Source organism: Micromonospora sp. CNZ309 (assembly GCF_002846525.1).
This window is the reverse complement of record NZ_PJNG01000001.1, coordinates 6,767,336-6,825,006: the sequence shown is the minus strand read 5'-3', so window position 1 is coordinate 6,825,006 and position 57,671 is coordinate 6,767,336. Positions and strand designations below refer to the sequence as shown.

At 74.2% G+C, this 57,671-nt stretch carries 44 protein-coding genes (2 of these 44 running past the window's edge); 14 read left to right on the top strand and 30 right to left on the bottom strand.

The features are described 5' to 3' along the window. A protein-coding gene (locus CLT72_RS29365; protein ID WP_101414517.1) for a putative bifunctional diguanylate cyclase/phosphodiesterase crosses the window boundary here: on the bottom strand, positions 1-1,324 show its 5' portion. It extends 1,025 nt beyond the left edge of the window; the window shows 1,324 of its 2,349 coding nt (coding positions 1-1,324); the start codon lies at positions 1,322-1,324; the stop codon falls past the left edge of the window. Positions 1,325-1,434: 110 nt separating this feature from the next. Between CLT72_RS29365 and ilvD the strand changes: the two genes are divergently transcribed. Beyond that, positions 1,435-3,282 carry a dihydroxy-acid dehydratase gene (gene ilvD, locus CLT72_RS29360; RefSeq protein WP_101415460.1) on the top strand — a complete coding sequence of 616 codons (1,848 nt, stop codon included), beginning with the start codon at positions 1,435-1,437 and terminating at the stop codon, positions 3,280-3,282. Between the two features lie 22 nt (positions 3,283-3,304). Here the strand turns inward: ilvD and CLT72_RS29355 are convergent, their stop codons facing one another. Further along, positions 3,305-3,928, bottom strand: a complete 624-nt coding sequence (locus tag CLT72_RS29355; RefSeq protein ID WP_144082354.1) for a hypothetical protein — start codon at positions 3,926-3,928, stop codon at positions 3,305-3,307. Positions 3,929-4,466: 538 nt separating this feature from the next. Between CLT72_RS29355 and CLT72_RS29350 the strand changes: the two genes are divergently transcribed. Next, a complete protein-coding gene (locus CLT72_RS29350; protein ID WP_144082353.1) occupies positions 4,467-5,243 on the top strand; it encodes a hypothetical protein in 777 nt (258 codons plus the stop codon). Positions 5,244-5,291: 48 nt separating this feature from the next. On the opposite strand, the gene CLT72_RS29345 is transcribed toward CLT72_RS29350, so the two are convergent. The 6 genes from CLT72_RS29345 to CLT72_RS29320 all read right to left on the bottom strand — a co-directional run bounded on the left by CLT72_RS29345 (position 5,292) and on the right by CLT72_RS29320 (position 13,187). Next, on the bottom strand, positions 5,292-6,965 hold the full coding sequence (locus CLT72_RS29345) for a SulP family inorganic anion transporter (protein ID WP_101414514.1): 1,674 nt from the start codon (positions 6,963-6,965) through the stop codon (positions 5,292-5,294). After that, positions 6,962-7,300, bottom strand: coding sequence for an ArsR/SmtB family transcription factor (locus tag CLT72_RS29340; RefSeq protein WP_089003636.1), 339 nt, complete (start codon positions 7,298-7,300; stop codon positions 6,962-6,964). Before CLT72_RS29340 ends, CLT72_RS29345 begins: the two co-directional genes overlap by 4 nt. A 166-nt stretch (positions 7,301-7,466) precedes the next feature. Beyond that, positions 7,467-9,917 (bottom strand): glycosyl hydrolase 2 galactose-binding domain-containing protein, encoded by a 2,451-nt coding sequence (locus tag CLT72_RS29335; RefSeq protein ID WP_101414513.1) that lies wholly within the window; start codon positions 9,915-9,917, stop codon positions 7,467-7,469. After that, complete coding sequence (locus CLT72_RS29330) at positions 9,914-10,801, bottom strand: carbohydrate ABC transporter permease (protein ID WP_101414512.1); 888 nt, start codon at positions 10,799-10,801, stop codon at positions 9,914-9,916. Before CLT72_RS29330 ends, CLT72_RS29335 begins: the two co-directional genes overlap by 4 nt. Beyond that, positions 10,798-11,814 carry a carbohydrate ABC transporter permease gene (locus tag CLT72_RS29325; RefSeq protein WP_101414511.1) on the bottom strand — a complete coding sequence of 339 codons (1,017 nt, stop codon included), beginning with the start codon at positions 11,812-11,814 and terminating at the stop codon, positions 10,798-10,800. Before CLT72_RS29325 ends, CLT72_RS29330 begins: the two co-directional genes overlap by 4 nt. Before the next feature lie 83 nt (positions 11,815-11,897). Continuing rightward, positions 11,898-13,187, bottom strand: coding sequence for an extracellular solute-binding protein (locus tag CLT72_RS29320; RefSeq protein ID WP_101414510.1), 1,290 nt, complete (start codon positions 13,185-13,187; stop codon positions 11,898-11,900). 388 nt (positions 13,188-13,575) lie between these two features. On the opposite strand from CLT72_RS29320, the gene CLT72_RS29315 reads away from it, so the two are divergent. Beyond that, on the top strand, positions 13,576-14,595 hold the full coding sequence (locus CLT72_RS29315; protein WP_101414509.1) for a LacI family DNA-binding transcriptional regulator: 1,020 nt from the start codon (positions 13,576-13,578) through the stop codon (positions 14,593-14,595). Between the two features lie 385 nt (positions 14,596-14,980). Then, positions 14,981-17,986, top strand: coding sequence for a carbohydrate binding domain-containing protein (locus CLT72_RS29310; protein WP_101414508.1), 3,006 nt, complete (start codon positions 14,981-14,983; stop codon positions 17,984-17,986). 86 nt (positions 17,987-18,072) lie between these two features. Here CLT72_RS29310 and CLT72_RS29305 read toward each other — a convergent pair whose 3' ends face one another. Then, the gene (locus tag CLT72_RS29305; RefSeq protein WP_101414507.1) at positions 18,073-20,352 is read right to left on the bottom strand and encodes a bifunctional diguanylate cyclase/phosphodiesterase; all 2,280 of its coding nucleotides are present in this window, start codon (positions 20,350-20,352) and stop codon (positions 18,073-18,075) included. Positions 20,353-20,555: 203 nt separating this feature from the next. Between CLT72_RS29305 and CLT72_RS29300 the strand changes: the two genes are divergently transcribed. Next, positions 20,556-20,933, top strand: coding sequence for a PH domain-containing protein (locus tag CLT72_RS29300; RefSeq protein ID WP_101414506.1), 378 nt, complete (start codon positions 20,556-20,558; stop codon positions 20,931-20,933). A gap of 36 nt (positions 20,934-20,969) precedes the next feature. On the opposite strand, the gene CLT72_RS29295 is transcribed toward CLT72_RS29300, so the two are convergent. Next, the gene (locus tag CLT72_RS29295; protein ID WP_101414505.1) at positions 20,970-21,896 is read right to left on the bottom strand and encodes a 2-hydroxyacid dehydrogenase; all 927 of its coding nucleotides are present in this window, start codon (positions 21,894-21,896) and stop codon (positions 20,970-20,972) included. A 185-nt stretch (positions 21,897-22,081) separates the two neighbouring features. Between CLT72_RS29295 and CLT72_RS29290 the strand changes: the two genes are divergently transcribed. From CLT72_RS29290 to CLT72_RS29280, 3 genes are all read left to right on the top strand, one after another. Beyond that, positions 22,082-23,896, top strand: a complete 1,815-nt coding sequence (locus tag CLT72_RS29290; RefSeq protein ID WP_101414504.1) for a SpoIIE family protein phosphatase — start codon at positions 22,082-22,084, stop codon at positions 23,894-23,896. A 67-nt stretch (positions 23,897-23,963) separates the two neighbouring features. After that, entirely contained in the window at positions 23,964-25,139 is a 1,176-nt protein-coding gene (locus CLT72_RS29285) for a PQQ-dependent sugar dehydrogenase (RefSeq protein WP_101414503.1), read from the top strand. A gap of 57 nt (positions 25,140-25,196) precedes the next feature. Beyond that, positions 25,197-26,771, top strand: coding sequence for a metallophosphoesterase (locus CLT72_RS29280; protein ID WP_101414502.1), 1,575 nt, complete (start codon positions 25,197-25,199; stop codon positions 26,769-26,771). Between the two features lie 628 nt (positions 26,772-27,399). On the opposite strand, the gene CLT72_RS29275 is transcribed toward CLT72_RS29280, so the two are convergent. The 6 genes from CLT72_RS29275 to ligA form a co-directional block, all read right to left on the bottom strand. Then, positions 27,400-29,757 (bottom strand): transketolase-like TK C-terminal-containing protein, encoded by a 2,358-nt coding sequence (locus tag CLT72_RS29275; protein ID WP_101415459.1) that lies wholly within the window; start codon positions 29,755-29,757, stop codon positions 27,400-27,402. 177 nt (positions 29,758-29,934) lie between these two features. Next, entirely contained in the window at positions 29,935-31,428 is a 1,494-nt protein-coding gene (gene gatB / locus CLT72_RS29270) for an Asp-tRNA(Asn)/Glu-tRNA(Gln) amidotransferase subunit GatB (protein ID WP_101414501.1), read from the bottom strand. Positions 31,429-31,441: 13 nt separating this feature from the next. Beyond that, complete coding sequence (gatA, locus tag CLT72_RS29265; protein ID WP_101414500.1) at positions 31,442-32,917, bottom strand: Asp-tRNA(Asn)/Glu-tRNA(Gln) amidotransferase subunit GatA; 1,476 nt, start codon at positions 32,915-32,917, stop codon at positions 31,442-31,444. Then, positions 32,914-33,219, bottom strand: a complete 306-nt coding sequence (gene gatC / locus CLT72_RS29260; protein WP_089001642.1) for an Asp-tRNA(Asn)/Glu-tRNA(Gln) amidotransferase subunit GatC — start codon at positions 33,217-33,219, stop codon at positions 32,914-32,916. Before gatC ends, gatA begins: the two co-directional genes overlap by 4 nt. Before the next feature lie 238 nt (positions 33,220-33,457). After that, positions 33,458-36,061 (bottom strand): putative bifunctional diguanylate cyclase/phosphodiesterase, encoded by a 2,604-nt coding sequence (locus CLT72_RS29255; RefSeq protein ID WP_101414499.1) that lies wholly within the window; start codon positions 36,059-36,061, stop codon positions 33,458-33,460. Positions 36,062-36,237: 176 nt separating this feature from the next. After that, a complete protein-coding gene (gene ligA, locus CLT72_RS29250; RefSeq protein WP_101414498.1) occupies positions 36,238-38,373 on the bottom strand; it encodes an NAD-dependent DNA ligase LigA in 2,136 nt (711 codons plus the stop codon). Positions 38,374-38,572: 199 nt separating this feature from the next. Between ligA and CLT72_RS29245 the strand changes: the two genes are divergently transcribed. Continuing rightward, the gene (locus CLT72_RS29245; RefSeq protein WP_101414497.1) at positions 38,573-39,103 is read left to right on the top strand and encodes a type II toxin-antitoxin system PemK/MazF family toxin; all 531 of its coding nucleotides are present in this window, start codon (positions 38,573-38,575) and stop codon (positions 39,101-39,103) included. A 119-nt stretch (positions 39,104-39,222) separates the two neighbouring features. Here the strand turns inward: CLT72_RS29245 and CLT72_RS29240 are convergent, their stop codons facing one another. The 7 genes from CLT72_RS29240 to CLT72_RS29210 all read right to left on the bottom strand — a co-directional run bounded on the left by CLT72_RS29240 (position 39,223) and on the right by CLT72_RS29210 (position 45,988). After that, entirely contained in the window at positions 39,223-40,224 is a 1,002-nt protein-coding gene (locus tag CLT72_RS29240) for an ADP-ribosylglycohydrolase family protein (protein WP_101414496.1), read from the bottom strand. Positions 40,225-40,404: 180 nt separating this feature from the next. Continuing rightward, positions 40,405-40,764 carry a VOC family protein gene (locus CLT72_RS29235; protein WP_199184671.1) on the bottom strand — a complete coding sequence of 120 codons (360 nt, stop codon included), beginning with the start codon at positions 40,762-40,764 and terminating at the stop codon, positions 40,405-40,407. Positions 40,765-40,800: 36 nt separating this feature from the next. Then, positions 40,801-41,805, bottom strand: a complete 1,005-nt coding sequence (locus CLT72_RS29230; RefSeq protein ID WP_101414494.1) for a methionine synthase — start codon at positions 41,803-41,805, stop codon at positions 40,801-40,803. A 77-nt stretch (positions 41,806-41,882) separates the two neighbouring features. Then, positions 41,883-42,956, bottom strand: coding sequence for a tRNA 2-thiouridine(34) synthase MnmA (mnmA, locus tag CLT72_RS29225; protein ID WP_101414493.1), 1,074 nt, complete (start codon positions 42,954-42,956; stop codon positions 41,883-41,885). A 146-nt stretch (positions 42,957-43,102) separates the two neighbouring features. After that, positions 43,103-44,278, bottom strand: a complete 1,176-nt coding sequence (locus CLT72_RS29220) for a cysteine desulfurase family protein (protein ID WP_089001650.1) — start codon at positions 44,276-44,278, stop codon at positions 43,103-43,105. A 217-nt stretch (positions 44,279-44,495) separates the two neighbouring features. After that, positions 44,496-45,161 carry a class F sortase gene (locus CLT72_RS29215; protein WP_101414492.1) on the bottom strand — a complete coding sequence of 222 codons (666 nt, stop codon included), beginning with the start codon at positions 45,159-45,161 and terminating at the stop codon, positions 44,496-44,498. Continuing rightward, positions 45,158-45,988, bottom strand: coding sequence for a DUF4397 domain-containing protein (locus CLT72_RS29210; protein WP_101414491.1), 831 nt, complete (start codon positions 45,986-45,988; stop codon positions 45,158-45,160). The genes CLT72_RS29215 and CLT72_RS29210 overlap by 4 nt, the downstream gene beginning before the upstream one ends. A 230-nt stretch (positions 45,989-46,218) precedes the next feature. On the opposite strand from CLT72_RS29210, the gene CLT72_RS29205 reads away from it, so the two are divergent. Further along, positions 46,219-46,821 carry an RNA polymerase sigma factor gene (locus tag CLT72_RS29205; protein ID WP_101414490.1) on the top strand — a complete coding sequence of 201 codons (603 nt, stop codon included), beginning with the start codon at positions 46,219-46,221 and terminating at the stop codon, positions 46,819-46,821. Further along, on the top strand, positions 46,775-47,572 hold the full coding sequence (locus tag CLT72_RS29200) for an anti-sigma factor (protein ID WP_101414489.1): 798 nt from the start codon (positions 46,775-46,777) through the stop codon (positions 47,570-47,572). The genes CLT72_RS29205 and CLT72_RS29200 overlap by 47 nt, the downstream gene beginning before the upstream one ends. A gap of 70 nt (positions 47,573-47,642) precedes the next feature. Here CLT72_RS29200 and CLT72_RS29195 read toward each other — a convergent pair whose 3' ends face one another. The 5 genes from CLT72_RS29195 to CLT72_RS29175 form a co-directional block, all read right to left on the bottom strand. After that, positions 47,643-50,351, bottom strand: coding sequence for an HAD-IC family P-type ATPase (locus tag CLT72_RS29195; RefSeq protein ID WP_101415458.1), 2,709 nt, complete (start codon positions 50,349-50,351; stop codon positions 47,643-47,645). Positions 50,352-50,528: 177 nt separating this feature from the next. Then, positions 50,529-51,488 (bottom strand): electron transfer flavoprotein subunit alpha/FixB family protein, encoded by a 960-nt coding sequence (locus CLT72_RS29190; protein WP_101414488.1) that lies wholly within the window; start codon positions 51,486-51,488, stop codon positions 50,529-50,531. An 11-nt stretch (positions 51,489-51,499) separates the two neighbouring features. Beyond that, positions 51,500-52,279 (bottom strand): electron transfer flavoprotein subunit beta/FixA family protein, encoded by a 780-nt coding sequence (locus CLT72_RS29185; protein ID WP_101414487.1) that lies wholly within the window; start codon positions 52,277-52,279, stop codon positions 51,500-51,502. Positions 52,280-52,735: 456 nt separating this feature from the next. Continuing rightward, on the bottom strand, positions 52,736-53,143 hold the full coding sequence (locus CLT72_RS29180; protein ID WP_089001658.1) for a hypothetical protein: 408 nt from the start codon (positions 53,141-53,143) through the stop codon (positions 52,736-52,738). 2 nt (positions 53,144-53,145) lie between these two features. Next, positions 53,146-53,943, bottom strand: coding sequence for a GNAT family N-acetyltransferase (locus CLT72_RS29175; RefSeq protein WP_101414486.1), 798 nt, complete (start codon positions 53,941-53,943; stop codon positions 53,146-53,148). 40 nt (positions 53,944-53,983) lie between these two features. Between CLT72_RS29175 and CLT72_RS29170 the strand changes: the two genes are divergently transcribed. From CLT72_RS29170 to CLT72_RS29160, 3 genes are read left to right on the top strand one after another with little or no spacing between them, the layout of a single operon-like run. Next, positions 53,984-54,367, top strand: coding sequence for a YidH family protein (locus CLT72_RS29170; protein ID WP_101414485.1), 384 nt, complete (start codon positions 53,984-53,986; stop codon positions 54,365-54,367). After that, the gene (locus CLT72_RS29165) at positions 54,364-54,732 is read left to right on the top strand and encodes a DUF202 domain-containing protein (protein ID WP_101414484.1); all 369 of its coding nucleotides are present in this window, start codon (positions 54,364-54,366) and stop codon (positions 54,730-54,732) included. The genes CLT72_RS29170 and CLT72_RS29165 overlap by 4 nt, the downstream gene beginning before the upstream one ends. A gap of 27 nt (positions 54,733-54,759) precedes the next feature. Continuing rightward, the gene (locus CLT72_RS29160) at positions 54,760-55,194 is read left to right on the top strand and encodes a PLD nuclease N-terminal domain-containing protein (RefSeq protein WP_101414483.1); all 435 of its coding nucleotides are present in this window, start codon (positions 54,760-54,762) and stop codon (positions 55,192-55,194) included. A gap of 60 nt (positions 55,195-55,254) precedes the next feature. Here CLT72_RS29160 and CLT72_RS29155 read toward each other — a convergent pair whose 3' ends face one another. Next, positions 55,255-56,877, bottom strand: a complete 1,623-nt coding sequence (locus tag CLT72_RS29155) for an acetolactate synthase (protein WP_101414482.1) — start codon at positions 56,875-56,877, stop codon at positions 55,255-55,257. Between the two features lie 116 nt (positions 56,878-56,993). Next, on the bottom strand, positions 56,994-57,671 hold the 3' portion of the coding sequence (locus CLT72_RS29150) for an enoyl-CoA hydratase-related protein (RefSeq protein WP_101414481.1). Its footprint extends 96 nt past the window's final position; the window shows 678 of its 774 coding nt (coding positions 97-774); its start codon lies off the right edge, out of view; its stop codon occupies positions 56,994-56,996.

Sequence of the window (57,671 nt, the reverse complement as noted above, 5' to 3'; positions counted from 1 at the left end):
GCTCCACGTCGGGCTCCCCGGCCCAGCCGGCCACCCCGATGCTCACCGACAGGAAGACGGGCCCCTCCGGCTGCTCGTAGGCGCGCCCGAGCACGCCGAGCAGGCGCTCGGCGACCCGGTCCGCTTCGGCGGGCTGGCCGTGCATCAGCACCGCGAACTCGTCGCCGCCGAGCCGGGCCGCCGCGTCGCCGGGGCGCAGGTTGGCGCGCAGCCGCTCGCCCACCTCGGCCAGCACCGCGTCGCCCACGTCGTGGCCCCGCATGTCGTTGACGTGCTTGAAGCCGTCGAGGTCGAGCCCGAGCAGCACGCAGGGGGTGCCGGCACCGGCGCAGCGGTGCAGCGCCTGCAACAGCCCCCGCCGGTTGGCCAGCCCGGTCAGCTGGTCGGTGTGCGCCAGCTCGCGGAAGTGCGCCTCGCGCTCGGCCAGCCGCCGGGCGTAGCCGCGCACGTCGTGCAGCGTCAGGTACTGCCGGGTGACCAGGGCGAAGCCCTCCACGCTGCCGGCGACGATGCCGAGGGCGTCGAACCGGCCGTCCTGGAGCAGGTGGTACATCGCCGAGGCGGCCATGGCGAACATCGGGACGAACGCGTACGCGCCGTCGCGGCGGATCAGGTCGTGGGCCGGCTGGACCGCCGCGTCCAGCCGACGGGCGGCCCACGCGACGACGACCAGGCCGGCGGCGAGCACCCCCGCCCCGGCCAGCGCCACGGTCGGCCCGGCCTGGCAGAGCCCGGTGGCGACGCCGAGCCCGCCGCAGGTCACGGCGGTGGCCCCGGCGCCCAGCCAGGCGGCGCGACCGCGCGGCGGCGGGGCGCGGAAGGCCACGATCAGGGCGAGCCCGGCGGTCAGGGCCGCGCTGACCGTGGCGAGCAGGATCGGCACGCAGGCCGCCGGCGTGGCGTCGCCGAGCAGCCGGGTGGGCTCGGAGAAGAGCACCCAGCCGACGAACCAGAGCGCCGTGGCCATCACCAGGCCGTCGAGCGCCAGCCGGGCGGTGGCCGCCGCCGGGGCGGCCACGCCGGGCAGCCGGAGCAGCCCGGCGGAGAGAAGCAGCCCGCCCACCGCCGTGCCGATCGACACCGCGCCGGCCCAGCCGGTGCTGCGGCCCGGGGAGTGCCCGTCGTGCCCGGCGGTGGTGAGCGCCACGCTCACCCCGAGCAGCAGGGTCACCAGCGCCACCCCGGACGCGCCGGCGAGCAAGGCGTACGGCTGCCGGTGCGGCCCCGGGTGGCGGCGGGCCTCGACGGCCGACAGCGCGGCGGCCGCCGTGGCCACCAGCCCGCACAGCACCGCGACCGCGACCATGCCCGGGGGGAACTGCACGTGCCAACTGTGCCGGATGCGCGCCCGGCGCGGGAGCCCGGGTGTGCAACCTTTGGGACACGGCGCGCACGCCCGCCGGCCGCCGGGGCGGCGGTGTCACACTGGTGGGCATGCCTGAGCTGCGGTCGAAGACCTCCACGCACGGTCGGACGATGGCCGGCGCCCGGGCCCTGTGGCGGGCCACCGGGATGACCGACGACGACTTCGGCAAGCCGATCGTCGCCATCGCGAACAGCTTCACCCAGTTCGTACCCGGTCACGTGCATCTCAAGGACATGGGCGGCCTGGTCGCCGAGGCGGTGGCCGAGGCCGGCGGGGTGGGCCGCGAGTTCAACACCATCGCGGTCGACGACGGCATCGCCATGGGCCACGGCGGCATGCTCTACTCCCTGCCCAGCCGGGAGCTGATCGCCGACGCCGTGGAGTACATGGTCAACGCGCACTGCGCCGACGCCCTGGTCTGCATCTCGAACTGCGACAAGATCACCCCGGGCATGCTGCTGGCCGCGCTGCGGCTGAACATCCCCACCGTCTTCGTCTCGGGCGGGCCGATGGAGGCCGGCAAGACCGTGGCGATCGAGGGCGTCGTGCACTCCAAGATCGACCTGATCGACGCGATGATCGCCTCCTCGAACGAGTCCGTCACCGACGACCAGCTCGGCGAGATCGAGCGGTCGGCCTGCCCGACCTGCGGCTCCTGCTCCGGCATGTTCACCGCCAACTCGATGAACTGCCTGACCGAGGCGATCGGCCTGGCGCTGCCCGGCAACGGCTCGACGCTGGCGACCCACGCCGCGCGCCGGTCGCTCTTCGTCGAGGCCGGCCGCACCGCCGTGGAGATCGCCAAGCGGTGGTACGACGGCGACGACGCCTCCGTGCTGCCCCGCGCGATCGCCAGCCGGGCCGCGTTCGAGAACGCGGTGGCCCTGGACGTGGCGATGGGCGGCTCGACCAACACGATCCTGCACCTGCTCGCCGCCGCCCGCGAGGCCGAGCTGGACTTCGGCGTCGCCGACATCGACGCCGTCTCCCGCCGGGTGCCCTGCCTGGCCAAGGTCGCCCCGAACTCCCCGAACTACCACATGGAGGACGTGCACCGGGCCGGCGGCATCCCGGCCATCCTCGGCGAGCTGGACCGCGCCGGCCTGCTGCACCGCGACGTCCGGGCCGTGCACTCCCCCAGCCTCCAGCGCTGGCTCGCCGACTGGGACGTGCGGGGCGGGTCGGCGACGGCGCAGGCGGTCGAGCTGTTCCACGCCGCGCCGGGCGGGGTGCGTACCGTCGAGCCGTTCTCCACCACCAACCGCTGGTCGTCGCTGGACACCGACGCGGCCACCGGCTGCGTACGCGACCTCGCGCACGCCTACAGCGCGGACGGCGGGCTGGCCATCCTGCACGGCAACCTGGCGCCGGAGGGCTGCGTCGTGAAGACCGCCGGGGTGCCCGAGGAGTGCCTGACCTTCCGCGGCCCGGCGAAGGTCTACGAGTCCCAGGACGACGCGGTCGAGGCGATCCTCAACAAGCGGATCGTCGCCGGCGACGTGGTGGTGATCCGCTACGAGGGGCCGAAGGGCGGCCCCGGCATGCAGGAGATGCTCTACCCGACCTCGTTCCTGAAGGGCCGGGGGCTGGGCCGCTCGTGCGCGCTGCTCACCGACGGGCGCTTCTCCGGCGGCACCTCCGGGCTCTCCATCGGGCACGTCTCACCGGAGGCGGCCTCCGGCGGGCTGATCGCCCTCGTCGAGCCCGGCGACGAGATCGTCATCGACATCCCGGCCCGGTCGATCGAGCTGAACGTGGCCCCCGACGTGCTGGAGGCCCGGCGGATCGCGCAGGAGAAGCGCGACAGGCCGTACACGCCGGTCGACCGGCAGCGGCCGGTGTCGGCGGCGCTGCGCGCGTACGCCTCGATGGCCACCTCGGCCAGCGACGGCGCCTACCGCCGGGTGCCCGAGTAGGCACCCGGCACAACCGGAAGGATCACCCGGCGAACAGCGTCGCGAGATCCTTGTACGCCTGGTCGAAGCGGGCCATCGCCGCCGCGATGTTGGGCTCCGGCTGCGGATCACCGAGCGCCTGCTGCATCAGCCCGAGCCCGCCGGCCAGGTTCTCCCCGCTCGCCACCAGCGACGGCTGCGGGTCCGGGTCGCCGTGGAACTTCTCGTTCTTCAGATCCGCCCAGCCGACCTGGCCGAGCTTCACCTCCGAACCGTCCAGCAGCTTCGCCGACGACCGGAAGCTCTCCGTCGCCGACTCCCGCAGGTACTTCGCCTTGACCGGGTCCACGGCCTGCGCCGCCTCCCCCAGCAGCGACAGGCCCCGACCCAGCCGGTTCAGATACTCGAACCGCTTCTCCGGGTCGATCCGGTCCCACAGGTCGAAGACCGGCGGACAACTCAGACACTCGACCGGCCCGATCGGCTTCGGCTCGAACTCCGGCAGCAGGACCGTGGGGCAGTCAAAGATCGGCCGGCCATCGACCTCACCGACCTGGAAACAGATCGTCACCGGTCGACCGGCGGCATTGGCCGGAGTGACCGGCACCAGCAGCGTCGCGGTGACGACGAGCGCCACCGCGAGCAACATCCGACGAAAACGGCCCATGCGATACCTCCTGAGAGAAACGTCGATGCCCTTCCATTCTCGTCTGCCGGCGGGTCGAGGCACAGGGTGAGCGAAGTCTGAAATCCGCAAGCCCGGATCGTCGAGGGGTTCCGTTCATCGACCCCACGATCAGGCAGTTTCGACACAATGACGCGGACCTATCCCATATCCCGCACCTCGGCCGGGGCTACCGGCGTCGGAGCAACCGCGCCAGGATCGCCCCCAGGCGGTCATGACCTGCGGCTGTCCGTGTCCGCGCGGACGGTACCGGTCGCTTCCGGAGACTCTTCCTAAGGGCGAGCAGCCCGTCCGACACCGGCCCTCGACCTCGTCGAGATCGCGGCGGGAACGCACCACCTCCCGTCGGCTGCGACGGCGGGTTGGTCGCTGCTCTGTCGGATGGGCAACACTTTGTGGCTCCACTGAGGAGTGCGGCGTCGAATGGACGCATGCCTTCTGATCTTCGCCTCTGGGCCGGTGAGCGACCCGGACGGGCGCAATGAACCAGCCGAGTCCACCACCTTCGGACAGACGGGTCGTGCTGGTATCGACGGCTGCCGGCGTGGTGGGCGCGGTGGCGGGTGTCATGCAGTGGCTGACCAGCGCCGGCGCCTGGGCCGTGGTGGCGGTCGGGCTCGCCGGGCTCGTCGCCGCCTGTTGGGCGCTGGCGTGGCTCTGGGTGCAGCGCCGCTCGGTCCTCGCCACCGTGGTGGTGCTGTTCCTCGTGATCCTGTCGGCGGTGACCGGTGCGGCCACCGACCGCATCGTGGGCCGGGCCCCCGCAGCGGGTGATCGTGCGGCGGTCGCGGCGACCCCCACCCCCGACGGCCGGCCGACGAGCGCTGTCCCGACGTCTCCCACCCCGGCGCCGACACACCCGGCGACACCGACCGGCCGTCCCACCGACCCGACCGATACCCCCGATCCGAGCACCACCGCCAGCCCGACCCCCGCCGGCACCAAGCCACCGAGCCGCACCCAGGATGACGTCACCCTCTCCGTGTACTACTTTCTCGACCTCGACTCCGCGGCCACGAACTGGAACGTCCAGTCCGGTTACGGACTCGGCCGGGCCGGGGACCTGCTCCTGGGTCCGGCAGGGGTGGAGACCCCTGGTGACGTCGTCGTGATCGCCGGGAAGCCGTCCCAGAGCGCCTGTGAGATGTCCGTAACCCGGCAGAGAGGCATCGGCGGCGGACAGATCCGGGCAGGCCAGTCGTTCTGTGTGCAGACGACCGAGAAACGATGGGCATGGCTGACCATCAAGCGCTACGAGCCAGAGAGGACGCTCACCTTCGACGTCATCGTCTGGTAGAGCGCGTACGTCTCCCCGACGCGGCCTCCGGTGGGGCCGCCGCCGCGCTCACCGGGACGCCACGGGGCCGGGCAGCACGACGGCCCGGGCGTACCGGATGGCGGCCGGGGTGTCGGGGAAGACCAGGCCCTCGCGGCGCAGCCGGTCGGCGACGCCGAGGGTGGCCAGCACCTGGTCGTGGCCGGGGTCGATGCCGGAGAGCAGCACCGTGATGCCGCGTTCGGAAAGCCGGAGGACGGCGTCGCCGAGCACCTGCGCGCCGGTGGCGTCGAGGGTGGTCACCCGGGACATCCGCAGGATCACCACGCGCACGTCGGCCACGTCGGAGAGCTGGAGCAGGAAGTTGTGCGCGGCGGCGAAGAAGAGCGGGCCGTCCAGCCGGTAGGCCACGATGTGGTCGGCGAGCAGGGCACGCTCCTCGGCGCTGTGCTCGCCGGGGTCGAGGGCAACCTGCTCCACGCGGGCCGTACGGGCCACCGCGCGGAGGGCGATCACGATCGCCACGCCCACCCCGACCGCCACGGCGGTCACCAGGTCCAGGGCCACCGTGACCGCGAAGGTGAGCACCAGCACGAGGGCGTCGCCCCGGGTGGCGCGGGCCAGCGCCCAGAGCGACCCGGCCTCGACCATCCGGACGGTGGTGGCCAGCAGGACGCCGGCCAGGGCGGCGAGGGGGATCCGGCCGACCAGCGGGGCGGCGGCCAGCACGATCCCGGCGAGGGCGACGGCGTGGGTGAGCGCGGCCAGCTTCGAGCCGGCGCCGGCACGCACGTTCACCGCCGTACGGGCGATAGCGGCGGTGGCCGGGATCCCGCCGAACGCCGGTGCGGCGAGGTTGGCCAGCCCCTGGCCGAACAGCTCGCGGTCGGGGTCGTGGCGCTGGCCGACCGTCATCCCGTCGGCCACGGTGGCCGAGAGCAGGCTCTCCAGGGCGGCCAGCGCGGCGACCGCGAGGGCGGAGGGCAGCAGGACCCCGACGGCGTCGGGGTCGAGGAAGGCCAGCGAGGGCGCGGGCAGGCCGGCGGGCAGGGCGCCGATGCGGGCCAGCTCGACGGGGGCGGTCTCGGCCACCACCGTCGCGGCGGCCACGCCGAGCAGGGAGAACGGCCAGCCGGGACGCCAGCGGGCGCCGAGCAGCATCACCGCCGCGACGCCGAGGGCCATCGCCACCGGGGCCGGCCGCGGGTCCGCGACGAACCGGGCGACCGCGTCGGCGGCCACGGCCCAGACACGGTCGCCGTGCGCGTCGGTCACCCCGAGCGCCGCCGGCACCTGTTGCAGGGCGATGACCACCGCGATGCCGGCGGTGAATCCCTCGATCACGGGAACGGGGAGGTAGTGGACGTACCGGCCGAGGCGGGCGAGCGCCAGCGCGATGAGCACCAGCCCGGCCAGCGCCCCGACCATCAGCACACCGGTGGCGCCGAACTGCTGGACCACCGGCACCAGCACCACGGTCATCGCCCCGGTCGGCCCGGAGACCTGGAGGTGGGAGCCGCCGAAGACGGCGGCGACGGCGCCGGCCACCACCGCCGTCACCAGCCCGGCCTGCGCCCCGAGCCCGGAGGTGACGCCGAAGGCCAGGGCCAGCGGCAGCGCCACCACCGCCACGGTCAGCCCGGCGAGCAGGTCACGCCGGGGCGAGCGGCGGACGGCCTGCCAGTCGGCGCGCGGCGGCAGCAGCCCGAGGAAGCGCTCGCCCAGCCCGAGTGTCTGGCTCACCGCTGTGTCCCGGAGGAGCGCAGCTCGTCCAGCAGCGCGTCCCGGTCGGTGAGGACCGCGCCCAGGATGCGCCGCCCGGCAGCGAGCAGGTCGGCCACGTCGGGGGTGCTGAGCGCGTACATCACCAGGGCGCCCTCGCGGCTGGAGGTGACCATGCCGGCCCGGCGCAGCACCGCGAGCTGCTGCGACAGGTTGGACGCCTCGACGTCGATGGCCGCCAGCAGGTCGCGGACGGGCTTCGGCCCGTCCTGCAGCAGCTCCAGGACCCGGATCCGCACCGGGTGGCCGAGGGTGCGGAACAGTTCCGCCTTCGCCTGGTAGAGCGGTACCGACACGTCAGCCTCCGTCACGCGACCCACATCCGGTTGCCAACTTTAGCACTTGCGAAAACTTTCAAGTCGATGGCGTGCGCCCGGGCGGGGATCCTGGTACGGAGCGGCCCCTCCGGGGGCCGTAACCTGCCAAGATCTCCGTCGCTGCTCCCCCGGCCGGGCGAGCAGCTCAGGCGGCGGGGGTGTCGTTGACGCAGCGTAGGACGGGGCGGGTGGTCAGGGCCGTCGGGTCCAGCGGGGCGTCCGTCGTCACCGTGAAGGTCGCTGTTTCCCCCGGCAGCAGGGTGACCAGGGCCTCGTCGGCCTCGGCCGCCGGGTCGAGCCGGTCCGGGAAGAGCGTCAGGTCCCGCAGGATCGTGCCGGCGGTGACCCGGACCCGGTACCCGCCGTCGACCGGCTCGACCACCGCGTCGTACCCGGCCGCCGGCCAGTGCGCGTCGCGGTCCTCGGCGAAGAACCACAGCGCCCGCCCGGCCGGGTCGCCCGCCTCGGCCACCAGCAGCTCGCGCCGGGCCTCCTCCGGCCGCGCCAGCTCCGCCGGCAGCGCCAGCTCGATCCTGGCGTACGCGGCGACGTCCAGCTCCAGCGTCGTCTTCGCCCGTGGCTCCCCGGCCAGGGTCAGCCGCGTCACCGACGCGCTCGCCCGCCACGGCACCGGCCCGTCGTTGACGGCGACCAGGGCCAGGCCCCCCGCGCGGGGCTGGACGGTCAGCAGCCGGTCGGCGTACGCCCGGCGCAGCGCGTACCACAGGGGCTTGCGGCGGCCGTCGCCGTCGACGGCCGACCACGAGGTCACCGGCCAGCAGTCGTTGAGCTGCCAGACGATCGTGCCGGCGCAGACGTCCCGGTGGGAGCGGAAGTGCTCGACGGCGAGCTGGATCGCCCGCGCCTGGTTGAGCTGCGTCAGCCAGTGCCAGTCGTCGAAGTCCGCCGGAGCCGGCAGGTGGGCGTCGAGCCCGCGCCGGAGCTTGGCGTCGCCGTCGATCGCCTTCTGGTGGTGCGCCATCCCGGGCGAGTCGGGCGCCAGGGGCTCGTCCGACAGCGCCCGACGCAGCGTCGCGTACGCGGGCGGCGCCTGGTAGCCGAACTCGGCGACGAAGCGCGGCACGTACTCGCGGTACTTCGTGTAGTCGTCGGTGTTCCAGACGTCCCAGATGTGCGTGGTGCCGTGCGCCGGGTCGTTGGGGTGGATCTCCTCGCTGCCCGACCAGGGGCTGCCCGGCCAGTACGGCCGCGTCGGGTCCAGCTCACCGACGATCCGGGGCAGCAGGTCGAGGTAGTAGCCGCGCCCCCAGGTGCGCCCGGCGAGGGGCTCCTGCCAGTCCCAGTCGTGCCAGCCCCAGATGTTCTCGTTGTTGCCGGTCCAGAGCACCAGCGACGGGTGCGACGCCAGCCGCACCACCTGCTCGGCGGCCTCGGCGGCCACCTCGGCGCCCAACGGCTCCTCCTCCGGGTAGGCGGCACAGGCGAAGAGGAAGTCCTGCTGCACGAGCAGCCCCACCTCGTCGGCGAGGTCGTAGAAGTCGTCCGACTCGTACCGGCCGCCGCCCCAGACGCGCAGCAGGTTGACGTTCGCGTCGGCGGCCTGCCGGAACCGGTGCGCCAGCCGGTCCCGGGTGATCCGGGTGGGGAACGCGTCGTCGGGGATCCAGTTGACCCCCCGGACGAAGACCGGGGTGTCGTTGACGTGCAGGGCGAACGGGGTGCCGTGCGCGTCGGGGGTGGTGTCGAGGCGTACGGAGCGGAACCCGATCCGGCGCGTCCACGTGTCGAGCGGGCGCGCGTCGGCGTCGTGCAGCGTCACCTCCAGCGGGTGCAGCGGCTGCTCGCCGTACCCCCTGGGCCACCACAGCGCCGGGTGCCGGACGGTGAGGGTCAGCACGGCCGTGCGTTCGCCGGCCGGGATGCTCGCCTCGGCCGTGGCGCCGGCGACGGTGACCCGCACGGTGAGCGGCGCGTCCCCGGCCCGCTCGACCTCGACGTGCAGCTCCACCCGGCCGTCGCCGGCCTCGACGGTCACCAGGGGACGTACGACGGCCAGCCGCGCCGTCGACCAGGCGTGCAGCCCGATCTCCTGCCAGATGCCGGCGGTGACCAGGGTCGGCCCCCAGTCCCAGCCGAAGTTGCAGGCCATCTTGCGGATGAACGGGAACGGCTCCGGGTAGGCGTTCGGCCGGTCCCCGAGCCGGTCCCGCTGCGCCTCGGCGTAGCGGTAGGCGGAGTCGAAGCGTACGGCGAGGGTGTTGGACCCGGCGACCAGCCGCGACCGGACGTCGAAGCGATGGCCGCGGTGCATGTTCTCGGCGCGGCCGACCTCGGCGCCGTTGAGGGTGAGCGTGGCGACGGTGTCGAGGCCGGCGCAGACCAGGTCGATCCGCTCGTCGCCGCCCGGCCGGTGGTCGAAGGTGGTCTCGTAGACCCAGTCGGTCCGGCCGATCCAGACCAGGCCCTTCTCGTTGTCGTCCAGGTACGGGTCACCGATCAGGCCGGCGGCGAGCAGGTCGGTGTGCACGCAGCCGGGTACGGTGGCCGGCACCGCGCGCCCCGCGATCGCGGCCGGCACCTGCGGCCCCGGTACCGCCCGCAGGGTCCAGCCCTCGTGCAACGCTTGCCGGGTCACGACTTCACCGCACCTTCCATGATTCCGCGGACGATCTGACGGCCGCCGATGAAGAGCATCACCAGCAGCGGGAGGGTGGCGACCAGGGCACCGGCCAGCACCCGCCGGTACAGCACGTAGTTGCCGCTGGCCAGGTCGGACAGCGCGACCATCGAGGTCGGGTAGTCGGTGCCGCCGAGGGTGATCAGCGGCCACTGGAACTCGTTCCAGGTGGCGACGAAGGTCAGCAGGCCGAGCACCGCCATGGCGGGCCGAACCGCCGGCACCACCACGCTCCAGAAGATCCGCATGGTGCTCGCGCCGTCCATCCGCGCGGCCTCGACCAGCTCGTCGGGCACCGCGTCGAGGATGAACTGCCGCATGTAGAAGACCCCGAACGCGCTGACCAGGCCGGGCACGATCACCGCGAGGAGGGTGCCGTTCCAGCCGCCCTCGCCGGGCATCCGGCCCATCAGGATGTAGAGCGCGACGACGCCGAGCTGGTTCGGCACCGTCATGGTCAGGACGACCATGACCATCAGCGCGTTGCGCCCCTTGAACCGCAGCTTGGCGAAGGCGAAACCGGCCAACGAGCAGAAGAAGAGCACCGACGCCGTCACCACGGACGACACGATCACGCTGTTGCCGAGGGACTGGAGGAAGAACACGTCCTGCATGGAGAAGACCTCCCGCAGGTTGGTGGCCAGCTGCCCGCCGGGCAGCACCTGCGGCGGGATCTTCGCCAGCGCCTCGTCGGTGTTCGTGGCGATCACGAACATCCAGTAGAGCGGGAACGCCGAGAACGCGATCACGACGCTCAGGGACAGGTAGGTCCAGACGGTGCCGGGCAGGTGCTGCGGCGCCCGGCCCGTCAGCGCCCCCCGCCGGGGATTCGAGGCGCTCATTTCCTCCCACCTCCCAGGCGGTTGGTCACGATGGCGTTGACCGCCGCGACGAGCAGGATGACCAGGAACAGCGCCCAGGACATGGCGGCGGCGTAGCCGAGGTTGAGGTCCCGCCAGCCGACCTTGTAGATGAGCTGGGCGACGGTCTGCCACTGCCCGTCGTCGCCGCCGAGCCCCAGCGCCGGGTTGGCGTCGAAGAGCATCGGCTCGGTGAACAGTTGCAGGCCGCCGATGGTGGAGAGCACGACGGTGAAGATGACCACGGGCCGGATCATCGGCACGGTGATCCGCCACAGTTGGCGCCACGGCCCGGCCCCGTCGACGGCGGCGGCCTCGTAGACGTCGCGCGGGATGGACTGCATGGCGGCCAGGTAGAGCAGCGCGTTGTAGCCGATCCACTTCCAGTTGACCATCGTGGCGACGGCGATCCAGGAGGACCACTTGGCCGACCGCCAGTCGATCGGCGCGGTCTCGCCGATGCCGAGCAGCGACAGCGCCCAGTTGGCGATGCCGGTGTCGCGGGCGAAGACCACCGAGAAGATCAGCGTCGACGCGGTCACCGGGGTGATGTACGGCAGCAGCACCCCGACCCGGAACCAGGTCTGGGCCCGCAGCTTGCGGTTCAGCAGCGACGCGACGATCAGCGCCAGCAGCAGTTGCGGCACGGTGGAGAGCAGGAAGATGCCGAAGGTGTTGGCGAGCGCGTTGAAGAAGTCGTCGTCGGTGAAGAGGCGGCGGAAGTTCTCCAGCCCGGCCCAGCCGGTGAGCGTCGGGTCGTCGAGCCGCCAGTGGCGCAGGGCGACGACGCCGTTGAAGACGATCGGGAAGAGCCCGAAGACCGCGAAGAGCAGGAAGAACGGGGCGATCAGCAGGTACGGCACGTAGCGCACGTCGAAGCGGTACAGCCGGTTGCGCCAGCCGCCCGGCTCGGGTCGGCGACTCCGGCGCTCGACCGGCGCGCCGGCATCCTGGCCGGGCCGGGGCGACGCGGGGGCGGCACGGGTGGTGGACATCGGGGCACCTCCAGGGGACCGAAGGGAACGGCCGGCCGGGGCGGGTCGTGGGGCGGCCCGCCCCGGCGGGGCTCGGCGTGCGGTCAGGACCTGGCGGCCTTCTCGGCCTCCTTGACCGCCTCGGTCCACGCCTGGTCGGGCTTGCCCTTCAGGTTTCCGGTGGCCAGCCGGTTGAGGACGTTCTCCACCGCCACCCGGGTGGGGCCGTTGCGCCGGCCGAGGTACTGCGGGGTCAGGTTCTCGGCCGTCTTCGAGAAGATCTGCCCCACCGGGGCGTCGTTGAAGAAGGGGTTGGTGAAGTCCCTGATCGCCGGGTCCTGGTAGAGCGCCGGCTGGGAGGGCAGGTTACCGACCTTCTTGAAGATCTCGATCTGCTGCTCGGGCTGGATCAGCCACTCGACGAACTTGTACGCCTCGTCGACGTTTTTGCCCTGCTTGGGGATCGTCAGGAAGGAGCCACCCCAGTTGCCGCCCCCGCCGGGGATGGCGGCCACGTCCCACTTGCCGCTGGTGCCGGGGGCGGTGTTCTTGATGTGCCCCTGCATCCAGGCCGGGCAGGCGAGCACGGCGAAGTTGCCCTTGACGAAGCCGCTGTTCCACTCGGGGGAGAACGCGGTGAGGTTGGCCGAGAGGTCGGCGGCGATGGTCCGGGCCGCGACGTCGAAGGCGACCTTCGGGCCGCCGTCCATCTTCAGGGTCTCGCTCTCGTCGTAGAAGCCGACGGGCTGCTGGCCGAGGACGGGGTTGAAGACGTTGGTGCCGGCGTCGATGAACTTCTTGCCGCTGCGGGCCGTGTACTGCTGGCCGACCTCGATGAACCTGTCCCAGGTGGGCCATAGCGCGGAGACCTGGTCGCGTGCGGTGGGCAGGCCGGCTGCGGCGAACAGGTCGGTGCGGTAGCACATGGCCAGGCCGCCGACGTCGGTGCCGAGGCCGATCTGGGCCTTGCCGTCGGTTGTCAGGGTCTGCTTCCACTTCCACGGCAGGTACTTCTGCTCGTACGTGCCGGCGCCCTTGTCGAGCAGGTTGACGAACTTGTCGGCCTGGCCACGGAACTGGACGACGAAGCCCTCGTCGACGGCGGCGATGTCCGGCGCGCCGGAGCCGGCGACGAGCTTCTTCTGGAGGTCCTCGTGCTGGGCGTTGTACTCGCCGGTGTTCAGGCTGATCTTGACGTTCGGGTTCGCGTCCTCGTACTTCGTCTTGAGCTCGTCGAGCCCGAAGTCGCCCCAGAAGTTGATTTTGAGGGTGACGGGGCCGCCCGCCCGGGAGGCGCCGCCACCCCCGCTGTTGCCGCTGCACGCCGCGACCATGACCAGGCTGACCGCGCCGACGGCGGCCGCCCTGGCCCAGTGCGTCAGGGACCGTCTCATGTCATCCTCCGCGCCAGATGGGATCGCTCCCGGACATCGAGAGCCGTTGACTGAACCGGATAAGTGACGCCACCGTACGGGTCGGTTCCGGCAGTGTCAACGGGCCGTGAACGCGGTCGCCTCGCGGTAACCTCCCCACGTCATGGGAGCGCGATCATGTGAGGTGAAGATGCGTCGTGGGACGGCGGAAGTTCGCGCCGGCAGGGCGGATGGCACCGTCGCCGCATCGCGACAGATCGACTTAACCGGGAAAGACGTAGGCCGAACCCGCGCCGCCTGCCGGTCGGGCCGGCCCGGCCGCCGGTCGGTGCAGTAGCGTGGACCGCCGCCGGTCGTCCCGGCCTCGCGGTGACACCCGCCCGGGCGGGAGAAGTGGAGGTGTACGCCGGTGAAGCGACCCACGATCGCCGACGTCGCCCGACGCGCCGGGGTGTCCAAGGGGGCGGTGTCCTACGCGCTGAACGGGCAGCCCGGGGTCTCCGAGGCCACCCGGCAACGGATCCTCGCCATCGCCGCCGAGATCGGCTTCAGCCCGAGCCGCGCCGCCCGCTCCCTCTCCGGCGCCACCGCCGACGCGGTCGGCCTCACCCTCTGCCGCCCGGCCCGTACGCTCGGCATCGAGCCGTTCTTCATGGAGCTGATCAGCGGCGTGGAGGCCGAACTCTCCGCCCGGTCGTACGCCCTCACCCTCCAGGTGGTGGCCGACCAGGAGGCGGAGGTCGCGGTCTACCGGCGGTGGTGGGGCGAGCGGCGGGTCGACGGCGTCCTCGTCTGCGACCTGCGCGCCGACGACCGCCGGGTGCCGGTGCTGGAGGAGCTGGGCCTGCCCGCGGTGGTGATCGGCGGCCCGGGTGGCACCGGCGGGCTGGCCAGCGTCTGGTCCGACGACGCGGCGGCGCTGGTCGAGACCGTGGAATACCTGTTCGCCCTCGGCCACCGCCGGATCGCCCGCGTCGGCGGCCTGCCCGCCCTGCTGCACACCGAGATCCGCACCGAGGCGTTCACCGGAGTGTGCCGGCGGCTCGGCCTGGCCGACGCGGTCACCGTGCCCGCCGACTACACCGGCGAGGAGGGGGCGCGCGCGACCCGGCGGCTGCTCAGCTCGGCCGGCCGCCCCACCGCCGTGATCTACGACAACGACGTGATGGCGATAGCGGGACTGTCGGTGGCCCAGGAGATGGGCCTCGCCGTGCCGGGCGAGGTGTCCATCGTGGCCTGGGACGACTCGCCGCTCTGCCAACTCGTGCACCCGCCGCTGACGGCGCTCGGCCGGGACATCCCGGCGTACGGCGCGCACGCCGCCCGGCAACTGCTCGCGGTGATCGGGGGCGCGCCGGCCGAGCGGGTGCAGGACGAGACGGCCCACCTGACGCCCCGGGGCAGCACCGCCCCGCCGCGCGCGAGCTGAGGCGGAGCGCGCCCACCTGGACGCCCGCCCGTCCACCTCCTGGCCGAGGCGACGGCGGGAGCCGTGGGCGCCGCCCCGCGCCGGCCGGCTTAACCGGTTCATCGCCTCTCCCGACCCGCGCGGCGGCGCCTGGGGCCACCCGCCCGTGCGCCTCCGCGCGACCCGGGCCGGCCGGCCTCCCTCCGATCGGTGTGAACGTCTGGTGTCGAGACGTTGATGGTGGTAACTTTCTCGCCACTTGCAAGACCTTGCAGAAACATTCGTCATCTCGTGACGCAACCCGTCACGTCACTGTCCGGTCCGGACAATCCCCCGCTGCCGACGGTTGTCACGCAAGGCACCCCGTCCCCCTCGGCCCCGCCGACACCACCCCCGAGGAGATCCGATGCACCCCCGCACCGGACGACGACGGCTGATCGCGGCGGCGCTGACCGCCGGGCTCGCCGTCGGACTGGCCCCGCTGAGTACGGCCTCCGCCGCGAACACCGTGACCGTCTACTACCGACCCGCCGCCACCTGGACCGGCCAGGTCAACATCCACTACGCGCCCGACGGCGGCGCGTGGACGGCCGTGCCCGGGGTGGCGATGGAGGCGGCGTGTGCCGGCTGGCGCAAACGCACCGTCGACGCCGGCACCGCCACCGGCCTCCAGGTGGTGTTCAACCACAACGGCACGACCTGGGACAACAACCGGGGCGCGAACTACCGCACCGGCACCGGGACGGTGACCGTCGCGGACGGCGTGGTCGGCACGGCCGACCCCTGCGCCGGCTCCCCCACGCCCACCCCGTCGGACCCGCCGACCGGCCGGACGGCCGACGTCTGGTACCACCTCGGGACGCGGGGCTGGGCCACCGCGAACATCCACCACCAGGTCGCCGGCGGCGCCTGGACCACCGTTCCCGGCGTACCGATGGAGGCTGGCTGCGCCGGGTGGGTCCGCCGGATCGTCGACCTCGGCACCGCCGGCACGCTGCGGGCGGCGTTCAACGACGGCACCGGCGCCTGGGACAACAACAACGGCGCGGACTACACCCTGGGCGCCGGGGTGAGCACCGTCAAGGCGGGGGTGGTGACCCCCGGCGCGACGTCGCCGTGCGCGCCCGGCACGCCGGACACCACGGCGCCGTCCGTACCCACCGGCCTGGGCGCGACCGCGAACGGGCTGCGGGTCGCGGTGACCTGGGCGGCGTCCACCGACGACCGGGCGGTGACCGGTTACCGGCTCACCCGCACCGGCGGGCCGCAGGGCACCACCACGGTGAGCACCGCCGCCACCGGCCACGTCGACGCCGCCCTGAGCCCGCACACCCGCTACGAGTACACCGTCCGGGCGTACGACGCGGCCGGCAACACCTCACCGGCCAGCGCCCCCGTGGCGGTCACCACCGGGGCCACCGCGCCCCCGCCGGCCGCCGGCACCCCGCTCGGCGGCGACCCCCGCGAGGACAGCATCTACTTCGTCATGACCGCGCGGTTCGCCGACGGCGACGCCACCAACAACCGGGGCGGCAGCCAGCACGTGAAGTCGGGCAACGCGGCCAACGACGACCCGATGTTCCGCGGCGACTTCAAGGGCCTCATCGACAAGCTGGACTACGTCAAGGGCCTCGGCTTCTCCGCCCTCTGGATCACCCCGGTCGTGCTGAACCGCTCCGACTACGACTTCCACGGCTACCACGGCTGGGACTTCCAGCGGGTCGACCCCCGGCTGGAGAGCCCCGGCGCGAGCTACCAGGACCTGATCAACGCCGCGCACGCCAAGGGCATCAAGGTCTTCCAGGACGTGGTCTACAACCACAGCTCCCGCTGGGGCGCCAAGGGGCTGTTCACCCCGACCGTCTACGGCACCCGCGACGAGCAGTGGAAGTGGATGTACAGCCGGCAGGAGGCGGGCCGCGCGTACGACCCCATGGTCGAGCACCCCGGCACCGACCCGGAGCTGACCCCGGCGCAGAACGCCCTCGCCAAGGGTCGGCCCTACAACGGGGACGTCTGGTCGGGCACGGCCCCGGCCGGCAACCAGTGCCCGCGCTGGGGCGCCCCGGCCGGCACCAGCCCCGAGGGCTTCCGCCTCTACGAGTGCCAGTGGCCCACCCCGACCAGCAAGCTGTTCCCGGCCGACCTCTACCACCAGTGCTGGATCGGCAACTGGGAGGGCGAGGACGCGCGCAGCTGCTGGCTGCACGAGGACCTGGCCGACTTCAACACCGAGAACGCCACCGTGCAGAAGTACCTGATCGACGCGTACAACAAGTTCATCGACATGGGCGTGGACGGCTTCCGCATCGACACGGCCGTGCACATCCCCCGGGTCACCTGGAACCGGCGGTTCCTGCCCGCGATCCAGCAGCACGCGCTCGCCACCCACGGCGAGTCCGGCCGCGACTTCTACGTCTTCGGCGAGGTCGCCGCGTTCGTCAACGACAAGTGGAACCGGGGCTCGGTGAACCACTCGGCGCAGTTCTTCACCTGGAAGGAGCGCAAGGAGTACAGCCCCGACGACGTGCGGGCGGCCATCGAGCAGTACGACCACGAGCAGCTGCTCGGCCCGAACGGCCAGCCCACCAGCGACAACGCGTTCCTGCGTGGCAACACGTACCACGCGCCGGACCACTCGAAGTTCTCCGGCATGAACGTCATCGACATGCGGATGCACATGAACTTCGGCGACGCGAACAACGCCTTCGGCAACGGCAGGGACTCAGACGACAGCTACAACGACGCGACCTACAACGTCGTGTACGTCGACAGCCACGACTACGGCCCGAACAAGTCGAACACCCGCTACACCGGCGGCACCGACGCCTGGGCCGAGAACATGAGCCTGATGTGGACGTTCCGGGGGATCCCGACGCTCTACTACGGCTCGGAGATCGAGTTCCAGAAGGGCGCGAAGATCGACTGTGGGCCGACGTGCCCGCTGGCCACCACCGGCCGCGCCTACTACGGCGACCACCTGGCGGGCACGGTCACCGCGACGGACTTCGGCCGGGTCGGCTCCGCCACCGGGCCGGTGGCCGGCACCCTCGACAAGCCGCTGGTCAAGCACGTGCAGCGGCTCAACCAGATCCGCCGGGCGGTGCCGGCCCTGCAGAAGGGGCAGTACTCCACCGAGGGGATCAGCGGCAACTCGATGGCGTACAAGCGGCGCTTCACGGCCGGCGGGGTGGACAGCTTCGCGCTGGTCACGGTCTCCGGCAGCGCGACGTTCACCGGCGTGCCCAACGGCCGCTACACCGACGCGGTGACCGGTGACGTCCGTACGGTCACCAACGGGACGCTGACGGCGACCGTCAGCGGCAAGGGCAACCTGCGCGTGTACGTGCTGGACCTGCCCGGCAACCCGGCGCCGGGCAAGGTCGGCGACACCGGCCCCTACCTGCGGTGACTCCGGTGTCGGGGACCTGGCCGGTCCCCCGGCACCGCCGGTGGCCCGCCCCGCGCCTGCGGGTCGGGCCACCGGCGGGTCTCCCGTCAGCGCGAGGCCGTCGGGAACTCCTCGAAGTACGCCTCGACCCGCTCCGCGGTGGCCGGGCGGGCCAACGCGAAGCCCTGCCCGTAGCGGCAGCCGGCCCGCCGCGCGCCGTCTACCAGGCCGGCCGACTCGAGCTCCTCGGCGACGATGTCGAGCCCCAGCCGGTCCCCCACGTTCACCACCACGTCGATGAGCGGGCGCTGCGGGTCCGCCGGATCCACCAGCTGCGGGCCGACCTTCAGCAGGTCGATCGGCAACCGGCGGAGCTGGGCCAGCGAGGTGTGCTCGGCCCGGAAGTCGTCCAGCGCGGTGCGCACGCCCAGCGAGCGCAGCCCGGCCAACCGGGCCACCACCGTCGGCAGTTCGGCACCCACCCGGGGCTCCGCCACCTCGACCACCAGCCGCTCCGGCGTCAGCCCGTACGCGTCCAGCACGGCGGCGGTGCGCGGCACGAAGTCGGGGGCGGTCAGCTCCCGTACGGTCACGTTCACCGCCATCCAGAGCTGCCGGCTCCCGGCCGACCAGGCGGCGAGCTGCCGGCACGCCCGGTCCAGCACCCAGCAGCCCAGCTCCCCCACGATGTCGAGGTCCTCGGCCACGGGCAGGAACTCGGCGGGCAGCACCGTGCCGAGCACCGGGCTGCGCCATCGCAGCAGCGCCTCCGCGCCGACCGGCTGCCCGTCGGCCAGGTCGAGCACCGGCTGGTAGACGAGGTCCAGCTCGCCCCGGGCCACCGCACCGGGCAACTCCCGTTCCAGGTCGAGCCGGCGGACGAGCTGCTCCTCCAGGTAGGCGTCGTACCACTCGACCCGGTCCCGGCCGAGCTGCACGGCCCGGCGCCGGGCCAGGTCCGCCTGGCGCAGCACGTCCTCCGGGCCGCCGTTGCCGATCTCGGCCAGCCCGACACCGGCCCGCAGCCGCAGCACCGCACCGGCCACCTCGTAGGGCTGGGTGAGCGCGCCGAGCAGCCGGGTGCCCAGCGCGTACGCCAGCACCGGGCCGGCCTCGGTGACCACGGTGAAGCTGGTGGCGGTGACGTCCGCGAGCAGGTCCCGGGGGCCGACGACGGCGCGGGCGCGGCGGAGGGCCTCGGCCAGCACGGCCTCGCCGACCTGGTGCCCGTCGGAGGCGGGTCCGGGGTTGTGCAGGTCGACGACGAGCAGCGCGCCGGGGGCCGGCGCGTCCCGGAGGGCGGCGAGGGCCCGCAGCAGCGCCGGGCGGTCCAGGGGCATGCCGGGCCGGCTCCGGTCGGTCGATCCGGACCGCTCCGGCGCGGCGTCGGCGCGGGCCGGCGGCGGCTCGTCCGAGCGCAGCAGGTCGCGCAGCACCAGCGGCGGGGCCAGGGCCAGGGCGAGCAGGATCGCCGTCAGGTCCGGCGGACCGCCGTCGCGCAGCTGCCAGCCGATGGCCGCAACGGCCGCGAAGGCCGGGACCACCGCCCGGGGCCACACCGTGGTCGGCACCTCGGGCCGGGCGGGCTCCGGGCGGGTCGCCCGCCGCGCCCCCGCCGCCGTCAACAGCACCCCGCTCACCAGCGGAGGTACGGACAGCAGCGCCGCCCGCTCCGGTGCCGCCCCGGCCGGGAGCGCGGCCAGCAGCACCAGCCCGGACAGGGTGAGCGCCGCCCCGGCCCGGCAGCGGGCCGCACCCGTGCGCCGGTGCGGCCCGGTCGACACGACCAGTACGGCGAGCGCGAGCCCGCCCAGGGCCACGGCAACGGCGAGCCGGACCGGCGGATCGAGAGGGTCGCGGGGCAGCAGCAGCCAGCCGGCCAGGACCAGCCCCAGGCCGGCGGCGCTCGCGTCGACGGCCCCGCGCAGGCGGGCCCGGGCGGACGGACCGCAGGAGCGCGGCAGGGCGGGCAGCCCCGCGACGAACAGCGCGGCGGCGGCGGCCAGCCCCGCCACGGCGACGCCAGACCGGTGGCCCGGCCCGGCGAGCGGCAGCACGGCGGCGGTGAGCCCCGCCGTCACCACCGCGGCGTCGAGCAGCACGGCGACGCGGCGGGACGCGGCCGGGCGCCGGCGGGCGGCGCGGGAGCGGGCCGGAACCTGCGCGGGGGCGGGCGCGGCGGCGGGGAGCGGTTGCGCGGCGGCGAGGCGGGAGAGCCGCGTACCCGCCAGTGCGCAGCTGGCGGCGGCGGCCAGCGCCACCACGGCCAGGGCGGGCATCCGACCGAGAGCGCCGGCGAGCAGGAGCAGCGTGACGGCGGCGAGGACGAGGACGTCCGGCCGGGAGGGACGAGGGACGGACGCGTGTTGCGGGTACGCGAGGGGCACGGCGGTCGCCTTCGTGAGGGGGCACGGGCGGTGCGACGGTGCAGGGCATCGGACCCGGGGTGAGTCCACTGCCCATCAGTCGGGAACGATCGGCCGCGAAGGCGGTGACGCCCACCAGCCAGTGATCTCCGTCACCGACGCCGACGGTCCGGCCGGCTCGGCCCGCCGCGTACCGGCGCCGACAGGGGTGGGATCATCGGAGGGTGACCAGCCCAGACACCGTCCACTTCCGGCACAACCAGGCGATCCTGGCCGCCGCGATCGTCGCCTTCTTCGGCGCCCTGCCGGTGGCCGGCGCCCGGTGGTACCTGCTGCCGGTGCTGCTCGTCCCGCTCGCCGTCGCGGTCTGGGCGTGGCGGGCCGGCACCGACGCGGACGCCCGCGAGCTGCGCCTGCGGGCCCTGGTCGGGCAGCGCCGGATCGGCTGGGAACGGATCGTCGAGCTGGCCGCCGACCCGCGCGGTCGGGCGGTCGCCCGGCTCGACGACGGTCAGCAGGTCACCCTGCCGGCCGTACGCGCCGCCGACCTGCCCCGGCTCGTCTCGGCCACCGGTCAGAGCCTGCCCGGCGCGGCCGGCTGAGCACCCCCGGGGCGCGGCTGCGCACCCCCGGGCCGCTCAGTAGCCGTCCACCACCGTGTTGATCAGCGGCTCACCGGCCGCGAACCGGCGGACCTGCTCGGCGACCAGCCGGTACGCGCGCGGCAGCAGGCCGCGTACCGAGCCGGCGACGTGCGGGGTGAGCAGCACGTTCGGCATCGTCCACAGCTCGTGGTCGGCCGGCAACGGCTCCGGATCGGTGACGTCCAGCGCGGCCGAGATCCGGCCGGTACGCAGCTCGGCGACCAGCGCCTCGGTCCGGGCCACCGGCCCACGGGCGGCGTTGACCAGCAGCGCGCCGTCCCGCATCGCGGCGAGGAAGCTCTCGTCGACCAGCCCCCGGGTCTGCCCGGTCAACGGCACCAGCAGCACCACCACGTCGGCCTCGGGAAGCAGCCCCGGCAGCTCCCCGACGCCGTGCACGCCCTGCTCCGGGCGGGCGGTGCGGGCCACCAGCGTGAAGCTCACCTCGAACGGCGCCAGCCGGTCGCGTACCGCCGTGCCGATGGAGCCCGCCCCGACGATCAGCACCCGCTTGCCGGCCAGCTGATCGGTGGGGGCCACCTCGCCGTACGCCCACTCGCGCCGGGCCTGCGCGCGGGCCAGGGCGGGGAAGGCGCGCAGCTGGGACAGGATCGCCGCGACCACCCACTCGGCGGTGGACGGATCGTGCACCCCCCTGGCGTCGCAGAGCGTCACCCCGGACGGGACCCGGCCGGCCCACGCGTCCGCCCCGGCGGAGAGGAGCTGCACCACCGCCAGGTCGGGCAGCTCGCGCAGCAGTGCGGTGACGTCCCCGCCGGACAGGAAGGGCGGCACCCAGAACCGGACACCGGACGTCTCCGAGGGAAGCCGGGAGACGTCCTCGGCCACCTCGACGGTGACCTCCGGCGGCAGCTCGCCGAGGAGCGCCTGACCGTCCTGGTGCGGGATCCATACCTTCACGCCCGCCGACGATAGGCTCCCGGTGCCTCCGTCCGTCGGGCGGGGCGGCTGCGGCACCCGGACGGGTGGGCCGCCGGCGCAGTGATCAGGGTGACGCGGCGGCGACCGAGGCGATTGCGGCCCGGACGGGGTATAAGGGAGGACCGGAGTGCCGGTCGGCCTCCATCCGCACGGACAGGTGGTCAATGACGGACGGCTCCCGCGACGACGCCCCCGAGCGGGCCGGGTCCATCTCTGCGCTACGCGACCCGGATCGGCTGCGCTCCCTCGCGGAGACCCGGCTGACGGCCGCCCCCGACGAGGCGTTCGACCGGTTCGCCCGGCTGGTCGGGGACCTGCTCGACGTGCCGGTCGCCCTGGTGTCCCTGGTCGACGCCGAGCGCCAGTTCTTTCCCGGCGAGGTGGGCCTGGTCCGGCCGTGGGCCGCGCGGCGGCAGACGCCCCTGAGCCACTCGTTCTGCCAGCACGTCGTCGACCTCGGGACCCCGATGGTGCTGCCCGACGCCCGGCTGCACCCCGCCCTGCGGGACAACCTCGCCGTGCCCGAGCTGGGCGTCGTCGCCTACGCCGGGATGCCGCTGACGGACCTGGAGGGTCGTGTCCTCGGCTCGCTCTGCGCGATCGACGACAAGCCCCGCGACTGGACCGCCGAGCAGTTGCGGACGCTCGCCGACCTGGCCGCCGCCTGCGCCTCCGAGCTGCGGTTGCGGATCGCCCTCGACGGCGCCGAGCAGGCGCGGCGGCGCGCCGAGGAGGCCAACGGCCGGCTGGAGCTGCTGGCCGGGCTGGCCGGGACCCTGGCCGGCACGCTCGACGTGGCCACCGCGCTGCGCCACCTGCGCGACACGATGGTGCCGCTGCTGGCCGACTGGTCCCTGGTTACCCTGGTCGGGCCCGACGGGGCGCCCCGCGACGTGACCGCCGCACACCGCGACCCGGCCCGGGCCCCGGACGTCGCCCGCTTCGCCGAGCTGATGCGCACCGGGCTGAGCGCCCACTCGATCACCCGGGCGGTGCTGCGCACCGGCCGGCCCGTACTGGGCGCCGCGGCGACCCTCGACGACGTACGCCGGGGCACGGTCGGGCCGGAGATGCCGGAACTCGCCGCCCGCCTCGGTTTCTCCTCGCACCTCAGCGTGCCGATCATCGACGCCGGGCGGGTGCTCGGCTGCGTCACCCTGATCAACGGCCCGCAGCGGCGCGACTTCGACGACAGCGACCTGCTCATCGCCGAGGACATCGGCCGCCGGGCCGGTCAGGCGATCGGCAACAGCCGGATGTACGGCGAACAGCGGCACGTCGCGCACGTGCTGCAACACAGCATGCTGCCGGAACTGCCGGTCACCCGGGACCTCGAACTGGCCGCCCGCTACCAGCCGGCGGCGGACCGGGTCGAGGTCGGCGGCGACTGGTACGACGCCTTCCGCCAGCCGGGCGGGGAACTGATCGCGGCGATCGGCGACGTGGCCGGGCACGACATCGAGGCCGCCGCGACCATGGGGCAGCTGCGCAACCTGGTCCGGGGCAACGCGTACGGCCGGCCCGACGCGGTCGACGAGCTGATGAGCCGCCTGGACGAGACGATCCGCGGGCTGCACCTGCGGACGGCGGCCACGGCGGCCCTGGTGCGGCTGCACGCCGCCGACGCCGGCGGTCAGCGGGTCACCTGGTGCAACGCGGGGCACCCCCCACCGCTCGCGGTCCGGGTCGGGGGCGCGGTGGAGGTGCTCGCGGGAGCGCCGGAGCCGCTGCTCGGGCTGAACCGGCCGGTACGGCGCACCACCCGGCACACCCACCTGGCCACCGGCGACACCCTGCTGCTCTACACCGACGGGCTCATCGAACGGCGGGACCGGCCCATCGACGAGGGGATGACGGAGCTGCTCGCCCGGCTGGCCGGCACCGACCGGCTGCCGCTGGGCGATCTCTGTGACCTGCTGCTGACCACCGCCCCCCGGCGGGAGGACGACGTCGCGCTGCTCGCCGTCCGGGCGATCTGACCGCACCACGGAACCGGTCCGATCCGACGGCCCCGGTCCGTCGCCGTGGCCGGCTACCCTGGGCCGGGTGAGCGCCCGTCCCCCGTACCCTCGCATCCGCCGTCTGCGGACGGCCCTGGCGGCTTCGTGCGCGGCGCTGCTGCTGGCGACCGCCGGTTGCAGCTTCGGCGAGCCGGAGCCCGACCCGGCCGGCGAGCCGCCCACCTTCCCGACGCCGTCGGCGACGGCGAGCCCTGGCGGGGCCGGCCAGGAGGTGGTCACCACGGTGCTGGCCAAGGGTCTGCGGGTGCCGTGGGCGATCGCCTTCCTGCCCGACGGCGCGGCGCTGGTCACCGAGCGGGACAGCGGCCGGATCCTGCGGGTCGGCCCCGAGTCGGGGCCCGACGGGCTGAAGGTCACCCCGGTGCAGACCATCTCCGACGTGGCGGCCTCGGGTGAGGGCGGGCTGATGGGCATCGCCGTCTCGCCCGACTACCAGCGGGACAAGGCGATCTTCGTCTACTACACGACCGAACGGGACAACCGGATCGTCCGGCTGGAGTTGGGCGGCACGCCGACCCCGATCCTCACCGGCATCCCCAAGGCCGGCATCCACAACGGCGGCGGCCTCGCCTTCGGCCCGGACGGCCTGCTCTACGCGAGCACCGGCGACGCCGGCGACCGGCCGCAGGCGCAGGACGCCAAGCGCCTCGGCGGCAAGATCCTGCGGATCACCAAAGACGGCAAGCCGGCACCCGGCAACCCGTTCCCGAACTCCCCGGTGTGGTCCCTGGGCCACCGCAACGTCCAGGGCGTCGCCTGGGACGCCGGCAAGCGGATGTACGCCGTGGAGTTCGGCCAGAACACCTGGGACGAGATCAACCAGATCACCAAGGGGCGCAACTACGGGTGGCCGACGGTCGAGGGGCGTGACGACGACAAGCGCTTCGTCAACCCGATCGCCCAGTGGCCGACGTCCGACGCGTCCTGCTCCGGGCTGACCGCCGCCGACCGGCTGCTCGTCACCGCGTGCCTGCGCGGCAAGCGCCTCTGGCTGGTCGAGCTGACCGACACCGGCACCGTGCTCGGCCAGCCACGCGAGCTGCTGACCGACCGGTTCGGGCGGCTGCGGGCCGTGGCCGCCGCGCCGGACGGCTCGATCTGGGTCAGCACCTCCAACCACGACGGGCGGGGCCAGCCGGCGCCCGAGGACGACCGGCTGCTGCGGTTGGTCTTCGCCGGTGGCGGGGCCGGCCGGAGCTGACGCACCGGCTGGTCCGGGTTTCCCAAGATCCTTCAGTGGGCAGGTCAGAATCTCACCATGGACGGCCAGGAGAACGAAGAGCACGCGAACCGGGACGAGGCCGTCCCGGCGGCCGATCGCGCCCCGCGCCCGGCGCCCCGGCGCGACGGCGCCGAACGGACCGGCCGGCGAGCGCTGCGCGGGACCGGGGTGATCCTGGCGGTCCTCGCCGTCGCCCTGGTCGGCGTGGTGATCGGCGTGCTCGCCGGCGGCCGGGTGAGCACCGACATCGGCCCGTTCCAGGCCGACCTCTCGGTCGCGCCGGCCTTCGGCGGCGGCACCACGGTCGACATCCCGCCGCTGGGTGCGCTGCTGCTCGACAGCCACGACGGGCCGACCCACCTGACCGTGGAGCTGGGCGCGCTGGACCAGAGCCGCACCGAGGCGCTGCTCGACGATCCGGCGAGCATCAACCGGGCGAGCCAGTCGGCCGTCGACGACGTCCGCGAGGGTGTGCTGCGGCTCGGGCTGCGGACGCTCGCCTCGGCGGTGCTGGTCACCCTGCTGCTGGCCCTGCTGGTCTTCCGCGACACCCGCCGGGCGGCCTGGGCGGGCGCTCTGGCGCTGGTGGTCACCGCCGGCAGCCTCGGCACCGCCGCCGCCACCATCCGGCCGGAGGCCATCGAGGAGCCGCGCTACGAGGGGCTGCTGGTCAACGCCCCCGCGATCGTCGGTGACGCCCGGCGGATCGCGAACGACTACACCCGCTACGCCGAGCAGCTCCAGCGCATCGTCGGCAACGTCAGCCAGCTCTACACCACGGTGTCGTCGCTGCCGGTCTACGAGCCCGCCCCCGGCACGACGCGCGTACTGCACGTCTCGGACATGCACCTCAACCCGACCGGCTGGCAGCTCATCCGCACCGTCGTCGAGCAGTTCGGCATCGACGTGGTGATCGACACCGGGGACATCACCGACTGGGGCTCCGAGCCGGAGGCCTCCTACGTCGGCTCGATCGGCCTGCTCAAGAAGCCGTACGTCTACATCCGGGGCAACCACGACTCGGGCCGGACCGCGGCGGCCGTGGCCCGCCAGCCGAACGCGATCGTGCTGAGCAACACGACCACGACGGTCGCGGGGCTGACCATCGCCGGCATCGGCGACCCGCGCTTCACCCCCGACAAGAACACGTCGCCGGCCGGCAGCGGGCTCACCCAGCAGACCGCGGACCAGCTCATCGGCGTCGGCGACCAGCTCGCGGCCACGGTACGCAGCTCGCCGCGCCCCGTGAACATCGCGCTGGTGCACGACCCGGCCTCCGCCGGCCCGCTCTCGGGCACCTGTCCGCTGGTCCTCGCCGGGCACACCCACGACCGGCAGGTCTCGAAGCTGCCGGAGGTGCCCGGGAAGGGCCCCACCCAGCTGATGGTGCAGGGCTCCACGGGCGGGGCCGGGCTGCGCGGCCTGGAGGGCGAGAAGCCCACCCCGCTGACGATGACCGTGCTCTACTTCGACAAGGACAAGCTGCTCCAGGCGTACGACGACATCACCGTCGGCGGCACGGGGCAGGCGCAGGTCAACCTGGAGCGGCACGTCGTGGAGGACCCGCAGGCCGGCGTGCCCGCCCCGGTCACCCCCACCCCGACCCGCTGACCCCCGACCCGCTGACGCTGAGCGCTGGGTGCTGAGCGCTGGGTGCTGAGCGCTGGGTGCTGGGTGCTGGGTGCTGGGTGCCGAGCGTGCCGCGCCGGTAGCCAGCCTGCCGGTGTCCGGGTGGCCGACCGTCCGCTGCAGGTCGCCCTGACCGGTTGCCGCGGCCGCGACTCCGCTGGCGTTCGTAACGCTGCGTGGCCACCTGCGTCCGCAGCCACCCAACCCCTCGGACGCTTTGCTCTGCAGCCGCAGACGCACCAGTAACTCCAGGTAGCGATCCGCATCCAGCCGCCGGTCGGGCGAATTGGCATTCCCCCTGCTCAGGAGAGTGGTGCGTCGGCGGCTGCAGAGCAAAGCGCGCGAACGGGGACCGCCGCGCCCCGCGCCGCCCGCCACGCTCCGTAACGTCAACCATCCGTCACTCTGAGCGACAACGGGGGTGCGCTGATCGCCGCCGGTCCGCGCCGCGTCGCAAGCCCCGCAACGACTCGACACCACATGCCGAAGTGCCTCGACACCACGTGCCCGCAGCGTCTCGACGCCTGCCCGGTGGCCCCGTGTGCCGGGCACAGCCGGAAGGCACGGCGCCCTCCGTAGCAGGACCGCCCCACCCGGCCGCCTTGTCAGGTCAGCGCAGGGACAGGGCCGCCAGGGCGGCGTTGACGATGCTGCCGGGGAGCAGGTCGTGCAGGTCGTACAGCTCGTGGACGCTGCCGGACTGGCCGAACTCGTCCACGCCCAGCGGCACCGCCGGGGCGGCGAGCGCCGAGCCCAGCCACGCCATGGCGTGCGAGGCGGCGTCGTGCACCGTCACCACCGGCACCCGGTCGGCGAACGCCGAACGCAGCGCGCCCGGCACGCTCGGCACCGTGGCCGTGCGTACGCCCTGGCGGAGGGTGCGCTGCCAGGCCCGGTAGAGCCGGTCCAGCGAGGTGACGTCGACGACGTGCGCGGCGATGCCCTCCTCGGCCAGTTCCGCCGCCGCCGCGAGCACCTCGGGCAGCACCGCGCCGGAGGCGGCCAACTGCACCACCGGGGCGTCGGCCAGGTGCGGGTACGCCTCGTGGGCGTCGACCAGGCGGTACGCCCCGGCGACCGCCTGCCGACGCAGCACCGCGTCGCCGAGTCGGGCCCGCGCCGCCTCGAAGGGCGCCTGGTCGATCGGGCGGGTGCTGAGCCGGAAGTAGTACGCGCCGTCCTCGGCGGGAGCGGCCGTGGCCGACGGGGCCGCCCCGCCGGCGATCTGGCCCAGCGCGTCGCAGAGCAGCCAGTCCAAGGTGGCCGCGTACGCGGGTTCGAGGAACGTCACCCCGGGCAGCTCCAGCCCCACCGAGGCGGTGATGGTCGACTGGTGGGCGCCGCCCTCCGGGGCGAGCGTGATGCCCGACGGGGTGCCGGCGACCACGAACCGGGAGCCGGAGTACGTGCCGTAGAGGAACGCGTCCAGCCCGCGCAGCACGAACGGGTCGTAGACCGTGCCGACCGGCAGCAGCGGTTGCGCCGACAGGTCCCACGACAGGCCGAGCTGCCCCAGCAGCAGGAACAGGTTCATCTCGGAGATGCCCAGCTCGATGTGCTGCCCGGCGGGGCTCTCCGTCCAGCGCAGCATCCGGTCCTCGGTCCAGGAGCGCTGCTCCGTCGGGGCGAAGACGCCGGTCTTGTTGATGAACCCGGCCAGGTTGGTGGAGGTCGCCACGTCCGGCGCGGTGGTCACCAGGTAGCGGCCCACCTCGGGGTTGCGGGCCAGCTCGACCAGCACCCGCCCGAAGACCTCCTGCGTCGAGATCGGCTTGTTCGCGCGTACCCGTGTCGTGTCGGGGACCGTGACGCCCAGCGCCCGCTCGCGGGGCGCGCGGGACAGCGCCTCCCGGCGCTCGTTGGCCCGGATGCCGGCCGGAGACGCCGGGTCCAGCCGGTCCCACTCGGTCTCGCGCGTCAGCCCCCGCGCGGCCCGCAGCGCGTCGACCTGCTCGTTGCTCAGCAGCGCCGAGTGGTTGCGCGGATTGCCGGCGATCGGCAGCCCCCACCCCTTCACGGTGTACGCGAAGATCACGCTGGGTCGGTCCGTGACCGCGTCGCACTGGGCGTACGCGTCGAGCATCGCCGCCATGTCGTGCCCGCCCAGGTCGGTCACGAGCGGCCCCAGCTCGTCGTCGCCGACGTCGGCGATGAACGCCTCGATCCCGTCGGGCGCACCGTCGAGGAACTGCTTGCGCAGCGCCGCGCCGGTCAGCCCGAACAGCGACTGGTACTGCTCGTTGGGCATCGCGTCGATCCAGTCGCGCAGTGCCCCGCCGCCCGGCCGGGCGTACGCCTCGGCGAGCCGGCGGCCGTACTTGACCTCGACCACGTGCCAGCCGGCGGCCTCGAACTGACCCCGCCACTGGTTGATCCGCACCCCGGGCACCACCCGGTCCAGCGACTGGCGGTTGAAGTCGACCAGCCACGTCACGTTGCCCAGTCCGGTGGTGGCCGGGTCGGCGACGGCCTCCCAGATGTTCCCCTCGTCCAGCTCGGCGTCACCGATCAACGCGACGAACCGGGAGTGCGGGCGGGCGCCGAAGTGCGCGTCGACGTAGCGGCGGGTCGCGGCGGCGAAGAGCGGCGCCGCCGCGCCGAGCCCGACGGAGCCGGTGGAGAAGTCCACCTCGTCGGGGTCCTTGGTGCGCGACGGGTACGACTGGAGGCCACCCCTGGCGCGCAGCTTCGTCAGGTAGGAGCGGTCGAGGTTGCCCAGCAGGTACTGGATGGCGTGGAAGACCGGCGAGGCGTGCGGCTTGACCGCCACCCGGTCCTCGGCGTCGAGGTGCGCGAACCACAGCGCCGTCATGGCGGTGACCAGCGAGGCGCTGGACGCCTGGTGCCCGCCCACCTTCACCCCGTCGCCGGTGTCCCGGTCGTGGTTGGCCGCGTCCACGATCCGGGTCGCGAGCCAGAGCACCCGCTGCTGGATCTCTTCGAGGACGTCGAGGTCGGTACGGTTCACGGTCGACTCCAAGGGTCCGGCGGTCACCGTTGACGGCCGGTCGGGGGCGGGTGGGTCGCGAGGGGTGGGCGTCTGCGGGTGCGCAGCCGCCGCGTGCGACGGGCGCACGCGGCGGCTCGATGCGGTGGAAGGGACCTCCCGTGCGGAGGGCGTCGGAAGATCCCCTTCCCTGCCGGTTCAGGCGCCGAGGCGCTCCAGGATCAGCTCCCGGACCGTCTTGGCGTCGGCCTGGCCACGAGTGGTCTTCATGACCGCCCCGACCAGGGCGCCGGCCGCGGCGACCTTGCCGCTGCGGATCTTGTCGGCGATGTCGGGGTTGGCGGCGATCGCCTCGTCGACGGCGGCGGTGAGCGCGCCCGTGTCGGAGACGACCTCCAGGCCCCGGTTGGTCATGATCTCGGTCGGCGAGCCCTCGCCGGCCACCACACCCTCGAGGACGGTACGGGCCAGCTTGTCGTTGAGCTTGCCGGCGTCGACCAGGCCCTGGAGTTCGGCGACCTGCGACGGGGTGGCCCCGATGTCGGCCAGCTCCACGCCGGTCTCGTTGGCGCGCCGGGACAGCTCGCCCAGCCACCACTTGCGGGCCGCCGCCGGGGAGGCGCCGGCGGCCACGGTCTGCTCGATCAGCTCGACCGCGCCGGCGTTGAGCACCGACTGCATGTCCAGGTCCGACAGGCCCCACTGCTCCTGGAGCCGGCGCCGGTGCAGCCGGGGCAGCTCCGGCAGCGCGGCCTTCAGCTCGGCGACCCAGGCGGCGTCCGGCGCAAGCGGCACCAGGTCGGGCTCCGGGAAGTACCGGTAGTCGGTCGCGGTCTCCTTGGACCGGCCCGGCGTGGTGTCGCCGGTGTCCTCGTGGAAGTGCCGGGTCTCCTGGGTGATCCGGCCGCCCGCGTCGAGTACGGACGCCTGCCGGATGATCTCCGACCGGACGGCCCGCTCGACCGAGCGCAGCGAGTTGACGTTCTTGGTCTCGGTGCGGGTGCCCCACTCCTCGCCGGGCAGGTTGAGGGAGGTGTTGACGTCGCAGCGCAGCGAGCCCTCCTCCATCCGCACGTCGGAGACGCCCAGCGAGCGGAGCACGTCGCGCAGCTCGGTGACGTACGCGCGGGCCACCTCGGGGGCGAGCGTGCCGGTGCCGGGGACCGGCTTGGTGACGATCTCCACCAGCGGGATGCCGGCCCGGTTGTAGTCGACCAGCGACTCGGTGGCGCCGTGGATGCGCCCGGTGGCGCCGCCGACATGCAGCGTCTTGCCGGTGTCCTCCTCCAGGTGCACCCGCTCGATGCCGATGCGCACCAGCTCGCCGTTGACCTCGACGTCCAGGTAGCCCTCGAAGCACAGCGGCTCGTCGTACTGGCTGATCTGGAAGTCCTTCGGCATGTCCGGGTAGAAGTAGTTCTTCCGCGCGAACCGGCACCACTCGGCGATCGAGCAGTTGAGCGCCAGGCCGATCCGGATGGTCGCCTCGATGGCGGCCTTGTTGGCCACCGGCAGCGAGCCGGGCAGGCCCAGGCAGACCGGGCAGACCCGGGTGTTCGGCTCGCCACCGAAGTCCGTCGGGCAGCCGCAGAACATCTTGGTGTTCGTGCCCAGCTCGACGTGGGTCTCCAGGCCGATCACCGGTTCGTAGCGCGCCACGACCTCGTCGTACGCGGGCAGTGTCGTCGTCATCTGAGCTCCTGCCTCACAGTGCCGGTGGGGTGAACGTGCCGACGGCGCTCTCCAGCGCGGCGGCGACCCGGTACATGCGGTCGTCGGCCATCGTCGGGGCCATGATCTGGAAGCCGACCGGCAGCCCGTCGGAGAGCCCGCACGGCACCGAGATGCCCGGCCCGCCGTACAGGTTCGTCGGAATGGTGAACAGGTCGGCCAGGTACATCTGGTAGGGGTCGGCGGTGCGCTCGCCGAGCGGGAACGCCACGAACGGGGTGGTCGGCGAGATCAGCGCGTCGACCTGCTCGAACGCGGCGGTGAAGTCCCGCGTGATCAGCGTACGGACCTTCTGCGCCTGCCCGTAGTAGGCGTCGTAGTAGCCCGACGAGAGCGCGTACGTGCCGATCATGATGCGGCGCTTGACCTCGGCGCCGAAGCCGGCCTCCCGGGTCAGGGACATGACCTCCTCCAGCGACCGGTTGCCGTCGTCACCGACCCGCAGGCCGAACCGGACGCCGTCGAACCGGGCCAGGTTGGAGGAGGCCTCGCTCGGGGCGATCAGGTAGTACGCCGGCAGCGCGTACCGGAAGTGGGGGCAGGACACCTCCACGATCTCGGCGCCCAGCTTGGTCAGCGCGTCGACCGACTCGCGGAACGCCGCCATCACGCCCGGCTCGGCGCCCTCGCCGACGAACTCGCTGACGATGCCGAGCTTCACGCCGGTCAGGTCGCCGGTCGCGCCGAGCCTGGCGGCGGCCACCACGTCCGGCACGGGCTGCGGGATCGAGGTGGAGTCGCGTGGGTCGTGCCCGCCGATCACCTCGTGCAGCAGCGCCGCGTCCAGCACGTTGCGGGCGCACGGGCCGGGGGTGTCCAGCGACGACGAGAACGCCACCAGGCCGTAGCGGGAGGTGCCGCCGTAGGTGGGCTTCGCGCCGACCGTGCCGGTGACGGCACCCGGCTGCCGGATCGAGCCGCCGGTGTCGGAGCCGATCGCCAGCGGCGCCTCGTACGCGGCCAGCGCCGCGGAGCTGCCGCCGCCCGAGCCGCCCGGGATGCGGCTGAGGTCCCACGGGTTGTGCGTCGGCCCGTACGCCGAGTATTCCGTGGAGGAGCCCATCGCGAACTCGTCCATGTTGGTCTTGCCGAGCATCACCGTGCCGGCGGCGCGCAGGCGCTGCACGATCGTCGAGTCGTACGGCGGGCGCCAGCCCTCCAGGATCTTCGACCCGACGGTGGTCGGCACGCCCTTGGTGGTCAGCACGTCCTTCACGGCGACCGGCACGCCGGCCAGCGGCCCCAGCTCCTCGCCGGCGGCGCGGCGGGCGTCGACGTCGGCGGCGGCGGCGAGCGCGCCCTCGGTGTCGACGTGCAGGAACGCGTTCACCCGGTCGTCAACGGCGCCGATGCGGTCCAGGTGCGCCCGGGTGACCTCGACGGCGGAGGTCTCGCCGGAGGCGACGAGCCCCGCGATCTCCGTCGCGGTCAGTCTGGTCAGATCGGTCATGACGCCACATCCTCGTCCAGGATCCGCGGTACGCGGAACCGCTGCTGCTCGGCGTCGGGCGCGCCCGACAGCGCCTCCTGCGGGGTCAGCCCGGGCACCACGACGTCCTCGCGCAGGACGTTGGTCAGCGGCACCGAGTGCGACGTCGGCGGGATGTCCGCCGCGGCGACCTCGCCGACCTGCGCGACCGCCTGGAGGATCACGTCGAGCTGGCCGGCGAAGGTGTCCAGCTCCTCCTCCGTTACGGCGAGCCGCGACAGTCGCGCCAGGTGCGCGACCTCCTCGCGGGAGATGGCGGCCATCGGTGCCCCCTTCGTGACGGTGCTTGCGGGTCGGACCGGGTGTCGGCCGCGCGACCGAGGTGCGTGACGCGCGGTGACCGGAGCGAGTCTATTGTTCCGCCCCGGCGGCGCGTCCCCGACTCCCCCTCCGGCGCGGCGGAGGGGGCCGTCGTCCGCCGCCGTGGTGCGCGGGCGGTCGCCCGGGTGCCTCGACCGCCGCGCCGCGCCGCCGGTGTCGCGGGTGCGCCGGGTGGGCGGCTCAGCGGGCGTGTCGGCGGGGAATCTCGGTGTCGGGGCTGGGCGTCGGGCGGACGGGACGGTAGCGGGCCAGCCAGCCGACGAGTTCCTCGGCCGGCATCGGCCGGGCGTAGAACCAGCCCTGCGCCGCGTCGCAGCCCGCTGCGTGGAGCATGCGCCAGGTGCGCTCGTCCTCGACGCCCTCGGCGACCACCCGCAGCCCGAGCGCCTTCGCCAGCTCGATGGTCGACTTGACGATCGCCGCGTCGTCGGCGTCGTCGGCCATCCCCAGCACGAAGGAGCGGTCCACCTTCACCTCGGACAGCGGCAGCCGCCGCAGGTGCTGGAGGGAGGAGTAGCCGGTGCCGAAGTCGTCCAGGGCGATGCCCACGCCGATGCGGTGCAGCCGGGTGATGGTGGCCAGCACGCGACGCGGGTCGGCCATCAGGGCGCCCTCGGTGATCTCCAGTTGCAGCCGCTGCGGCGGCACCCCGTAGCGGGCGAGCCGGTCGGCGATCTGGTCGGCGATCTCGCCGGTGTGCAGGTCGCGCACGCTGACGTTGAGCGCCGCCGGCAGGTGTGTCCCGGCGGCCGACCACTTGGCGAGCTGTTCCACCACGTCGTCCACCACCCGGCGGGTGAGCAGCCGCATCACCGCGCTCTGCTCGGCGACGCGGATCAGCTCCTCCGGGTCCACCATGCCCCGACGGGGGTGCCGCCAGCGCAGCAGCGCCTCCACGCCGACCACCTCGCCGGTCGCGATGGCGACCTGCGGCTGGTAGTACATGGTGATCTCGCCCGCGTCGGCGGCCGCAGCGGCGTCGGGGTCCCGCCGGCCGGTCGCGTCGTGGCGGGGACCCCGCCGGCCCGTCGGGGCGCGGCCGTCGCCGGGCTCCCCCGCGCCGTCGTCGACGGGCGGGCCCTGCCGGCGTACGACCGCGGCGCCCTGCCCGCCGGGGTGCCCGGCGCCGTTGCGGCGGCCCGGGCCGTCGCCTTGGTCGGGGCCGTCCGTCGCGGCGGTCGCCGCCCGGCGGCGGATCGGGTCGGCGGCGGTGACGATCCGGTTGATCAGCTCGTCTCCGGGCGGCGGCCCGGGCCGCTGCCGACGGCGACGCAGCCGCCAGCGACCGGCTCCGGGGGTGAGGTCCGCGACGTCGGCGGAAAGCGTGGCCCCGTCGCCGCCCCGGGTGAGGCCGGCCCGCCCGTCACCCGGCAGGCGGCCGGCCGACGTCGGCCCGGCCGCGACGGCCACCGCCTGGTCGCCCGGGGCGCCGTCGGCCGGTCCGGCCGCGGCCTGTCCGGTGGGCGGGGCGGTCGCCGGACGGCCCGCCTCCAGCACCCGGCGCAGGTCGGCGAGCAGGCCGAGCCGCTCGGCGGAGTTGTGGTCGGACTCGGCCGCGTAGACCGCCACGGTGTCGTTGCGGTGCTTGGCGTCGTACATCGCCACGTCGGCGTGGCGCATCAGGGTCGCGAAGTCCTCGCCGTGCTCGGGGAAGAGCGCGATGCCGATCGAGCCGCCCACATCGAGCGGCAACCCGTCCAGCGACACCGGTTCGGCCAGCGCCCGGACCACCCGGCCGGCCAGCTCACGGGCCTCGTCGGCGTCGGTCAGGCCGGTCATCACGATGGCGAACTCGTCCCCGCCCAGCCGGGCGACCATGCCCTCACCGACCACACCGGTCAGCCGGGCGCTCACCTCGACCAGCAGCCGGTCGCCCACCGCGTGCCCGAGCGCGTCGTTGACGTTCTTGAACCGGTCGAGGTCGATCAGGAGCAGCGCCAGCCGCGCGCCGGGCTCGCCCCGGGCCGCGCGTTCGGCGTGCACGTGCACCTGCTCGCCGACCTCGGCCAGCAGCGCCTTGCGGTTGGGCAGGCCGGTGAGCGGGTCCAGGGAGGCGAGCTGCTGCTGCTCGACGCTGAGCCGGGCCATCCGGTAGACGGCGAACAGCGGCACCAGCACCAGCGGGATCAGCGCGGCGCTGGCCCGTGCCGCCGCGACCAGCACCGGGGCGAGCAGCAGCAACGAGCCGGTGGAGAGCAGCTCGAAGCCCAGCCCCTGCCGCAGGCTGGGCCACCAGCGGTCGCCGAAACGCAGCCGGACGGCCGCGCTGACCAGCGCGTAGTTGACGGCGAACCAGGCCACCGTCGCACCGCCCACCGCCAGCACGTCCGTGCCGCGCAGCCGGCCGCCGTCGAAGATGCTGCCGGGCCCCAGCCACGTGACCGCGTACGCGGCGCCCAGGGCGGCCGCGTACTGGGCGGCGTTGAACGCCGTGCGCCACGGGGCGTGGCCCATCCGCCAGCCGGAGACGACGACGGCCACCGCCTGCACCAGCAGCGCCGGGCCGAAGCCCCAGCCGAGCAGGATGGCAAAGGTGAAGCAGGTGGACGGGAAGACCGCGGAGGTCTGCCGGCGCCCGGGCGGCACGAACGGGCGCGCGTCGCAGCCGACGGCCAGGGCCGCCATCACCCAGAACGCCACCGGCAGCCGCGGCAGCTCGGCCGGAAGGTCGAGCAGCGGGCGTACGCAGAGCACCGCGGCCAACGCGACGACCGACCAGACGAAGGCGAAGAACGGGCGCGCCCGACCAGGCGGAACGGAGTTGCGCGAGTCCGCGGCCTCCATCACACCTCCCGAGGGCTCGGTCCACGGGGCGTGACCCGGTCGCACGCCGTGCCACCAATGAAACGCCCTCCGTGTCGCAATGCCCGGCACGACAGTCGCGAATCGGTCGTAGTCGTAATTAAGTTGGTATCTCGACCTGCCCGGCCGGGTCAACGCGCGACGTGCCGCGCCCGCCGTCACTCCTCGACGCGGGCGACCTCCCGGGCAGCCTCCGGGCCGGCGTCGAGCAGCACCCGGAAACCATCCTCGTCCAGGACCGGCACCTTGAGGCTGGCCGCCTTGTCGGCCTTCGAGCCGGGGTTCTCCCCCACCACCACGAAGGACGTCTTCTTGGAGACCGACCCGCTGACCTTGCCGCCCCGGCTCTGGATCGCCTCGGACGCCTGGTCACGGCTGAACCCGGGCAGGGTGCCGGTCACCACGACGGTGAGCCCCTCCAGGGGGCGCGGCCCCTCGTCGACCGCCTCCTCGGCCATCCGTACGCCGGCCTCGCGCCACTTGCGGACCACCTCGCGGTGCCAGTCGACGGCGAACCACTCCCGGATGCTCGCCGCGATCGTCGGCCCCACGCCGTCGACCGAGGAGAGTTCCTCCTCGCTCGCCCGGTCGATCGCCTCGATGGAGCGGAAGTGCCGGGCGAGCGCCTGCGCGGCCGTGGGGCCGACGTGCCGGATGGACAGGCCCACCAGCACCCGCCACAGGTCGCGCTCGCGGGCCACGGCCAGGTTGTCGAGCAGCTTGGCGGCGTTGCTGCCGAGCGTGCCGTCCTTGTTGACGAAGAAGGGCGACCGGGCGAGCTGCTTCTCGTCCAGCGAGAACAGGTCGCCCTCGTCGGTGATGACCTGCGCGTCGAGCAGCGCCGCCGCGCCCTTGTAGCCGAGCGCCTCGATGTCGAACACCTTGCGGCCGGCCAGGTGGAAGACCCGCTCGCGCAGCTGACCGGGGCAGGTGCGGGAGTTGGGGCAGCGGATGTCGACGTCGCCCTCCTTCGCCGGCGCGAGCGGCGTGCCGCAGGCCGGGCAGGTGGTGGGCATGACGAACGGCCGGGCGTCGGCGGGACGCAGGTCGACCACCGGGCCGAGCACCTCGGGGATCACGTCGCCGGCCTTGCGCAGCACCACGGTGTCGCCGATCAGGACGCCCTTGCGTTCGACCTCCCGGGCGTTGTGCAGGGTGGCGTACGCGACGGTGGAGCCGGCCACCTTGACCGGCTGGAGAACGGCGCGCGGCGTGACCCGGCCGGTGCGGCCGACCTCGACGTCGATGTCGAGCAGCTTCGTGTTCACCTCCTCCGGCGGGTACTTGAAGGCGATGGCCCAGCGCGGCGCCCGGCTGGTCGAGCCGAGCCGGCCCTGGATGGGGACCGGGTCGACCTTGACGACCACGCCGTCGATCTCGTGCTCGACGTCGTGGCGGTGCTCGGCGTAGTAGGCGATGTATCCGGCGACGCCGGCCAGGTCGGGCACCACCCGCCAGCGGTCACTGGTCGGCAGCCCCCACGCCTTCAGGGCCGCGTAGGACTCGGACTGCGCCACCGGCTGGAAGCCGCGACGGGCGCCGATGCCGTGCACCACCAGGCGCAGCGGCCGGGAGGCGGTGACCCGCGGGTCCTTCTGGCGCAGGCTGCCGGCGGCGGCGTTGCGCGGGTTGGCGAACGGCGGCTTGCCCTGCTCGACCAGCCCGGCGTTGAGGTCGGCGAAGGCGGCCACCGGGAAGTAGATCTCGCCCCGGACCTCGACGAACTCGGGCACGTCGCCGAACTCGGCCGACGTGGCGAGCTGGCCCGGCACGTCGCGGATGCTGCGCACGTTGGCCGTGACGTCCTCGCCGGTGCGCCCGTCGCCCCGGGTCGCCGCCCGCACCAGCCGGCCGCGCTCGTAGGTCAGGTTGATGGCGAGCCCGTCGACCTTCAGCTCGCAGAGGTAGGGCACCGGGCCGCCCGCGTCACGCTCGACCCGCTCGGCCCAGGCCGCCAACTCCTCGTCGGCGAAGGCGTTGTCGAGGGAGAGCATCCGCTCGGCGTGGGCCACGGGGGTGAAGTCGGTGGAGAAGGTGCCGCCGACCCGCTGCGTCGGCGACTCGGGGGTGCGCAGCGCCGGGTACTGCTCCTCCAGCGCCTCCAGCTCGCGCAACTGCCGGTCGAACTCGGCGTCGGGGATGGTCGGCGCGTCCAGCACGTAGTAGCGGTACTGGTGTTCCGTCAGCTCCTGACTGAGCGTGGCGTGCCGTTCCCGGGCATCGGGGGTCGGCTCGGCGCCGGCGGCCGCCTCCTGTGCCGGAGTGACCTGCTGGGCGATGGCTTCCTCGGACACCGTGCGACCTCCCGTGATTCCGCTACCTCGGCACCGTATCGGTCCGGTGGGACAATCCGCCGGCCACCCGTCGCGCCCAGGCGGCGTCGGGGCCCCGGCCGTGCGAGGATCGCCGGACGGCGGTGCCGCGCGGGCGGGTCCGCGCCGCCGTCGACGCCGCGGCCCGCGCGCCGCACCCACTGACCAGGCGGGGGTACGGATGCCGGAATGGCTGCTCTGGGCGGCGGGGATCGTGCTGGCCGTGGCCGCCGGCTGGGCGTGGAACGACCGGCGGCGGGGCGACCGCGACGACGCCGGGCGACCGCCGAGGCGTCCGGGTGCCCGCCCCGGCCGCAGGACGCCGCCGGGCGGCCCCGGCCGGTCGAGCGCGCCGCCCCGGCCGCGCACCGCCGAGCGGGCCCCCGAAGGGGCGCCGCGCCCGGGCGAGATCTGGTGGGCCGACGTCCCGTACGCCGACGGCACCGGCTCGAAGGTGCGGCCCTGCCTGGTGCTGCGCGCCGACGGCGGGGGCGCCGACGTCCTGAAGATCACCAGTCAGGACAAGAGCTCCCGGGACGACCACGTGCCCATCCCCACCCGCCGGTGGGACCCCGACGCCGACCACGACAGCTTCGTCGACCTGGCCGAGCCGGTGCACGTCGCGCTGGCCGACTTCGCCCGCCGCGCCGGCGAGTGCGACCCCGCCCTGTGGCGTCGCATCCGCCGCCTACCTCACCTGCCGGGCGCCTGACCCTCAGCCCGGCCCGCCGCCTACCCCACCTGCCGGGCGCCTGAACTGACCCTCAGCCCGGCCCGCCGGGTGCCCGACCCGACCCGCCCGTCGGGCACCCCAGTGGCGGCGGCGCGGGCTCAGTCCCAGGCCCGGGCGAGGGCGGTGAGCTGGTCGGCGTACTCGATGCGGGCGGCCCAGGGCGCGGGCCAGGCCGCCATGCCCCGGGCCGTGCCGACGAAGGCGCCGGCCAGCGCGGCGATCGAGTCGGAGTCGCCAGCGGTGGTGGCGCCCCGGGCCAGCGCGGCCACCGGGTGGTCGGCGTGCCGGATCGCGCAGAACAGGGCCGTGGCCAGCGCCTCCTCGGCGATCCATCCCTCGCCGGTGTGCCGGCACGGGTCGCCGCCGTCGTCCGGGGCGGCGAGCGCGGCGTCGAGGCGGCCGAGGACGGCGAGGCACTCGTCCCAGCCCCGGGCGACGAAGTCCTCCGGGGTGTCCACCCCGGGGCGCTGCCAGAGGTCGCCGAGCCAGTCGGCGCGGTAGACCCGCCGCTGGTCGCGGGCCCGGTCGGCGAGCAGCCGGGGCAGCTCCGCCAGCGCCGCGCCGTCGCGCAGCAGCCGCACCGCGTACGCGGTCAGCTCGCTGGCGGCGAGGCCGGTCGGGTGGCCGTGGGTCAGCCCCGCCTGGAGCTGGGCCAGCCCGGCGAGGGTGTCGAGGTCGACGTCGACCAGGCCGACCGGGGTGACCCGCATGTTGGCCCCGCAACCCTTCGAGCCGGCCACCGTCGCCTCCTGCCAGCGCACCCCGCGCTCCAGTTCGGCGCAGGCCCGCAGGCAGGTCATGCCCGGCGCCCGGTTGTTCTCCGGGCTGGCCGCCCAGTCCAGGAAGCGCTTGCGCAGCAGCGGCTCGACCGCCTCCGGGGTCAGCGCCGGCGCGTCGAGCAGCGCCCAGCCGACCGCCAGCGCCATCTGCGTGTCGTCGGTCACCAGCGCCGGCTCGCCGGCGAGCTCGCGGGGACCCGCCGGCCCGTAACGGCGAACGATCTCGGCGACGGTCAGGAACTCGGTCGGCTTGCCCAACGCGTCACCGTAGGCGAGGCCGAAGAGCGAACCGGCGGCCCGCCGGAGCGAGGTGTCGATCATTCCGCGATCATGCCGCCCGCACGCAACCGGCACCACCCGGCACCACCCGGCGGGCGGCCCACCGCGCCCGTCGGCGCCCTCGCGGTCCGGCGGCGGCGCAGGGACCGGGCGGGACCGGCCGTGGTGCCCGGCGGCCCGGCCCAGGTGCCGGCGACGCGCAGCCAGCGTGGAGCGGGCTGCTCAGACGGAGAAGACCAGGCAGAAGGGATGACCGGCCGGGTCGGCGTAGACCCGGAAGTCGTCGCCCTCGCCGGGCAGCCGCCGGGCGCCGAGCGCCAGCACCCGCTGCTCGGCCGCCGCCACGTCCGCCACCTGCACGTCCAGGTGGAACTGCTGCGGACGCTCCGGGTCGGGCCACGCCGGCGGGCGCAGGTCGGGCGCCGTCTGGAAGGCGAGTCGGTGACCCGAGCCGGCGATCACGACCCAGCCGTCGTCGCTGGCGTCGGCGTCGACGGGCAGCCCCAGCAGCTCCGAGTAGAACCCGGCCAGGGCCCGGGGATCGGGGCAGTCGATGACCACGGTGCGCAGTTGTCCGATCATGCCGGCCATCCTGCCCCGCCCGTACGACGGGAAACCTCAGTCCTCGGCGAGCCGCCGACCCGCGTCCCGGCAGGCGGCGAGCACCGCGCGCGCGTACTGCCCGGTGGCGCTGGCGAGGCCGCAGGCGGGGGTCACCACGACCTGCTCGGCGAGCTGCCGGCGGGGGAACCCGAGGCGGTCCCAGAGCTGGCGTACGCGATCGGCGACCTGCGCCGAGGTCGGCGCGCGACCGGCGGACGACGGCGTGGTGGAGACGGCGCCGGCCAGCAGCCCGAGCCCCGCGTCGATCGCCTCGCCCAGCGGATCCAGGTCGGTGACCAGGCCGAGGTCGAGGGCGACGCCGATGGCTCCCGTCGAGCGGATCAGCTCCAGCGGCGCGTCCGGCGCGCAGCAGTGCACCACGGTCGGCACCCCGGCCGCCTCGACGACCGTGCGCAGCAGCGACGCGGCGGCGCTCGGGTCGACGGCCCGGTACGCGCCGAGCCCACTCTCGGTGGGCACCCGCCCGGCGAGCACCGTCGGCAGCGACGGCTCGTCGAGCTGGAGCAGCACGGTGGCGCGCGGCAGCCGGCGGGCGACCGCCGCGACGTGCCCGCGCAGCCCCTCCGCGAGCGAATTCGTGAGATCCCGGACGGCGCCGGGATCGCGCAGCATCCGGCCGCCGATCGGCAGCTCCAGGGATGCGGCCAGGGTCAGCGGGCCACCTGCCTGGATCTTGACCGGCCCCGCGTACTCCTCCGCCTGCTCGGCGAGCTGGTCGAGGTCGCGTTCCATCAGGTCGCGGGCGCGGCGCACGTCCCGCCCCGGGCGCGGCGCGATCCGCCAGCGGGCGGCGTACAGCTCCACCGGCAGCTCGACCAGCAGGCCGGCGGTCCGGCCGATCAGGTCGGCGCCGGGGCCCCGCGCCGGCAGCTCCGGCAGGTGGGGCAGGGCGGGAAGCTCACCGAGGACGATCCGCTGCGCCTCGGCGATGTCGGTGCCGGGAAGCGAACCGATGCCGGTCGCCGCGCCGGCCGGCCAGGGCCACACCTGATCTGTCACGGCCGAAGACTATCCGGTACGCGGACGCCCGGGACCGGACCCGGGCGTCCTGCCGGAGGCACGCTCCCGGTCGGGCGTCAGCCGGCGATGGTGGCGGAGCCGAGCACGACGTCGCCGGCCGGGTCCGGCCGGTACGCCACGATCGCCTGGCCGGCGGCGACCCCCCGCACGGGGCGGCGCAGCTCGGCGCGCAGACCGTCGGCGGTCAGCTCGACCGTCGCCGGCACCACGTCCCCGTGCGCCCGCAACTGCACCTCGCACTCCAGCGACGCGTCGGGGCGCGGGCCGCCCGTCCACACCGGACGCTCCGCGCGCACCCGGGAGACCTCCAGCGCCTCGGCCGGGCCCACCGTCACGGTGTTGGTCTTCGGCGTGATGGAGAGCACGTAGCGGGGCCGGCCGTCCGGCGCCGGCCGGTCCAGGTGCAACCCGCGCCGCTGCCCGACCGTGTACGCGTACGCGCCGCTGTGGCTGCCCACCACGGCACCGGTGGCGGCGTCCACCACCTCGCCGGGCGCCTCGCCGAGACGCTCGGCGAGGAAGCCGCGGGTGTCCCCGTCGGCGATGAAGCAGATGTCGTGGGAGTCCGGCTTGTCGGCCACCGCCAGCCCGCGCCGGGCTGCCTCCTCGCGCACCTGCGCCTTCGTCGAGTCGCCGAGCGGGAACACCGACCGGTCCAACTGCTCGCGGGTGAGCACCGCCAGCACGTACGACTGGTCCTTGGGCAGGTCGACGCTGCGACGCAGCAGGCCGTCCGCGCCGAGCCGGGCGTGGTGGCCGGTGACCACGGCGTCGAAGCCCAGGGCCACGGCCCGGTCCAGCACCGCGGCGAACTTGATCTTCTCGTTGCAGCGCAGGCAGGGGTTGGGCGTACGGCCGGCCGCGTACTCGGCGACGAAGTCGTCCACCACGTCGGAGTGGAAGCGCTCGGCCATGTCCCAGACGTAGAACGGGATGCCGATGACGTCGGCGGCCCGCCGGGCGTCCCGGGAGTCCTCCAGCGTGCAGCAGCCGCGCGCACCGGTGCGGTAGGTCTGCGGGTTGCGGGCCAGCGCCAGGTGCACGCCGGTCACGTCGTGCCCCGCCTCGACGGCCCGCGCCGCCGCGACCGCCGAGTCCACCCCGCCCGACATCGCCGCCAAGACCCTCACCGGCTCACTCCCTTCACCCCACCGACCCTATCCCCATCCCCTACCCGCCCAGCCACCGGCGATCATGCAGTCGTGCGGGGCACGAATGCCGCAGGAGACCACGCTCCGGGCACCACGACTGCATGCTCGACCGCCTCGCGGCGAGGTCAGCGGGGCGTGCGGAGGGCGGCGGCGCGGCGGGCGCGGTCGACGGCGGCCGGGAGGGCGGCGATCAGCGCGTCCACGTCGGCCGCCGTGCTGGTGTGGCCGAGGGTGAAGCGCAGCGAGGAGCGGGCGCGGTCGTCGTCGGCGCCCATGGCGATCAGCACGTGCGACGGCTGGGCCACCCCGGCGGAGCAGGCGGAACCCGTCGAGCAGGCGATGCCCCGCGCGTCCAGCAGGAGCAGCAGGGCGTCGCCCTCGCAGCCGGGGAAGGAGAAGTGCGCGTTGCCGGGCAGCCGGTCGGTCGGGTCGCCGTTGAAGACCACCTCGGGCACCGCGTGCCGGACCCGCTCCACCAGGTCGTCGCGGAGCGCGGCGATGCGGGCCGCGTACTCCTGCTGGCCCTTGACCGCCGCCTCCACGGCGACCGCGAAGGCCACGATGCCGGCGGTGTCGAGGGTGCCGGAGCGTACGTCGCGTTCCTGACCGCCGCCGTGCAGCAGCGGGGTGGCCGACACGTCGCGGGCCAGCAGCAGGGCGCCCACCCCGGTGGGCCCGCCGAGCTTGTGCCCGGTGACGGTCAGCGCGGCGACCCCGGCGGCGGCGAAGTCGACCGGCACCTGCCCGACCGCCTGGATGGCGTCGGTGTGGAACGGCACGCCGTGCTCGGCGGCGACGGCGGCCAGCTCGGCGACCGGCTGCACGGTGCCGACCTCGTTGTTGGCCCACATCGCAGTCACCACGGCGACCCGGTCGCCGTGCGCGGCCAGCTCGGCGCGCAGCTCGTCGGGGCTGAGCCGGCCGGTGGCGTCGACGGTGAGCCAGCCCACGCCGGCGTCCTCGTGCTCGACGAGCCAGTCCACCGCGTCGAGCACGGCGTGGTGCTCGACGGCGCTGGAGACCACCCGGTCGCGCCGCGCGTCGGCGGCGCGGCGGGACCAGAAGATGCCCTTCACCGCGAGGTTGTCGCTCTCGGTGCCGCCACCGGTGAAGACGACCTCGGAGGGGCGGGCACCCAGCGCGGCGGCCACCCGTTCCCGCGACTCCTCCACCCGCCGCCGGGCACGGCGGCCCGCCGCGTGCAGTGAGGACGCGTTGCCGACCTCGCGGGCGGTGGCGACGTACGCCTCCAGTGCCTCGTCGAGCATCGGAGTGGTCGCCGCGTGATCCAGGTAAGCCATCGCCGTTCAGCCTACGACCGGTTGGTGGCGGCCCGGATGCCGGAGGGCCCCGTGCGGGGGCCAGGGATGCCGGCCCCGGGCGGGGAGGGCGCTCCTCCCCGCCCGGCGTCGGGCCTGCCCGGTGCACGGCCCCGCCGTGTCGCGGGCACCGCCGTGCGCCCGGTCGGGCGGGCACCGCCGTGCGCCCCGGTCAGGCGGGCACCGCCGTGCGCCCCGGTCAGGCGGGCACCGCCGTGACGACGATGTTGTCGCGGTACTTGCGGGCCTTGGCGTCGAACGGCCCACCGCAGGTGATCAGGGTCAGCCGTGGCTTGCCGTCGCGGGCGAAGTACCGGTCCAGCGGGATCCTGGTCTTGTCGTACTCCTCCCGGGCGACGACCCGGTACCGCCGGGCCTCGCCGTCGCTGCCGGTCGCGGTGAGGGTGTCGCCCTCGTCGAGCTCGCGCAGCCGGTAGAAGGCGCCCTTGCCCTGCGTGGCGCTGTCCACGTGGCCGGCGACGACCACCGAGCCGGCGTCGGTCTCCAGGCCCGGCCCGTACCGGTACCAGCCGATCTGGTCGACGCTGGGCGGCACCTCGAACTCGTTGGTGCGCTCGTTGATGCCGACCGCGTTCACCCTGGCGGTGACGTCGATCGTGGGGATCTCCAGCCGTACCGGCGGGACGACCTTCGTACCGGCCGGCAGTTCCCCCGTGGTGACCGGGACCGAGGCGGCGTCGCCGGTGGTGACCGACGGGGCCGGCGTGGGGCTGGCCAGGGCCGCCGCCTCGTCGGCGCCGACGTCCCCGGCCGGCCGGGAGCCGCAGGCGACGAGGGCCGCGACGGTGAGCGCGGCGACGCCGGCGGCCATGGCCGCCAGCGCCCCGCGGTGGCGCACCGTCACCGGCGACCGGTCCGGGCGGTGGCCACCCGCGCCCCGCCGCCGATCAGCAGCAGCGCGCCGGCGCCGGTCAGCACGTACCACCAGGTGTCCACGCCGGTGCCGGCCTGGCCGCCGTCGCCGCTGGGCACCCCGGCCGGGGCCGAGTGCAGGCCGGTGATGGTCTGCGCCACGACGCCGAGGTTCTTCGCGTCGGCCGAGCCGATCGCGTACACGATCGTCGCGGTGCCCTCCTTGAGGTCGAGGTCCGCCGGGCCGATCGCCACGGTGTCGGTGCCGGCGAGCACCACGTCGGCCTTGACGGCACCCGCGTCGACGTCGCCCTTGGCCTCGTTCGGGTTGGTGAGGTCCTCGAAGACCGGGGTGCCGCCGGCGCGCACGTCCACCGCCGGGGCGGCCGCGGTGTGCCGGACGATCAGCCGGGCCTTGCCGGCGGCGACCTTGCCGGTGTCGTTGACGAACGGCGTGATCTTCGGCTTGCCGGCCGCGTCGAGGTGGGCGGCGATGCTGATGTTCGCCCCGCCCGGGACCGCGGCGTCGTCGACGCTGAGGATGGCCTGGGCGATCGGCTCGCCGGGCTTGGTGAGGGCGATGTCGTACGCGCCCTCCTCCAGGTTCAGCGGGCCGGCCACGTCGCCGGGCTTGAAGTTGTCCAGCGTCTTCTCGCCGTTGACGTACACGTCGACCGGGGTGTCCGGGATGCCGTGCACGACGGAGACCTTGGACGAGGCGGCGTACGCGGGGGTGGCGGTGAGGGCGCCGGCTCCGGCGAACGTGAGCGCGGCGACCGCGCCGCCCGCGGCGACCCGACGGAAGTACGAGAGCTGCATGTCTGCCTCCTGGTAGTTGGTGCTGATTCGTCAGGCCTGGTGTGCAAAACGAGTTACGCCCGGCCCACCGCCGCCGGATGCGCCCCGGAACAACTTCTTTTCGTCCGCCGGATCCGCATCCACCGACCGCCTCGGCAGCGAAGAGCTACCGAGACCAGACCGACCGGAAAGGTGGGGCGATGACTGTGGGAGTTACAGTCGGGCATGCCCCCTGGAAGGCGAGCCGCCCTGTGACAGCGGCACGGCAGGAGCCGGACCCACCCGAGGACGACCTGGCCGCGCGTTTCCGCGCGGGCGACGAACTGGCGCTCCGGCAGGCGTACGACCGGTACGGCCGCGCCGTCCTGCACCTGGCCACCAGCACCCTGGCCAACCGCAGCGACGCCGAGGACGTGACCCAGACCACCTTCGTCGCCGCCTGGCTGGGGCGGGACACCTTCGACCCCGGCAAGGGCTCGCTGGTCGGCTGGCTGCTCGGCATCGCCCGCCGCAAGGTGATCGACCGGCTGCGGGCCTCGTCCCGCGAGACCCGGGTGGTCGAGACGGTCCGGCAACTGCCGGAGCCGGCGCGTACGGGCCCGGATCCGGACACCGTGGTCGACCGGCTGGTGGTCGCCGACGAGCTGGCCCGACTCCCCGACGACCAGCGGCGCATGCTGGAGTTGGCGTTCTTCGACGACCTCACCCACCAGCAGATAGCGACGGTGACCGGGGTGCCGCTCGGCACGGTCAAGAGCCACATCCGCCGCGGCATGGCGAGCTTGAAACGCAGATGGGAGGTGGACGGTGCCGCACCTGGACCACGACCGGCTGGTCTTCCTGGCGCTCGGTGAGACCGAGGCGGACGCCACGGAGACCACCCACCTCGACACCTGCGCGCACTGCCGGGCCGAGATGGACACCCTCCAACACGTCGCCGGCCTCGGCGCCGGCACCCAGGGACTGCACGACCTGCCCGATCCGCCGGAGCACGTCTGGCAGGGCATCGTCGCGGAGATCCGCGCGGCGGAGGCCCTGCCGGCGCTGCCCGGGCCCCGCGCCGAGCGGTCCGCCGGCGAGCACCCCCCGACCGACCGGCCGGGCGACGCCGACGGGGCGGGTGGCGTGGTCCTCGCCCCGGCCCGCCGGCGGGGCCGGTGGTCGCGCTGGGCCACGACCGCCGTGACCGCGACGGCCGCCGCCGTGGTCGGCGTCGTCGGCACCCTCGTCGCGATCGACGGGACCGGGCCGGCGCCCGAACCCGCCCCACCGCAGGTGGTGCTGGCCAGCGCGCCCCTGAAGGCGTACGGCGAGACGCCGCCGGACGCCAACGGCGAGGCCCGGGTGTTCGACAACGGCCGACTGCACCTGCACCTGGCGAATCTCCCGGACGTCCCGGGGTACTACGAGGTGTGGCTCATCAACCCGCGGAACATGCAGATGTTCTCGGTCGGTGTGCTCGGCGACGCGACGGACGAGCTGCTGCCGCTGCCACCGAACGTGGACCTTGAGGCATACTCGGTTGTCGACGTCTCCGCCGAGGCGTACGACAACAACACCGCCCACTCCGGCAAGAGCCTGTTGAGGGGCACCCTGACGGGCTGATCGGCGGGCCGGCTCAGCTCCCCGGCCCGCCGATCAGCTCCCATCGCGGCCCGGCCGCCACCTCCGCAGGTCAGCCGAGGCGGCGGCCGAACCGGCCGAACCGCTTGTCGAGTGCGACGACGGCCGAAGCCACGACGGCGATGCCCAGGATCCGCAGCCACGCCTGCCCGTCGATGGGTGCCGTACGGAACAGGTCGTTCATCACCGGCAGGTAGGTAAGGGCGAGCTGGCCGAGGGCCTGCACGAGCACCCCGACGATCAGCCAGCGGTTGCTGAACAGGCCCAGGCGCCACGGCGAGCGGGTCAGGGAACGGCAGCTGAACAGGTAGAACGCCATCACGGTGACGAAGAGGTTCACCGCGGCGGTCCGCGCCTGCGCCAGGTCGGCCCCGCCGGAGCGCTCCCACTCGAACAGCCACCAGGCGCCCACCACCAGCAGTGCGGAGACCAGCAGCACCCGGACCACCAGCGCGACGGTGAGCAGGGGCTGACCGGGATCGCGGGGCGGCCGGTCCATGATCCCGGGCTCCTTCGGCTCGAAGGCGAGCGTCAGGCCGAGGAACACCGCCGTGGTCATGTTGATCCAGAGGATCTGGCTCGGCAGGATCGGCAGCGCCGAGCCGAGCACGATCGCGACGAGGATGACCAGCCCCTCCGCCGCGTTGGTGGGCAGCGTCCAGGTGATGAACTTCGTCAGGTTGGCGAAGACGCCCCGCCCCTCCGAGACGGCCGCCTCGATGGTCGCGAAGTCGTCGTCGGTGAGCACGACGTCGGCGGCCTCCTTGGCCACCTCGGTGCCGCTGCGGCCCATCGCCACCCCGATGTTGGCCGCGCGCAGCGCGGGGGCGTCGTTGACCCCGTCGCCCGTCATCGCGACCACCTGGCCGTCGGCCTGCAACGCCTCCACCAGCCGGAGCTTCTGCTCGGGCGAGACCCGGGCGAACACCGTCGCCCCCCGTACGGCCGCGGGCAGCTCCCCGGCGGGCAGCGCCGCCAGGTCGGCGCCGGTCAGCACGTCGCCCGGACCGGGTTCGGCGCGCAGCAGCCCGATCCGGCGCGCGATGGCGCTGGCGGTGGCGAGGTGGTCCCCGGTGATCATCTTCACGTCGATCCCGGCGCGGTGGCAGGACGTCACGGCCGCCGCCGCGGCGGACCGGGGCGGGTCGAGCATCGCGTGCAGCCCGGTGAAGACCAGCGTGCCGGCCAGTTCCTCCTCGACGAGCCCGTCCGTCGGGCCGACCGGCCGCATCGCGGTGGCGAGCACCCGCAGGCCCTCGCCGGCCAGCTCGTGGGCGGCGGCCAGCACGGCCGGGGCGTCGAGCGGTCCCGTCGAGCCGTCGGGGTGCAGGGCCGACCCGGACCATTCGACCACCCGCTCCACCGCCCCCTTGACGAGCACCACCCGCCCGCCCTCGGGACGCTCGTGCAGGGTCGCCATGAACTGCCGCTCCGAGGTGAACGGGACGGCGGCCACCCGGGGCAGCTCGGCGGCGACCTCGTGCGCGTGCAGCCCCACCTTGGCGCCCGCCACCAGCATCGCGCCCTCGGTGGGGTCGCCGAGCACGACCCAGCGGCCGTCCTGCTCGCCGAGGCGGGCGTCGTTGCAGCCCACCCCGGCCAGCAGCGACCAGCGCAGCGGGCCCTCCCCCGTCGGGGCCGGACCGCCCGCCGGGTCCCGGATCTCGCCGGTGGGGACGTAGCCGGTCCCGCCGACCTCGTAGCGGCCCTGCGGGGTCCAGAGCACCTGGACGGTCATCTGGTTCTCGGTGAGCGTGCCGGTCTTGTCGGTGCAGATCACCGTGGTGCTGCCCAGCGTCTCCACCGCCGGCAGCCGCCGGATCACCGCCCGGCGGCGGGCCATCCGGGACACGCCGATCGCCAGGGTGATCGTCACGGCGGCGGGCAGCCCCTCCGGGATCGCGCCCACGGCGAGCGCCACGGCGGCGGTGAACGTCTCCCCGGCGTCCTGCCCCCGCACCAGACCGATGCCGAAGGTCACCGCCGCGAGGAGCAGGATCGCCGCGGTGAGCAGCCGGCTGAACCGGGCGAGCTTCACCGTCAGCGGCGTGTCCAGCACCTGCGCGCCGCCGACCAGGCGGTGGATGCGGCCCAGTTCCGTCTCCGCCCCGGTGGCCACCGCGACGCCGACCGCAGTGCCGCCGGTGAGCAGGGTGCCGGAGTGCAGCAGGTTGCGGCGGTCGGCCACCGGCGCGTCGGCCGGCACCACCAGCTCGTCCTTGCGTACGGGCAGCGACTCGCCGGTCAGCGCCGACTCGTCGGCGCGCAGCTCGGCGGCGCGTACGAGCCGCAGGTCGGCGGGGACCTTCTCCCCCGCCTCCACGAGCACCACGTCCCCGGGGACCACGTCGTCGGACGGCACGTGGCGTTGCCGGCCGGCGCGCAGCACCCGGGCCTGGGTACGCACCATCGCCCGCAGCGCGTCGAGGGCCGCCTCCGCGCGGGACTCCTGGAGGAAGCCGACGACGGCGTTGACGAGCACCACCCCGAAGATCACCGCCGAGTCGACGTACTCGGCGAGCAGCAGGGTGACCACGCCGGCGGCGACCAGCACGTAGATCAGCGGGTTGTGGAACTGCCGCAGCAGCCGGCGCAGCGTCCCGCCCTCGGCCGCGCTGGGCAGCACGTTGGGCCCGTACCGCTCGAGCCGCGCCGCCGCCTCCTCGTCGGTCAGCCCGTGCTCGGTGTCGGTGCCGAGCAGCAGCACGACCTCGTGCACGGCGAGCGCGTGGTGATCGCCCTCGGGCGTCCTGGGCGGCATCGGCACACTCCTGTTCGACACGGGGACGGCCGCGCTGGGGCACTCCGGGTAGAGCGCCTCCATGGTCGCAGGCCGACGCGGGACCCCGCCGGTCGTTCCGGGGTGCCGCCCTGCGGAAAGAGGCGCGGGCCGGGAACCGCGTCGCGGTTCCCGGCCCGCCCCCGGACGGGCGTCAGCTCACTTGCGCTTGCGGATCTCGTCCGCGGCCTGCGGGACGATCTTGAACAGGTCGCCCACCACGCCGAAGTCGGCCAGCTCGAAGATCGGCGCCTCGCCGTCCTTGTTGACCGCGACGATGGTCTTCGAGGTCTGCATGCCGGCCCGGTGCTGGATGGCGCCGGAGATGCCGAGAGCGACGTAGAGCTGCGGGGAGACCGTCTTGCCGGTCTGTCCCACCTGGAACTGGTGCGGGTAGTAGCCGGAGTCGACGGCCGCGCGGGACGCGCCCACGGCGCCGCCGAGCAGGTCGGCCAGCTCCTCGACCAGCTTGAAGTTGTCGGCGTTGCCGACGCCCCGACCACCGGAGACGACCACGCCGGCCTCGGTGAGTTCCGGGCGGGAGCCCTTCTGCTCGGCCACCCGGTCGACGACCTTGGCCAGCTTGTCGGTGTCGGTGACCGCGACGGTGAGCTGCTCGACGGCCGGGCTGGCCGCCGCCGGGGTCGGGTTGACCGAGTTGGGCCGGACGGTGACCAGCGGCAGGCCGCGGGTGACCTTGGACTTGACGATGGTGGAGCCGGCGAAGGCCACCTGGGTGGCGGTGCCGTCGGCGGCCAGGCCCACCACGTCGGTCAGGATGCCGTTGTCCAGCTTGACGGCCAGCCGGGCGGCGATCTCCTTGCCCTCCTGGGAGGAGGCGAGCAGCACGGCGGCCGGCTGCACCCGCGAGACCAGTTCGGCCACCACGGTCGCCTTGGGGGCCACCAGGTAGCCGTCGATCTCCTCGCTCTCGGCCGCGTAGATCTTCTCCGCGCCGTACTCGCCCAGCTTGGCGCTCAGCGCCTCGGCGGCGCCGGGGCCGCCGAGCACGACCGCGCTCGGGGTGCCCAGCTCGCGGGCGAGGGTGAGCATCTCCAGGGTGACCTTCTTGACGCCGAATTCCCGGGTGGCTTCGACGACGACGAGAACCTCAGACATGTCCAGACCTCTCACACGAACTTCTCGGTGGCGAGGAACTCGACCAGCTTCACGCCGCCGTCGCCCTCGTCGGTGATCTTCGCGCCGCCGGAGCGCGGCGGACGCTTGGTGTGCTCCAGCACGGCGCTGGTCGCGCCCTCGAAGCCCACCTCGGCCGGGGCGACCCCGAGGTCACCCAGGGAGAGCGTCTGCACCGGCTTCTTCTTGGCGGCCATGATGCCCTTGAAGGACGGGTAGCGCGGCTCGTTGATGGTGTCCCAGACGGAGACCACGGCGGGGGTGGTGGCGGTGACCACCTCGTAGCCCTCCTCGGTCTGCCGCTCGACGGTCAGGGTGGAGCCGTCGACCGTGAGCTTGCGGGCGCCGGTGAGCGCCGCGACACCCAGCCGCTCGGCGAGCATGTGCGGCATGACCTGCACCCGGCCGTCGGTCGACTCGCTGCCACAGAGCACCAGATCGGCGTTGAGCTGACCGAGGGCGGCGGCGAGCACCTTCGAGGTGGCCACGGCGCACGAGCCGTGCAGGGCGTCGTCCACGACGTGCACGGCCTTGTCCGGGCCCATGGAGAGCGCCTTGCGGATCGACTCGGTCGCCCGGTCCGGACCCATGGTCAGGACGGTCACCTCGCCCCCGTGGGCCTCCTTGATCTTCAACGCCTCCTCGATGGCGTACTCGTCCATCTCGTTGATGACGTTGTTCGCCGAACCGCGGTCGACGGTGTTGTCGTCACTGCGCAGGTTGCGGTCCGCGCCCGAATCGGGCACCTGCTTGACGAGTACGACGATGTTCATCGCGCTTCGACGACCCTCCTGTTGGTGTTGCGATCGCTCGCCCGGTCTGGGGCGCAGCCTCGCGCTTCCGTTGACGCCGGTCAACCGCGCGGTGCTGTGCAGTTGCCCACGGCGCAATGTTACCTGCCAGTAGCATCTGCCTCCGGCGCCCTCAGGGTGACACAGCTCACCGGCGGCCATGCGGGCGGGTAATCTGACGAATCGGGAGGTGTCACGAAATGTCAGAAAACACCAGCGCCGGACGCGCTGACGCCCTGCGGCGCCGCTGTCGCCGGACCCGACCCGAGGCGTACCGGTGCGCCTGCGGCCGGCTGCGCGACCGGTGCGTACGGGCCGCCGTCCGGGCGCTCTGGTCGCCGACCCGACGCGCCGCCCACGGCGGGACCGCCCACCCCGACGCGCCCCGCGGCTCCGGGGCGACCACGGCGGCCGCCCGCACCGGGACGCCGGCGCGGCTCACGCCGGCTGATCCAACGCGTCCCTGATCCGCTCGATGGCCGCCGCCTCGGCCGGGGCGACCCCGCGGTGCGCGCCGGCCACCCGCTCGGCCGCCGAGAGCACCACCTCGCGGTAGCCGGCCACGTCCCGGGGCGACTTCTCCCGCAGGATCCGCACCGAGCGGCCCAGCGCCGGCAGCACCACCGCCTCGATCTCCAGGGCCGAGTCCCGGGGCAGCTTCGGCAGCGGACCGCTGGTCAGCGCCTCCTTGACCACCCCGCTGCTGTCGGCCATCGCGCCGGAGGCGGCGAAGCTCTCCCGGAACAAAGCGAGCATCCCCGGGTCCGCGTTGGCCACCAGGAACACCGCCCCGAACGCGCCCGTCTTGAGGGTCAGCCGTTCCTCGGCCGTCAACCGCTGCTCCATGATCACGGAGTGTAGACGTACGGGGTGGTGGTCGTGACCGGGACGAGACCGAGCCGCTGGAGGATCGGCCGGCTCTCCGGCGAGCAGTCCACCTGGAGCAACGTCCTGCCATGCTGCTCGGCCAGGCGCGCCCGGTACGCGACCAGCGCCCGGTAGACGCCCCGCCGTCGCCACTGCGGCAGGGTCGAGCCGCCCCAGAGGGTCGCGAAGCCGGTGTTCGCCTGGTAACGGACCCAACCGGCGCTGACCACCGTGTCGTCCGCCTCCGCGACGACGACCGTGATGGACTGCGGGTCGGCCTCGATCTCCCTCGCCAGGCCGGTCACCAGGTGGCTGCGGTCGTCGTGCCAGACCGCCTCCTCCATCGCGGCGATCCGCTCCAGGTCCTTTCGGGCACTGACCTCGCGCAGGCGTACCCCCTCGGGCAGCACGGGCACGGCGGCGGCCAGCGCCGCGACCGGACCGACCACGACGGTCTCCTCCGCCTCCGCGACGAACCCGGCGGCGCGCAGCCGATCGGGCAGGTCGGCCGGCTGGTCGTGCCCGTTGAGCTTCCACTCCACCGCCTCGCCGCGGCGGCGGAAGAACTCCACCTGCCGGGCGATCAACGCGTCCAGCTCGGCCCCGGCGAGCCCGTCCAGCGTGCGGTACGTGAGGAAGCCACGCTGGTCGAGGCCGAGGACGCGGACCAGCGGGCCGTCCCGTTCGACGGTCACCCCGGCCGGCAGCGGATCCGGAATCTCCGGGCGGATCTGGGCGTCGTAGGCGTCGCGCAGCGTGCGGGCGTCAAGATCGGTCATCCCACGAGGCTACGACCGGCCGGAAACGGATAATGGTCACGTGTGGCAGGCGATCAAGCGGTGGTTCGACCCGCGCGAGCTGCGGGCGGTGGGCAGCACCCCCGACTACCGCTTCTCGCTGGCCAACGAGCGGACGTTCCTGGCCTGGCTGCGTACCGGGCTGGCGCTGGTCGCGGGCGGACTGGCCGCCGCGCAGTTCCTGCCGCCGGCGCACCTGCGGGAGGTGATCGCCATCGCGCTGCTGCTGCTCGGCGGCACGGTGGCGGTGCGCGCGGTCGACCACTGGGCGCGTACGGAGCGGGCCATCCGCCTCGGCGAGGAACTGCCCGCCTCACGCTTCCCGGCGGTGCTCGCCCTCGCCGTCGGCCTCGGCGCGCTGCTGCTGGTGGCGGCGGTGCTGGCCCGGGCGGTCGGTGGCCCGTGAGCCGGCCCGGTGGAGCCGGCGGTCACGGGGCGCAGCCGCCGGGGCGGGACCGGCCGGCGCGCGACCCCGGGCTGCAACCCGAGCGCACAAGGCTGGCCTGGCGGCGTACGGCCCTGGCGCTCACCGTGATCATGGTGCTGACCGTGCGGCTCGCGCTCACCGGGCCGCCCGCCGGCGGGGCGTTCGGCGCGCTCGTCGCCGGGGCGGCCGTGCTGGGCTGGGGCGCGGCGCTGACGGTCTGCTGGCGGCGGGCCACCGGCACGGGCCCGGCCCCCGGCTACGGGCGCTCGCTCCCCCTGGTCGCCCTCGCCACGGCCGGCTTCGCGCTGCTCGGCACCCTGCTGGCGGCGCGCGGACTGGGTTGACGGAAGCCGGTGGGCCATGATTGACCCATGGCCCGGCTCTACGTCCTCCTCTTCGTCGTGCAGATCGCCCTCGCCGTCTGCGCGCTGATCAGCTGCCTCTCCGCCGAGGAGGGCGAGATCAAAGCCCTGCCCCGGATCGCCTGGGTGCTGATCATCCTGTTCTTCCCGCTGCTCGGCTCCCTCGCCTGGTTCGCCGCAGGGCGCGAGCGCGTCGCCGGACGACCCGCCGGCGGAGCGCCGAAGGGTCGGCTCCTGCCGCCCCGGGAGCGGCCCCGCCCGGTCGCCCCCGACGACGACCCCGAGTTCCTCCGCTCCCTCGGCGAGCGCTCCCGGCAGGAGGACGGCGAGCTGTTCCGCCGCTGGGAGGAGGACCTGCGCCGCCGCGAGGACGAGATGCGCCGCCGCGACGGCGAGCCGCCGCGCGAGGAGGACCGCCCCGAGGGTTCCACCCCCGGCGCCTGAGCCCCGCCGCCTGAGCCCCGGCGCCGTCGCCGGTCGCCCGGCGACGGCGGCGGGCCCGACTCAGGCCAGGTTCGACGAGCGGGGGTACGCGTCCGCCGGGTCGGTGAGCACGTTGACCAGGTACGGCACGCCGGCGTCGAACGCCCGCCGCAGCGCCGGCCCGAGGTCGCCGGCCTTCGCCACCGTCTCGCCGGCCCCGCCCAGGGCGCTCACCACGTGGTCGTAGCGCAGCTCCGGCTGGAGGTCGGCGGCGACGTCGTAGCCGTACATGGCGCGCATCGGGTGCTTCTCCAGCCCCCAGATGCCGTTGTTGCCGACCACGATCACCACGGGCAGCTTCTGCCGGGCGAGGGACTCGACGTCCATCAGCGAGAAGCCGGCCGCGCCGTCGCCCATCAGCACGCAGATCTGCCGGTCGGGGTGGCTGACCCGGGCGCCCATCGCGTAGCCCATGCCGGTGCCGAGGCAGCCGTACGGGCCGGGGTCGAGCCAGGTGCCGGGCTGCGCGGGCTCCAGGTAGCGGCCGGCGTACGAGACGAAGTCGCCGCCGTCGCCGATGGTGATGGCGTCGCGGGCGAGGACCTTGCGCAGCTCGCCGTAGACGCGGGCGGGCCGGATCGGGTCGGACTCGGCGGCCATCTCCTCGGCGTCGCGGGCCTTCGCGGCGTCCTCGGCCGTACGCAGCTCGGCGATCCAGTCGGCGTGGTCGGCCCGGTCGCCCGGGTGGTCGGCCAGCGCGGCGAGGATCAGCCGGAGGTCGCCGGCGGGGGCGGCGGCCGGCTGCACGTGCCCGGCGCGCTGGCTGGGCGCGTCGACGACGTGCACCACCTTCGCGTCGCCGAAGTCGCCGAAGCTGAGCCGGAAGTCGAGCGGGGTGCCGATCACGACGACCACGTCGGCGCCCTTGAGCGCCACGCGACGGGCCTTGGCGAAGGCGAGCGGGTGCTCCGGCGGCAGCGCGCCCCGGCCCATCCCGTTGGTGAAGACCGGCACCTGGAGCGCCTCGGCGGCCGCGCGCAGCGCGTCGACCGCGTCCCCGGCGTAGACGTCGGAGCCGGCGATGACGACCGGGCGGTGGGCGGCGGCGATCAGGCCGGCCGCCTTCGTCACCTCGTCGGGGTCGGGCTCGACCGGCGCGATGCCCGGCAGCGGGGGCAACTCGGCGTCGGAGACCGAGAAGACGGCCTCGAGGGGGAAGTCGAGGAAGACCGGGCCCCGGTGCGGCGTGAGCGCGGTGGTCAGCGCCGCGGTCACCGCGCGCGGGATGTCGTCGGGGCTGAACACCGTCTCGGCGTGCTTGGTGACCGGGGCGACCAGCGGCAGGTGGTCCATCTCCTGGAGGCTGCCCGAGCCCCAGCGGAACTGCGGGGCCCGGCCGCCCAGCACCAGCACGGGCGAGGCGTTGAAGTACGCGCTGGTCAGCCCCGAGATGCCGTTGGTGACGCCGGGGCCGGCGGTGAGCACGGCGAGGCCGGGGCGGCGCTGGAGCTTCGCCACCGCCTCGGCGGCGAAGACGGCCGACTGCTCGTGCCGCACGTCGTAGAGCGGGAAGCCGGTCTTGTGCGCGGCGTCGTAGAGCGGAAAGACGTGCCCGCCGGAGAGGGTGAACATCTCCCGCACCCCGTACGCGCGCAGCGCCGCGAGCGCGAGCTCCCCGCCGTGACCTTCGATCCGCTCCGTCATCCCGCTCTTCCCTTCGTCCGCATGGCCGGAGTCACACGCTACTCACCGGTAGGCGGAATGTGAACAGTTCTCGTTCGACCCCGGGGCCGGCGGGTCGCCCCGCCGGCCCCGACCGGTCAACGGCCGGTGAAGTCCGGCTTGCGCTTCGCCACGAACGCCGCCATGCCCTCGCGCCGGTCCTCGGTGGCGAACAGCGCCGCGAAGAGCTGGCTCTCCCAGGCCAGACCGGAGTTCAGGTCCATGTCCAGGCCACCGTCGACGGCGAGCTTGGCGGCACGCAACGCCTGCACGGGCCCGGTGAGGTACGGGCGGACCAGCTCGACCGCGGTGTCGTAGACCTCAGCCGCCGGGGCGAGGCGGTCGGCCAGACCGATGCGCAGGGCCTCCTCGGCGTCGACCATCCGGCCGGACATGATCAGGTCCTTGGCCCGGGCCGGGCCGACCAGGCGGGCCAGCCGCTGGGTGCCGCCCGCGCCGGGGATGATGCCGAGCTTGATCTCCGGCTGCCCGAGCTTGGCGTCCTCGGCCACCACCCGCCAGTCGCACGCCAGCGCCAGCTCGCAGCCGCCGCCGAGGGCGTAGCCGGTGATCGCGGCGACGACCGGCTTGGGGATCCTGGCGATCGCGCCGAGCGCGCTGGACAGGTCGGCCGCCCGGTCCGCCATGTCCACGTAGGACATGTCGGCCATCTCCTTGATGTCCGCGCCGGCCGCGAAGACCTTCTCCCCGCCGTACACGATGACGGCGCGGACGCCCGGGTCGGCGGTGGCCGCCGCGGCGGCGGCGCGCAACTC

Excerpts from the sequence above, each read along its gene's own strand:
- ilvD (WP_101415460.1), top strand. The coding sequence starts at position 1,435 with ATGCCTGAGCTGCGGTCGAAGACCTCCACGCACGGTCGGACGATGGCC.
- CLT72_RS29355 (WP_144082354.1), bottom strand. The coding sequence starts at position 3,928 with ATGGGCCGTTTTCGTCGGATGTTGCTCGCGGTGGCGCTCGTCGTCACC.
- CLT72_RS29330 (WP_101414512.1), bottom strand. The coding sequence starts at position 10,801 with ATGAGCGCCTCGAATCCCCGGCGGGGGGCGCTGACGGGCCGGGCGCCG.
- CLT72_RS29325 (WP_101414511.1), bottom strand. The coding sequence starts at position 11,814 with ATGTCCACCACCCGTGCCGCCCCCGCGTCGCCCCGGCCCGGCCAGGAT.
- CLT72_RS29320 (WP_101414510.1), bottom strand. The coding sequence starts at position 13,187 with ATGAGACGGTCCCTGACGCACTGGGCCAGGGCGGCCGCCGTCGGCGCG.
- CLT72_RS29310 (WP_101414508.1), top strand. The coding sequence starts at position 14,981 with ATGCACCCCCGCACCGGACGACGACGGCTGATCGCGGCGGCGCTGACC.
- CLT72_RS29290 (WP_101414504.1), top strand. The coding sequence starts at position 22,082 with ATGACGGACGGCTCCCGCGACGACGCCCCCGAGCGGGCCGGGTCCATC.
- CLT72_RS29280 (WP_101414502.1), top strand. The coding sequence starts at position 25,197 with ATGGACGGCCAGGAGAACGAAGAGCACGCGAACCGGGACGAGGCCGTC.
- gatB (WP_101414501.1), bottom strand. The coding sequence starts at position 31,428 with ATGACGACGACACTGCCCGCGTACGACGAGGTCGTGGCGCGCTACGAA.
- gatA (WP_101414500.1), bottom strand. The coding sequence starts at position 32,917 with ATGACCGATCTGACCAGACTGACCGCGACGGAGATCGCGGGGCTCGTC.
- gatC (WP_089001642.1), bottom strand. The coding sequence starts at position 33,219 with ATGGCCGCCATCTCCCGCGAGGAGGTCGCGCACCTGGCGCGACTGTCG.
- CLT72_RS29255 (WP_101414499.1), bottom strand. The coding sequence starts at position 36,061 with ATGGAGGCCGCGGACTCGCGCAACTCCGTTCCGCCTGGTCGGGCGCGC.
- CLT72_RS29245 (WP_101414497.1), top strand. The coding sequence starts at position 38,573 with ATGCCGGAATGGCTGCTCTGGGCGGCGGGGATCGTGCTGGCCGTGGCC.
- CLT72_RS29240 (WP_101414496.1), bottom strand. The coding sequence starts at position 40,224 with ATGATCGACACCTCGCTCCGGCGGGCCGCCGGTTCGCTCTTCGGCCTC.
- CLT72_RS29235 (WP_199184671.1), bottom strand. The coding sequence starts at position 40,764 with ATGATCGGACAACTGCGCACCGTGGTCATCGACTGCCCCGATCCCCGG.
- CLT72_RS29220 (WP_089001650.1), bottom strand. The coding sequence starts at position 44,278 with ATGGCTTACCTGGATCACGCGGCGACCACTCCGATGCTCGACGAGGCA.
- CLT72_RS29210 (WP_101414491.1), bottom strand. The coding sequence starts at position 45,988 with ATGCAGCTCTCGTACTTCCGTCGGGTCGCCGCGGGCGGCGCGGTCGCC.
- CLT72_RS29195 (WP_101415458.1), bottom strand. The coding sequence starts at position 50,351 with ATGCCGCCCAGGACGCCCGAGGGCGATCACCACGCGCTCGCCGTGCAC.
- CLT72_RS29190 (WP_101414488.1), bottom strand. The coding sequence starts at position 51,488 with ATGTCTGAGGTTCTCGTCGTCGTCGAAGCCACCCGGGAATTCGGCGTC.
- CLT72_RS29185 (WP_101414487.1), bottom strand. The coding sequence starts at position 52,279 with ATGAACATCGTCGTACTCGTCAAGCAGGTGCCCGATTCGGGCGCGGAC.
- CLT72_RS29180 (WP_089001658.1), bottom strand. The coding sequence starts at position 53,143 with ATGGAGCAGCGGTTGACGGCCGAGGAACGGCTGACCCTCAAGACGGGC.
- CLT72_RS29175 (WP_101414486.1), bottom strand. The coding sequence starts at position 53,943 with ATGACCGATCTTGACGCCCGCACGCTGCGCGACGCCTACGACGCCCAG.
- CLT72_RS29160 (WP_101414483.1), top strand. The coding sequence starts at position 54,760 with ATGGCCCGGCTCTACGTCCTCCTCTTCGTCGTGCAGATCGCCCTCGCC.
- CLT72_RS29155 (WP_101414482.1), bottom strand. The coding sequence starts at position 56,877 with ATGACGGAGCGGATCGAAGGTCACGGCGGGGAGCTCGCGCTCGCGGCG.